The sequence below is a fragment of the Christiangramia fulva genome (genome assembly GCF_003024155.1).
GTDB classification, from domain to species: domain Bacteria; phylum Bacteroidota; class Bacteroidia; order Flavobacteriales; family Flavobacteriaceae; genus Christiangramia; species Christiangramia fulva.
This window is the reverse complement of sequence record NZ_CP028136.1, coordinates 807,402-863,725: the sequence shown is the minus strand read 5'-3', so window position 1 is coordinate 863,725 and position 56,324 is coordinate 807,402. Positions and strand designations below refer to the sequence as shown.

At 41.0% G+C, this 56,324-nt stretch carries 61 protein-coding genes (2 of these 61 cut by a window edge); 27 read left to right on the top strand and 34 right to left on the bottom strand.

Annotation, left to right across the window (positions count from 1 at the left end; translation table 11 throughout):
- A protein-coding gene (gene groL, locus C7S20_RS03995; RefSeq protein WP_107011268.1) for a chaperonin GroEL crosses the window boundary here: on the top strand, positions 1-1,462 show its 3' portion. Its footprint begins 179 nt before the window's first position; the window shows 1,462 of its 1,641 coding nt (coding positions 180-1,641); its start codon lies beyond the left edge, outside the window; the stop codon is at positions 1,460-1,462.
- A gap of 56 nt (positions 1,463-1,518) precedes the next feature.
- Here the strand turns inward: groL and C7S20_RS03990 are convergent, their stop codons facing one another.
- Entirely contained in the window at positions 1,519-2,658 is a 1,140-nt protein-coding gene (locus tag C7S20_RS03990; RefSeq protein WP_159039865.1) for an App1 family protein, read from the bottom strand.
- A gap of 20 nt (positions 2,659-2,678) precedes the next feature.
- Positions 2,679-3,143 (bottom strand): SRPBCC domain-containing protein, encoded by a 465-nt coding sequence (locus C7S20_RS03985; protein ID WP_107011266.1) that lies wholly within the window; start codon positions 3,141-3,143, stop codon positions 2,679-2,681.
- A gap of 110 nt (positions 3,144-3,253) precedes the next feature.
- Between C7S20_RS03985 and C7S20_RS03980 the strand changes: the two genes are divergently transcribed.
- Positions 3,254-4,735, top strand: coding sequence for an SLC13 family permease (locus tag C7S20_RS03980; RefSeq protein ID WP_107011265.1), 1,482 nt, complete (start codon positions 3,254-3,256; stop codon positions 4,733-4,735).
- A 4-nt stretch (positions 4,736-4,739) separates the two neighbouring features.
- Here the strand turns inward: C7S20_RS03980 and C7S20_RS03975 are convergent, their stop codons facing one another.
- Positions 4,740-5,783 carry a helix-turn-helix domain-containing protein gene (locus tag C7S20_RS03975; protein WP_107011264.1) on the bottom strand — a complete coding sequence of 348 codons (1,044 nt, stop codon included), beginning with the start codon at positions 5,781-5,783 and terminating at the stop codon, positions 4,740-4,742.
- Positions 5,784-6,140: 357 nt separating this feature from the next.
- On the opposite strand from C7S20_RS03975, the gene C7S20_RS03970 reads away from it, so the two are divergent.
- The 7 genes from C7S20_RS03970 to C7S20_RS03940 all read left to right on the top strand — a co-directional run bounded on the left by C7S20_RS03970 (position 6,141) and on the right by C7S20_RS03940 (position 11,682).
- Entirely contained in the window at positions 6,141-6,476 is a 336-nt protein-coding gene (locus C7S20_RS03970) for an arsenosugar biosynthesis-associated peroxidase-like protein (RefSeq protein ID WP_107011263.1), read from the top strand.
- A 46-nt stretch (positions 6,477-6,522) separates the two neighbouring features.
- Positions 6,523-7,578, top strand: coding sequence for an arsenosugar biosynthesis radical SAM (seleno)protein ArsS (arsS, locus tag C7S20_RS03965; protein WP_107011262.1), 1,056 nt, complete (start codon positions 6,523-6,525; stop codon positions 7,576-7,578).
- Between the two features lie 229 nt (positions 7,579-7,807).
- Positions 7,808-8,419, top strand: a complete 612-nt coding sequence (locus tag C7S20_RS03960; protein ID WP_107011261.1) for a TIGR04282 family arsenosugar biosynthesis glycosyltransferase — start codon at positions 7,808-7,810, stop codon at positions 8,417-8,419.
- A complete protein-coding gene (locus C7S20_RS03955) occupies positions 8,412-9,224 on the top strand; it encodes a purine-nucleoside phosphorylase (RefSeq protein ID WP_107011260.1) in 813 nt (270 codons plus the stop codon). Before C7S20_RS03960 ends, C7S20_RS03955 begins: the two co-directional genes overlap by 8 nt.
- Entirely contained in the window at positions 9,224-10,192 is a 969-nt protein-coding gene (arsM, locus tag C7S20_RS03950) for an arsenosugar biosynthesis arsenite methyltransferase ArsM (RefSeq protein ID WP_107011259.1), read from the top strand. Before C7S20_RS03955 ends, arsM begins: the two co-directional genes overlap by 1 nt.
- Before the next feature lie 11 nt (positions 10,193-10,203).
- On the top strand, positions 10,204-10,995 hold the full coding sequence (locus tag C7S20_RS03945; RefSeq protein WP_107014085.1) for a DUF547 domain-containing protein: 792 nt from the start codon (positions 10,204-10,206) through the stop codon (positions 10,993-10,995).
- Positions 10,996-11,682: a TIGR04283 family arsenosugar biosynthesis glycosyltransferase gene (locus C7S20_RS03940; protein ID WP_107011258.1), complete on the top strand. Its 687-nt coding sequence runs from the start codon at positions 10,996-10,998 to the stop codon at positions 11,680-11,682. It abuts the gene before it with no gap.
- Here C7S20_RS03940 and C7S20_RS03935 read toward each other — a convergent pair.
- The gene (locus C7S20_RS03935; RefSeq protein WP_107011257.1) at positions 11,672-12,703 is read right to left on the bottom strand and encodes a glycoside hydrolase family 113; all 1,032 of its coding nucleotides are present in this window, start codon (positions 12,701-12,703) and stop codon (positions 11,672-11,674) included. The genes C7S20_RS03940 and C7S20_RS03935 overlap by 11 nt on opposite strands.
- A gap of 92 nt (positions 12,704-12,795) precedes the next feature.
- On the opposite strand from C7S20_RS03935, the gene C7S20_RS03930 reads away from it, so the two are divergent.
- The 5 genes from C7S20_RS03930 to C7S20_RS03910 are packed head-to-tail and all read left to right on the top strand — an operon-like array spanning position 12,796 to position 19,243.
- Complete coding sequence (locus C7S20_RS03930) at positions 12,796-14,082, top strand: NAD(P)/FAD-dependent oxidoreductase (protein WP_107011256.1); 1,287 nt, start codon at positions 12,796-12,798, stop codon at positions 14,080-14,082.
- A gap of 2 nt (positions 14,083-14,084) precedes the next feature.
- Positions 14,085-15,668 (top strand): 4Fe-4S binding protein, encoded by a 1,584-nt coding sequence (locus C7S20_RS03925; RefSeq protein ID WP_107011255.1) that lies wholly within the window; start codon positions 14,085-14,087, stop codon positions 15,666-15,668.
- Between the two features lie 29 nt (positions 15,669-15,697).
- A complete protein-coding gene (locus C7S20_RS03920) occupies positions 15,698-16,390 on the top strand; it encodes a glycosyltransferase family 2 protein (protein WP_107011254.1) in 693 nt (230 codons plus the stop codon).
- Entirely contained in the window at positions 16,387-17,862 is a 1,476-nt protein-coding gene (locus tag C7S20_RS03915; RefSeq protein WP_107011253.1) for a cellulose synthase family protein, read from the top strand. Before C7S20_RS03920 ends, C7S20_RS03915 begins: the two co-directional genes overlap by 4 nt.
- Before the next feature lie 31 nt (positions 17,863-17,893).
- A complete protein-coding gene (locus C7S20_RS03910; protein ID WP_107011252.1) occupies positions 17,894-19,243 on the top strand; it encodes an MptA/MptB family glycosyltransferase in 1,350 nt (449 codons plus the stop codon).
- Positions 19,244-19,317: 74 nt separating this feature from the next.
- On the opposite strand, the gene C7S20_RS03905 is transcribed toward C7S20_RS03910, so the two are convergent.
- The 10 genes from C7S20_RS03905 to C7S20_RS03860 all read right to left on the bottom strand — a co-directional run bounded on the left by C7S20_RS03905 (position 19,318) and on the right by C7S20_RS03860 (position 29,162).
- Positions 19,318-20,289 (bottom strand): deoxyhypusine synthase family protein, encoded by a 972-nt coding sequence (locus C7S20_RS03905; protein WP_107011251.1) that lies wholly within the window; start codon positions 20,287-20,289, stop codon positions 19,318-19,320.
- Positions 20,282-21,160 (bottom strand): agmatinase, encoded by an 879-nt coding sequence (gene speB / locus C7S20_RS03900; protein ID WP_193510790.1) that lies wholly within the window; start codon positions 21,158-21,160, stop codon positions 20,282-20,284. Before speB ends, C7S20_RS03905 begins: the two co-directional genes overlap by 8 nt.
- A gap of 43 nt (positions 21,161-21,203) precedes the next feature.
- Positions 21,204-22,607, bottom strand: a complete 1,404-nt coding sequence (locus C7S20_RS03895; RefSeq protein ID WP_107011250.1) for an arginine decarboxylase — start codon at positions 22,605-22,607, stop codon at positions 21,204-21,206.
- Between the two features lie 242 nt (positions 22,608-22,849).
- A complete protein-coding gene (locus C7S20_RS03890) occupies positions 22,850-23,689 on the bottom strand; it encodes a pseudouridine synthase (protein WP_107011249.1) in 840 nt (279 codons plus the stop codon).
- A gap of 82 nt (positions 23,690-23,771) precedes the next feature.
- Positions 23,772-24,677 carry a geranylgeranylglycerol-phosphate geranylgeranyltransferase gene (locus C7S20_RS03885; RefSeq protein ID WP_107011248.1) on the bottom strand — a complete coding sequence of 302 codons (906 nt, stop codon included), beginning with the start codon at positions 24,675-24,677 and terminating at the stop codon, positions 23,772-23,774.
- A gap of 10 nt (positions 24,678-24,687) precedes the next feature.
- A complete protein-coding gene (locus C7S20_RS03880; RefSeq protein WP_107011247.1) occupies positions 24,688-25,626 on the bottom strand; it encodes a mevalonate kinase family protein in 939 nt (312 codons plus the stop codon).
- A 38-nt stretch (positions 25,627-25,664) separates the two neighbouring features.
- Positions 25,665-26,018, bottom strand: a complete 354-nt coding sequence (locus C7S20_RS03875; RefSeq protein ID WP_107011246.1) for a four helix bundle protein — start codon at positions 26,016-26,018, stop codon at positions 25,665-25,667.
- A 6-nt stretch (positions 26,019-26,024) separates the two neighbouring features.
- The gene (gene mvaD / locus C7S20_RS03870) at positions 26,025-27,122 is read right to left on the bottom strand and encodes a diphosphomevalonate decarboxylase (protein ID WP_107011245.1); all 1,098 of its coding nucleotides are present in this window, start codon (positions 27,120-27,122) and stop codon (positions 26,025-26,027) included.
- Positions 27,123-27,167: 45 nt separating this feature from the next.
- Positions 27,168-28,394, bottom strand: coding sequence for a BaiN/RdsA family NAD(P)/FAD-dependent oxidoreductase (locus C7S20_RS03865; protein WP_107014083.1), 1,227 nt, complete (start codon positions 28,392-28,394; stop codon positions 27,168-27,170).
- 42 nt (positions 28,395-28,436) lie between these two features.
- Positions 28,437-29,162 carry a glycerophosphodiester phosphodiesterase gene (locus tag C7S20_RS03860; protein WP_107011244.1) on the bottom strand — a complete coding sequence of 242 codons (726 nt, stop codon included), beginning with the start codon at positions 29,160-29,162 and terminating at the stop codon, positions 28,437-28,439.
- Between the two features lie 193 nt (positions 29,163-29,355).
- Here C7S20_RS03860 and C7S20_RS03855 point away from each other — a divergent pair, with 193 nt between their 5' ends.
- From C7S20_RS03855 to C7S20_RS03820, 8 genes are read left to right on the top strand one after another with little or no spacing between them, the layout of a single operon-like run.
- On the top strand, positions 29,356-30,204 hold the full coding sequence (locus C7S20_RS03855) for an SDR family oxidoreductase (protein ID WP_107011243.1): 849 nt from the start codon (positions 29,356-29,358) through the stop codon (positions 30,202-30,204).
- Positions 30,205-30,738, top strand: coding sequence for a DUF421 domain-containing protein (locus C7S20_RS03850; RefSeq protein WP_107011242.1), 534 nt, complete (start codon positions 30,205-30,207; stop codon positions 30,736-30,738). It abuts the gene before it with no gap.
- A 9-nt stretch (positions 30,739-30,747) separates the two neighbouring features.
- On the top strand, positions 30,748-31,449 hold the full coding sequence (gene gntA, locus C7S20_RS03845) for a guanitoxin biosynthesis heme-dependent pre-guanitoxin N-hydroxylase GntA (protein ID WP_107011241.1): 702 nt from the start codon (positions 30,748-30,750) through the stop codon (positions 31,447-31,449).
- Between the two features lie 4 nt (positions 31,450-31,453).
- Positions 31,454-32,080, top strand: a complete 627-nt coding sequence (locus C7S20_RS03840; protein WP_107011240.1) for an FMN-binding negative transcriptional regulator — start codon at positions 31,454-31,456, stop codon at positions 32,078-32,080.
- Positions 32,077-32,688: a DNA polymerase ligase N-terminal domain-containing protein gene (locus C7S20_RS03835; RefSeq protein ID WP_107011239.1), complete on the top strand. Its 612-nt coding sequence runs from the start codon at positions 32,077-32,079 to the stop codon at positions 32,686-32,688. Before C7S20_RS03840 ends, C7S20_RS03835 begins: the two co-directional genes overlap by 4 nt.
- Complete coding sequence (gene ligD, locus C7S20_RS03830) at positions 32,681-33,682, top strand: non-homologous end-joining DNA ligase (RefSeq protein WP_107011238.1); 1,002 nt, start codon at positions 32,681-32,683, stop codon at positions 33,680-33,682. Before C7S20_RS03835 ends, ligD (C7S20_RS03830) begins: the two co-directional genes overlap by 8 nt.
- A gap of 1 nt (position 33,683) precedes the next feature.
- A complete protein-coding gene (gene ligD, locus C7S20_RS03825) occupies positions 33,684-34,601 on the top strand; it encodes a non-homologous end-joining DNA ligase (RefSeq protein WP_107011237.1) in 918 nt (305 codons plus the stop codon).
- 7 nt (positions 34,602-34,608) lie between these two features.
- Positions 34,609-35,193: a DUF1989 domain-containing protein gene (locus C7S20_RS03820; RefSeq protein WP_107011236.1), complete on the top strand. Its 585-nt coding sequence runs from the start codon at positions 34,609-34,611 to the stop codon at positions 35,191-35,193.
- On the opposite strand, the gene C7S20_RS03815 is transcribed toward C7S20_RS03820, so the two are convergent.
- Together C7S20_RS03815 and C7S20_RS03810 are read right to left on the bottom strand one after the other, a co-directional pair.
- Positions 35,190-35,900: a TerC family protein gene (locus C7S20_RS03815; RefSeq protein ID WP_107011235.1), complete on the bottom strand. Its 711-nt coding sequence runs from the start codon at positions 35,898-35,900 to the stop codon at positions 35,190-35,192. The two genes, C7S20_RS03820 and C7S20_RS03815, sit on opposite strands and share 4 nt — an antisense overlap.
- Before the next feature lie 71 nt (positions 35,901-35,971).
- Positions 35,972-36,457, bottom strand: coding sequence for a hypothetical protein (locus tag C7S20_RS03810; protein WP_107011234.1), 486 nt, complete (start codon positions 36,455-36,457; stop codon positions 35,972-35,974).
- A gap of 192 nt (positions 36,458-36,649) precedes the next feature.
- Here C7S20_RS03810 and C7S20_RS03805 point away from each other — a divergent pair, with 192 nt between their 5' ends.
- Together C7S20_RS03805 and C7S20_RS03800 are read left to right on the top strand one after the other, a co-directional pair.
- Positions 36,650-37,474 (top strand): helix-turn-helix domain-containing protein, encoded by an 825-nt coding sequence (locus tag C7S20_RS03805; RefSeq protein ID WP_107011233.1) that lies wholly within the window; start codon positions 36,650-36,652, stop codon positions 37,472-37,474.
- 101 nt (positions 37,475-37,575) lie between these two features.
- Positions 37,576-38,931, top strand: coding sequence for a vanadium-dependent haloperoxidase (locus C7S20_RS03800; protein WP_107011232.1), 1,356 nt, complete (start codon positions 37,576-37,578; stop codon positions 38,929-38,931).
- A 187-nt stretch (positions 38,932-39,118) separates the two neighbouring features.
- On the opposite strand, the gene C7S20_RS03795 is transcribed toward C7S20_RS03800, so the two are convergent.
- The 6 genes from C7S20_RS03795 to C7S20_RS03775 all read right to left on the bottom strand — a co-directional run bounded on the left by C7S20_RS03795 (position 39,119) and on the right by C7S20_RS03775 (position 43,825).
- Positions 39,119-40,075, bottom strand: coding sequence for a quinone oxidoreductase family protein (locus tag C7S20_RS03795; RefSeq protein ID WP_107011231.1), 957 nt, complete (start codon positions 40,073-40,075; stop codon positions 39,119-39,121).
- A gap of 62 nt (positions 40,076-40,137) precedes the next feature.
- Positions 40,138-40,263 (bottom strand): hypothetical protein, encoded by a 126-nt coding sequence (locus tag C7S20_RS19860; RefSeq protein ID WP_257791347.1) that lies wholly within the window; start codon positions 40,261-40,263, stop codon positions 40,138-40,140.
- Positions 40,264-40,313: 50 nt separating this feature from the next.
- On the bottom strand, positions 40,314-40,907 hold the full coding sequence (locus C7S20_RS03790) for a sigma-70 family RNA polymerase sigma factor (RefSeq protein WP_107011230.1): 594 nt from the start codon (positions 40,905-40,907) through the stop codon (positions 40,314-40,316).
- Between the two features lie 102 nt (positions 40,908-41,009).
- A complete protein-coding gene (locus C7S20_RS03785) occupies positions 41,010-41,933 on the bottom strand; it encodes an MBL fold metallo-hydrolase (RefSeq protein ID WP_107011229.1) in 924 nt (307 codons plus the stop codon).
- Between the two features lie 91 nt (positions 41,934-42,024).
- Complete coding sequence (locus C7S20_RS03780; protein ID WP_107011228.1) at positions 42,025-42,885, bottom strand: helix-turn-helix domain-containing protein; 861 nt, start codon at positions 42,883-42,885, stop codon at positions 42,025-42,027.
- Positions 42,886-42,919: 34 nt separating this feature from the next.
- Positions 42,920-43,825 (bottom strand): bile acid:sodium symporter family protein, encoded by a 906-nt coding sequence (locus tag C7S20_RS03775; RefSeq protein ID WP_107011227.1) that lies wholly within the window; start codon positions 43,823-43,825, stop codon positions 42,920-42,922.
- Between the two features lie 214 nt (positions 43,826-44,039).
- Between C7S20_RS03775 and C7S20_RS03770 the strand changes: the two genes are divergently transcribed.
- Both C7S20_RS03770 and C7S20_RS03765 read left to right on the top strand, forming a co-directional pair.
- Positions 44,040-45,839, top strand: coding sequence for a PAS domain-containing protein (locus C7S20_RS03770; RefSeq protein ID WP_159039864.1), 1,800 nt, complete (start codon positions 44,040-44,042; stop codon positions 45,837-45,839).
- The gene (locus tag C7S20_RS03765) at positions 45,840-46,256 is read left to right on the top strand and encodes a response regulator (protein WP_107011225.1); all 417 of its coding nucleotides are present in this window, start codon (positions 45,840-45,842) and stop codon (positions 46,254-46,256) included.
- 78 nt (positions 46,257-46,334) lie between these two features.
- On the opposite strand, the gene C7S20_RS03760 is transcribed toward C7S20_RS03765, so the two are convergent.
- Positions 46,335-47,441 carry a glycoside hydrolase family 130 protein gene (locus tag C7S20_RS03760; RefSeq protein WP_107011224.1) on the bottom strand — a complete coding sequence of 369 codons (1,107 nt, stop codon included), beginning with the start codon at positions 47,439-47,441 and terminating at the stop codon, positions 46,335-46,337.
- 188 nt (positions 47,442-47,629) lie between these two features.
- Between C7S20_RS03760 and C7S20_RS03755 the strand changes: the two genes are divergently transcribed.
- Positions 47,630-49,657 carry a protein-disulfide reductase DsbD family protein gene (locus C7S20_RS03755; RefSeq protein ID WP_107011223.1) on the top strand — a complete coding sequence of 676 codons (2,028 nt, stop codon included), beginning with the start codon at positions 47,630-47,632 and terminating at the stop codon, positions 49,655-49,657.
- Here the strand turns inward: C7S20_RS03755 and C7S20_RS03750 are convergent.
- The 11 genes from C7S20_RS03750 to C7S20_RS03700 all read right to left on the bottom strand — a co-directional run.
- The gene (locus C7S20_RS03750; protein WP_107011222.1) at positions 49,654-50,154 is read right to left on the bottom strand and encodes a hypothetical protein; all 501 of its coding nucleotides are present in this window, start codon (positions 50,152-50,154) and stop codon (positions 49,654-49,656) included. The two genes, C7S20_RS03755 and C7S20_RS03750, sit on opposite strands and share 4 nt — an antisense overlap.
- Positions 50,155-50,244: 90 nt before the next feature.
- Entirely contained in the window at positions 50,245-50,472 is a 228-nt protein-coding gene (locus C7S20_RS03745; protein ID WP_107011221.1) for a hypothetical protein, read from the bottom strand.
- 11 nt (positions 50,473-50,483) lie between these two features.
- A complete protein-coding gene (locus C7S20_RS03740; protein ID WP_107011220.1) occupies positions 50,484-51,215 on the bottom strand; it encodes an SDR family oxidoreductase in 732 nt (243 codons plus the stop codon).
- A gap of 126 nt (positions 51,216-51,341) precedes the next feature.
- Positions 51,342-52,226, bottom strand: coding sequence for a F0F1 ATP synthase subunit gamma (locus C7S20_RS03735; protein WP_107011219.1), 885 nt, complete (start codon positions 52,224-52,226; stop codon positions 51,342-51,344).
- Positions 52,213-53,769, bottom strand: a complete 1,557-nt coding sequence (locus C7S20_RS03730; RefSeq protein WP_107011218.1) for an alternate F1F0 ATPase, F1 subunit alpha — start codon at positions 53,767-53,769, stop codon at positions 52,213-52,215. The genes C7S20_RS03735 and C7S20_RS03730 overlap by 14 nt, the downstream gene beginning before the upstream one ends.
- Positions 53,747-54,595, bottom strand: a complete 849-nt coding sequence (locus tag C7S20_RS03725; RefSeq protein ID WP_107011217.1) for a F0F1 ATP synthase subunit B family protein — start codon at positions 54,593-54,595, stop codon at positions 53,747-53,749. The genes C7S20_RS03730 and C7S20_RS03725 overlap by 23 nt, the downstream gene beginning before the upstream one ends.
- 6 nt (positions 54,596-54,601) lie before the next feature.
- Entirely contained in the window at positions 54,602-54,871 is a 270-nt protein-coding gene (locus C7S20_RS03720) for a F0F1 ATP synthase subunit C (RefSeq protein WP_107011216.1), read from the bottom strand.
- Between the two features lie 29 nt (positions 54,872-54,900).
- Complete coding sequence (locus C7S20_RS03715) at positions 54,901-55,584, bottom strand: F0F1 ATP synthase subunit A (RefSeq protein WP_107011215.1); 684 nt, start codon at positions 55,582-55,584, stop codon at positions 54,901-54,903.
- A complete protein-coding gene (locus tag C7S20_RS03710) occupies positions 55,581-55,880 on the bottom strand; it encodes an ATP synthase subunit I (protein WP_107011214.1) in 300 nt (99 codons plus the stop codon). The genes C7S20_RS03715 and C7S20_RS03710 overlap by 4 nt, the downstream gene beginning before the upstream one ends.
- Positions 55,873-56,196 carry an AtpZ/AtpI family protein gene (locus C7S20_RS03705; RefSeq protein ID WP_107011213.1) on the bottom strand — a complete coding sequence of 108 codons (324 nt, stop codon included), beginning with the start codon at positions 56,194-56,196 and terminating at the stop codon, positions 55,873-55,875. Before C7S20_RS03705 ends, C7S20_RS03710 begins: the two co-directional genes overlap by 8 nt.
- On the bottom strand, positions 56,186-56,324 hold the 3' portion of the coding sequence (locus C7S20_RS03700; protein WP_162496973.1) for a F0F1 ATP synthase subunit epsilon. 278 nt of this gene lie beyond the right edge of the window; the window shows 139 of its 417 coding nt (coding positions 279-417); the start codon falls outside the window, past its right edge; the stop codon is at positions 56,186-56,188. Before C7S20_RS03700 ends, C7S20_RS03705 begins: the two co-directional genes overlap by 11 nt.

The window sequence follows — 56,324 nt, the reverse complement described above, 5'->3', positions numbered from 1 at the left end:
ACTTAAAGACGCCCTCGAAAATATGGGCGCTCAAATGGTGAAGGAAGTTGCTTCCAAGACTAACGATCTTGCCGGTGACGGTACTACTACCGCTACCGTTCTTGCTCAGGCTATCGTAAAAGAAGGCCTTAAGAATGTGGCTGCCGGAGCAAATCCTATGGATCTTAAACGTGGGATCGATAAAGCTGTGGAATCTCTTACAGCCGATCTTGCAAAACAAACCAAAGAGGTTGGAGACTCTTCAGAAAAGATCAAGCAGGTAGCATCCATTTCAGCCAATAATGACGATATGATTGGTGATTTGATCGCCCAGGCTTTCGAAAAAGTTGGTAAAGAAGGAGTGATCACTGTTGAAGAAGCAAAAGGTACCGATACTTATGTTGACGTGGTGGAAGGTATGCAGTTTGACCGCGGATATCTTTCTCCTTACTTCGTGACCAATTCAGAAAAAATGACCGCCGATCTTGAAGATCCGTATATTCTTCTTTACGACAAGAAGATCTCTTCTATGAAAGATCTGCTTCCTGTACTTGAGCCAGTTGCTCAATCTGGAAAACCTCTTTTGATCATCGCTGAAGATGTTGACGGAGAAGCCCTTGCTACTCTTGTGGTAAACAAACTACGCGGATCGCTTAAGATCGCTTCTGTTAAAGCTCCAGGTTTTGGAGACAGAAGAAAAGCTATGCTTGAAGATATCGCTATTCTTACCGGTGGTACCGTGATCTCTGAGGAAAGAGGCTTTACACTTGAAAACGCGACCATCGATATGCTGGGAACTGCAGAGAAAGTAGCTATCGATAAAGATAATACTACTATCGTGAACGGATCTGGTGATGATAAAGCGATCAAAGAACGGGTGAATCAGATCAAAGCTCAGATCGAAACAACTACTTCTGATTATGACAGAGAAAAACTTCAGGAACGCCTGGCAAAACTTGCAGGTGGTGTAGCCGTACTTTATGTAGGTGCAGCTTCTGAAGTTGAAATGAAAGAAAAGAAAGACCGGGTAGATGACGCTCTTCACGCAACCCGTGCGGCTGTGGAAGAAGGAATTGTTGCCGGTGGAGGTGTTGCTTTGGTACGTGCTCAGGCTGTACTAAGCAAGATTAAAACTGTGAATGCCGACGAGGCTACCGGAGTACAAATCGTTTCTAAAGCAATTGAATCACCGCTAAGAACTATCGTTGAAAATGCAGGAGGAGAAGGTTCTGTAGTCATCAACAAAGTTCTTGAAGGAGATAAAGACTTTGGCTACGATGCTAAAACCGATACTTATGTCGATATGATGAAAGCCGGTATCATCGATCCTAAGAAGGTGACAAGAATCGCGCTTGAGAACGCAGCTTCTGTTGCCGGAATGATCCTTACTACCGAGTGTGCATTAATCGACCTTCCTGAAGAAGACAAAGGAGGCGGTGGAATGCCAGCCGGAATGGGCGGCGGAATGCCCGGAATGATGTAGTGGCTAAACCACAATGAATCATAAAAAACCCGTCTTTTTAGGCGGGTTTTTCTTTTTTAATTCCGGTCTGTTTCGCTCTGCTTTTTCACCTTTTCCAAATGATGTTCATTGATCCATTTCATTTTTGCAGCATGTTTGGCCGCTTCCAGGGTGTCTTCGATCAATAGCATTTCCGCGCCCATTTCTTTAACTTTTTCAGCTATTTTCTTAACCTCCTTATCGCGTTTGGCGGGTGTGACATCCCTTATATAAATAGCTTTGATACGTCCGGGAAATTCTTCCAGGATTTTGCAATAAGTTTCAGGGTCATGCTGACCGCTGTCCCCAATACAAATAAAATCAAGATCGGGATAGGTTTTTAAAATATGCCTGATCTTTCGTGCTTTATATTCCTGATGAGCTACGGTGAATTTATCGAGATCGGCTTTGATGCCTTTGTCTTTAAGAGAAAGAGGCCCGAGTGGAATATCCTGATATTTGAAAAAATTGATAAGCAAATCATATAAATTCCATTCACTGCCCGAAACATAAAAAAGGGCATTTCTTCCCTTATCGTCCCGACCTTTGCTTAAAGCCGTAAGGAGCGCAGATATCCCCGGAAAAGGACTTCTTTCTTTAGCATCATTTAGAAGCATAAGTTTAATTTTCGCAAAGAAATCAGTCATGTGGGATATCAAAACCGTATCGTCAACATCTGAAATTACTCCAAATTCAGCATTCTCGTCTGGAACGAAGATCTTTGCACTGGCTTCCATTTCATCCTCATCGGTTTTCGTTTCCAGTAATCGCAGCTTTACTTTATTTCCATGTTTTTGGTAATCTATGGGCTTATCAAATTCAAATTCAAAAAGGAAAAATCCGTCGCTGTCGGTTTTGATTTCCAGTTGTTTTTCTGCAAAAGACGCTCTTATCTTTATACCTGGAATTTCATCGGTTTCGTAACGTTTTGCCGTGTTTTTTAAATGTTCGAAATTGCTTATATCCTGCTCTTTTCTTTTTATTTTTTCTTTCTCCAGAACCCTTCCTTTTACATAGACATAATGATCATTTCCGAAGCCGAAAAAGGGCATAATGGTGATGGGTTCGAGAAGGGAAAACCTGTCTTTGAACTGATACTTTTTCAGAGAAATTTCTCTTTCTACCGAATCCAGGGCTGAGCGTAGATTTTCTTTTATTTGCTGAAGTTGTTTTGACATTTCTTTTTCTGAAATTTGAATCAATCAGGATTATCGGTTTTTTTCATAAAATCAAATGAGCCTTTACGAAGATTGATGCCGTATTCTAAATAGGCTTTAAGGCAGGCGAGAAAATTGGCCCAGCCAAAGGTGTTTCTGCCATACCACAGGATGCCTTCCTCATCATTTTCCATTTTCCCCTCGGTGATCTTTACAATTGTTTTGCCCTTATTATCTTCAAGAATCATTTGGACCTTTAGGGTTTTGTCTTTTGCTCCTTCCCAGTTAAACGAAATAAATTCAGGTTTTTTGGTTTCCTGAACTTCTATAGAAAAGCGATCTTCAAATTCCGGGAATTTCCACTGAATGGTTTTTCCATCTTCCATCCTGCTGCTTCCTTCTTCAATAAAATAATGGGCCATTTTTGAAGGATCAACAATAGCTTCAAAAACTTCCTCGCGGGTTTTTAATATTTGGAGGCTGGCCTGAATTTCAAGTTCTTTCATTACGAAATATTTACAATGAATACTAAATATCGGAAATTATTCCGCCTAAAGCCAATTCGGTTAGACTATAATTTTGGTTATCTTGGATTGGAAAAAAGAAAACTTTTTCGATGAATCGCACTACCCGAAGGATTCTTCTTATTGCAGGTCCTCTTCTTTTTATAGTTCTGCAAATTATTGGCAGCCCGCCGAGTATGCCAGCTGCTGCCTTTGATGTGATGTGCGTGACCTTGTGGATGGCACTTTGGTGGGTAACTGAAGTTGTCCCCATTGCCGTTACCGCCTTGCTTCCAATTATACTTTTTCCGCTAACGGGAGCAGTAGATATTGGCACAACCACGGCTTCTTATGGACATAAATACGTTTTCCTTTATTTGGGCGGATTCATTTTGGCAGTCGCCATAGAAAAATGGAATCTCCATAGACGGATTGCACTTTCTATTATTAATATTATTGGGACTCATGTAAAATCTATAATCCTGGGATTCATGATTTCCACGGCTTTTTTGTCGATGTGGATTTCAAATACAGCAACCACGGTGATGATGCTCCCTATTGGAATGGCGATAATTTACCAGCTACGCGATAACGCCGAAACCGATCAGCATGAAAATAAAATCTTCGGAAAAGCCTTAATGCTGGCGATTGCTTACAGCGCATCAATTGGCGGGATGGCCACCCTTATAGGAACGCCGCCAAATCTTGTTTTTGCCGGCATAGTGCAGCAACTTTACGGGATTGAGATCAGTTTTCTGAAATGGATCAAGTTGGGATTGCCAATTTCTGTGATACTACTTTTTCTTTGCTGGAAATACCTCACTTCCGTAGCTTTTGATTTTAAACAGAAGCAGTTTCCCGGCGGCCGCAAAGAGATAAACCGACTTCTGAAAGATCTTGGCAGGATCACAATCCCCGAAAAGCGGGTTTTAATAGTCTTTGCATTAACAGCATTTTGCTGGATTAGCAGGAGTTTTTTACTCCAGCCTTTTTTACCTTATATAGATGATACTATTATCGCGATTACAGCTGCTATCGTATTATTTATGATTCCTGCGGGTGAAGCAGAACAGAAACTTATAAACTGGGAGGAAGCCGTGAAAATCCCGTGGGGGATAATTATCCTTTTCGGTGGGGGTATGGCTCTTGCCACCGGTTTTAGTGAATCCGGGCTTGCCGAATGGATCGGCCAGCAACTTACCAGCCTCGAGAATTTACCCTTATTCCTTCTGGTTCTTATATTGATCGCAGCAGTAAATTTTCTTACCGAAGTTACCTCCAATCTTGCGACAACAGCCATGCTTCTGCCTATTCTGGCGCCTATGGCCATCGCTTTAAATCTTCATCCTTATTATTTGTTGGTGGGAGCAACCCTGGCAGCCTCCTGTGCTTTTATGCTTCCGGTGGCCACTCCACCCAATGCAGTGGTTTTTGGATCGGGCTATTTACGTATTCCGGATATGATCAAAAGCGGACTCTGGATGAATCTTATATCGATCATCATTTTAAGCCTGGTTGTTTATTTTGTGCTTCCCTGGTTGTGGAATTTCGATCCCCAGGTGATTCCTGCCAGTTTTGAAGTTGGGCAGCAATAGAATATTATTCAATTTCCTCTTCTTCTTTCTCTTTCTGGAATTTTCTGGCTTTCAGAAAATATTTCGGAGAGACACCATATTTTTCTTTGAATATTTTCGAAAAATAACTTCTGTTATTCAATCCGATAGCGGTAACGATTTCAGAAATATTCTTTTCTGAAAGCTTCAGCATATCTTTTGCAGCTTCCAGTTTTACATGTTGCATGTATTTATTTACGGTGAGATTATAAACATACTTAAAGCCTTCCTGAAGTTTATTCACATTGGTTCCCGCTTCTTTTGCCAGCGATTCTACGGTAAGATTGGTGCTTAGGTCTCCCTGGATGCGTTTAGCCACATAATCGACTTTCTGAATATCAGATTTCCTGAGGATCTTGGGCAGATTTTCGCCATTTTCATCATCTTCATACTGTGCGATCTGGATCACAAGCATTTCCAGGGCTTTTCCTTCAAGAAATAGATTCCGAAGAAATCCGGTGTAATTTTTCGTGTTTATATCCTCCATAAGATCGGCTGCCCTGATACTATAGTTTCCCTGGTAAAAAAACTGTTTTTTAGAGACGGCGTCTTTAAAAAGTTCCTTTAAAGTTGGGTCAAGATCAGCAAAATCATAATTGGAACGGTGGGTGAAAATGGAACGAATGATCTCCAGGCTTGAAACATGAGTGGCGACGTCTTTCTTAAAATAGAGGGTATGGCCATTATATCCCTGGCTGCTCACCACAATATTCTGATAGGTGTCTATTTTATTGATCTTGTCACTTTTCTGAAAAGAATGGCTCACACTTCCCGCCGAGCAGAAAATAAATTTTAACGGGTGTACTGTATTAATACAGAAATGTATTTCAACATCTTCATAAAACTTACAATTGTAAGTAACAAAACCCATTCCTGTGTCAAAACTTATTCCCCTAATGTAACCTTCCCCAACCTGTGAAGGTATATTTATGGTTAATTCGCCGCTGTTGTCTTTTAATTCGGTTTCAAGACATTCAGCAATATCTGCCAGGATCTCATTTACGGGTAAAGTTTTTACGTCAATTCTCATTAGAAGCTTGGAGTGGTTGCTATTATAAAGTTATATCTTTTCTAACAGATATGCTTAAAAATTTATGGCGTAAAATTATAATTTGTACGAAAAAATTAAGAATTTGGAAAGAATATTATCTTTATTGAGCTAATTCTTATGCGGAAAACGTCATAATAGCTTTTCCCCGGCTCTTCCAATCACCGGATTTGAATTTTTTTTATGGGATGAGACTATTTAAATTAAACGATTGTTAAATTTCCCCGGATTTTTTCAATAAAATTCTTTTTGCCTAATTTCAAACGGTTTTCGAAAATAACTTTATAATATTGGCCCTACTGAAGCTTTCAGTACATTAATCCTATTAAATAGAATATTATGCCTAATAATTATTATGATGCAGCCGATCTCAGAAAGTTCGGTGAAATTACTGAATGGAGCGAAGAACTGGGAAAAAAGTTCTTTGACTATTATGGGAAAGTCTTTGAAGAAGGAGCACTTTCGGCTCGTGAAAAATCACTTATTGCGCTAGCTGTCGCTCATGTGGTGAAATGTCCCTATTGTATTGATGCCTATACCAAAGACGGACTCCAAAGAGGGATCACAAAAGAAGAAATGATGGAAGCCGTTCATGCCGGTGCAGCCATAGAAAGTGGGGCAACCCTGGTGCATGGTGTGCAAATGATGAATAAATATAAGAAGCTTAGTATGTAAGTTTTTGACCTTTTCCTAAACTAACTCATAGTAAGAATCCTTTTTTATGTCTATAAAATCACTGAAAGCACGCCATAACGATCTTTCTAAACCCGAAATACAACTGGAGTTCCTGAACAACGGCATTTTCAGGCAAGGTGAGCTGCCCAAATTTAAAGATAAGATTGCTGCAACAGGGAAATTTCCCTTAAAGCCAAAAAAATTAGAGATCCTGCAAATAAATGTGGGTTATATGTGTAATCAGGTTTGTTCGCACTGCCATGTTGATGCGGGTCCTGATCGTAAGGAAATAATGACTAAAAATACCATGCAGCAGTGCCTGGAGGTAATAAAAAATACTGGCGCCCATACTTTGGATCTTACCGGCGGAGCACCCGAAATGAATCCTCATTTTCGTTGGTTTGTGGAAGAAGCTTCCAAAGCGGGGATCAAAGATTTTATTGTGCGCTCCAATCTTACCATAATTCTGGCAAATAAAAAATACCACGATCTTCCTGAGTTTTTTAAAAAATACAACGTGCATGTGGTTTCTTCCCTTCCGTTTTACAAAAAGGAGAAAACCGACAGGCAGCGGGGAGAAGGCGTTTTTGACAAATCAATAAAAGCCCTTCAAATGCTCAATAAGGTGGGATATGCACAGGAGGGAAGCGATTTGAAGCTCGACCTCGTTTACAATCCTGCCGGTGCTTTTCTGCCAACCAATCAGGAAGCGATGGAAAAGGATTTTAAAAAGGCTCTGAAAGAAGATTTTAATATCGATTTCAATAATCTTTTTGCGATCACCAATTTGCCTATAAGCCGATTTCTTGAATATTTGATCGCTTCTGAAAATTATGAAGATTATATGTACGCGCTGGTAGAGGCCTACAATCCAGCAGCTGTCGAAAATGTGATGTGTACCAATACTATTTCGGTTAGCTGGGACGGCTGGCTTTACGATTGCGATTTTAACCAGATGCTGGAGCTCAAGGTTGACAGCAAGGTGAAGCACATAAGCGAGTATAATGAGGATTTGTTGAATGACCGCAATATTGTTATTTCCCAACATTGTTACGGCTGTACGGCTGGAGCGGGAAGCAGCTGCCAGGGAAGTGTAGCCTGATTTTTATCGTCTTTCAAATAGAAGAAAACAGCAATAGATAGTCTGCTTAATAAATATAACAATCTTAAAATCCCTTAAATTTCGGTGGAAGAACTTAGAAGTCAGTTTCAAAAATGTTTTCAATTTATCCGGAGGAATTTTTCAATGGAAAAATAAATCTAATCTGGTGTTTGATTTAAATGGAAAAGAAACTGAAAAAGTACCTGAATATTCTGAAAAAATCTTTTGAATGACAAATAAAAGCTTGCTGATCATTTTCACCAAAAATCCCGAATTGGGAAGGGTTAAAACCCGTTTAGCCAAGGATATTGGCGATGAAAATGCTCTTGAAATTTATAAAAGACTATTAGCTCATTCCAAAAAGATTACTGCTCCAGTAAAAGCTGTTAAACAGGTTTTTTATGCTTCTGAAATCGCCAAAAATGACCTTTGGAATGAAGATATCTATAGTAAGAAGGAACAAAAAGGAAATGATCTGGGCGAGCGAATGCTAAATGCTTTCCAAGAAGGTTTTAAGAGTGGCTTTAAAAATATAGTGATCATCGGGACCGATATTTTTGATATCGAAACAAAAGATATTGAAATGGCTTTCAGCAGTTTAAATGAGAATGATTTTGTAATTGGTCCGGCTTCTGATGGCGGATATTATCTTTTAGGGATGAATTGCTTAAATTCGGATGTGTTTAAAAATAAAAAATGGAGCACTTCCTCTGTCCTTCAGGATACACTCGATGACCTTAAAAATCATTCCGTGAAAATACTTCCACAGCGAAAAGACATTGATGTTATTGAAGATATCGAAGGAATACCAGCTTTTAAAAAAATTATAGAAAATGACTGACCGTATTGATGAATCGGTAGATTATCTAAAATCAAAAGGCTTCGGAGAACCCGAAGTAGGAATTATCCTGGGCACGGGATTGGGTAAACTTCTTGATGATGTAGAGGTTGAGGTAGAGGCAAGTTATAATCATATTCCATATTTCCCTACCGCAACCGTGGAATTTCACAAAGGGAAATTGATTTTCGGAAAACTCGAAGGGAAAAAGGTAGTGGTGATGCAGGGTCGTTTTCACCTTTACGAAGGCTACAGTCTGTATGATGTAACTTATCCGGTGCGGGTAATGAAACGTCTGGGGATAAAAAGGCTACTCGTTTCTAATGCTTCCGGCTCGATCAATCTCGATTATAAAAAGGGAGAACTCATGATGATTGAAGATCATATTAATCTTCTGGGCGGTTCCCCGTTAGCATTTCACGGAGTAGAAAGGTTAGGAGAGCGTTTCGTTGATATGAGTGAACCTTATGATCCCGAAATGAACGATCTTTTTATAGAAGCGGCGAAGAAACTGAACATAAAATTACATACAGGAGTTTATGCTTCTGTGCTGGGTCCGCAACTGGAAACCAAAGCCGAATATCGCTATTTGAAGATTATCGGTGCCGATGCGGTGGGGATGAGCACTGTACCCGAGGTGATCGTGGCGAATCACCTGCATATTCCGGTTTCGGCAATTTCAGTGATTACCGATGAAGGTGATCCTGATAATCTTGATAAGGTAGATATACAGGAGATCCTGGCGATGGCAGCAAAAGCTGAACCCAATATGGTGAAATTGTTTAAAGAATTACTTAAGAAGATATAATGAGCTATTTAGAAACTACAAAACAGGTCTATAAAGACGCAGCTCTAACGCCCGATGTTGGGTTATGCTGCACCACGAATCCTATTTGGGAATTGCCGGGTTTGAAGATCCCAAAGATCATGCAGGAAATGAATTACGGCTGCGGAACCACTGTTCATGCGAGGGATCTTACTAACAATCCTCGCGTTCTCTATGTAGGGGTAGGCGGAGGAATGGAATTGCTGCAGTTCGCTTATTTTTCGCGCCAAAAATCCGGCGTGGTAGGAGTCGACGTAGTGGACGAAATGCTGGAAGCGTCCCGAAAGAATTTTAAGGAAGCCGAAAAATTGAATCCCTGGTTCAAATCGGAATTTGTTGATTTGAAAAAAGGCGACGCCACAGATCTTCCTGTAGAGGATAATTCGATTGATGTCGCCGCTCAAAACTGTCTTTTCAATATCTTCAAAACCGAAGAATTAACCAAAGCGCTTAAAGAGATGTATCGGGTGTTAAAGCCACACGGACGCCTGGTGATGAGCGATCCCACCTGCGAACAACCGATAAACGAAGTGCTTAGAAATGATGAGAGACTTCGCGCCTTATGCCTTAGCGGAAGCCTTCCCCTGGCGGAATATATAAAAGCGCTTACCGATGTTGGTTTTGGTACTATTGAGATCAGGGCTCGAAAACCTTACCGAATACTGGATCCTAAAAACTATCCTACTGAAGAATTGATTTATATCGAATCGGTTGAGGTAGCTGCGATCAAAGATCCTATGCCTGAAGATGGACCCTGTGTCTTTACCGGAAAAGCAGCGATCTATTACGGTGAAAATGATCATTTTGATGACAAGAAAGGCCATGTTTTATTGAAAAATCAGCCACTTGCTGTTTGTGATAAAACGGCCGGCGCCCTTGCTGCTTTAGGCCGGGACGATATTTTTATAAGTGAATCTACCTTTCACTACGACGGGGGCGGATGTTGCTAAAATCTGGAATTATGAAGAAGTTAATTTTAAGTATGGTTTTGATTTCAGGCCTTACGGTATTCGGTTCCTGTAATCTTATTTCGAGTGCAGGCTATAACAGCAAAGGCCTTCCTGCTTCTGAATTCCAGGGAGAAATTTCGGATGTTCAAGATCCAAAAATCGACCACAGCCTTTGGACAGAGCTTCTTCGAAAACATGTGGATGATAAAGGCCGGGTGGATTATAAAGGTTTTCAGCAGGATCGTGAAAAACTTGACGAATATTTAAAAATGCTTTCCTCACAAAATCCATCCGAAAGTTGGAGTAAAGCTGAACTTCTTGCCTATTACATCAATCTTTATAATGCCTATACCGTAGATCTAATTCTGAAAAATTATCCGGTGGAAAGCATCAAAGATATACATGCGCCCTGGACAAAGGCGTTTATTAAGGTCGGGGACACGAAAATTTCCCTGGGCGGTATAGAAAACAGCCTTCTCCGAAAAATGAACGAACCTCGCATTCATTTCGCGATAAACTGTGCTTCGATCTCCTGCCCGAATTTGAGAAATGAAGCTTATACGGCCAAAAAAATCGATCAACAATTAGAGGAAGCGGCAAAGGAATTTATCAATTCTGATAAGAATGAAATTTCTGAAGACTCTGCTAAACTTTCCAGGATCTTCGACTGGTATGAAGGTGATTTTACCGGCGATGGAAAAACCATTGTAGAATATATCAATAAGTATTCTAATACTAAATTGAAACCCAATGCCTGGATCAAGTATAAAGATTATAACTGGAACCTGAATGATGTAAAATAGATGCTCAGTATTATTATTCCGGTTTTTAATGAAGAAAAATATCTGCCGCTTTTGCTGAAGCATATCAGAAAGGTCTCTTCGGGAAATATAGCTGAAATCATTGTTGTGGATGGTGGAAGTACCGATAATACCCTTCTTATTGCTAAAAATGCCCCGGAAGTAAAACTTTTAATTTCTGAAAAGGGGAGAGCCATACAAATGAATACTGGCGCGAAAAAAGCCAGTTCTGAAATTCTTTATTTTCTGCACGCTGACAGTCTTCCTCCCAAAGATTTTGATGGATTAATTCTTAAGGAAATAAATAAAGGGAATAAGGCCGGCTGTTTTATGATGAAATTTGACAAAAAACACTGGTGGCTGAACCTGGTTTCGCAATTTACCAGAGTGAACCATATTTCCTGCCGTGGGGGAGACCAGTCTTTATTTATCACAAAGCAGCTTTTTGAAGAAATTGGCGGTTTTGATGAATCTTACAGAGTTTATGAAGATAATGAGATCATAAAAAGGCTTTATCAGAAAAATCAATTTACGGTTATTAAAAAATGGCTTATCACCTCTGCCAGACTCTACAAAAGAATGGGAATTTGGAATACACAGCTGCTATTCCTTCAGATTTACTGGAAGAGACGTTTTGGAGCTTCCGCCGAGGAACTCTACATGCATTACTACAAACGTGTTAATTCCTGAATTTCCCGTAATATTCCTGTACTATCTTTTCAGCAGGTTTATTTTGAGGTGTGAACCGGTCATTTTCGAGTCCGCCTGAATCTTCATGCTGATGCCATTTCCAAAGAAAACCGCCTGCAAACCAATTTTCATCCCAAACCTCTTCATACAGTACTTTGAGCGCTCTTGCCTGGAGATTAAAGTTCTTGGACGAATTTTCCCTTCCGGAATTCCAGGGTTCTTTTAAGGCATAATCGGTACTTCTGTATCCATATTCGGTAAAAAGGATTTGTTTTTCATACTTGCGCGAGAGCTTTTGCATTAAATTCAAATGTTTTTCCCAACCCTCCGCTATTTCCTCTTCTTCGGGCGAAATTTTTTCACTTATTGGAAAATAGGCGTCCACTCCTATAAAATCCAATTCCACCCAGAGGTCAATCTGGTCTATTTTATCCCAGTTTTCAGCATATACTATTTTTCCGGAATAAATTTTTCTGATCTCAGAAACCAGGTTTCTCCAGAAAACAGGTCTTTCTTTTACAAAATTAAAGAGCTCGGTACCTATACAAAAAAACTCGACTTTCCGTTCAGCCGCAATTCTCGCGTAAAGGAGGATATAATCACGATAGTCATTCTCGAATTTTTGCCAGTTTTCTTCTGTTTCGAAATTCAGATCACCGGTAAAAGACCCATTGCGAAGCCAAATTTGTGGTTTGATCATTACCTGGAGATCCTTCTGATGTAAAAGTTTTACAGACTGCTCGATACCTGCGACGGTTTCACCGAACCACTGGCGATTCTGGTTAAAGTAAAGCTGAGGAGTACCTTCTGTTTTTAGAAAAGCAAAAGGCATAAGCGCTACAGCATTCGCATTAACTGCAAGGATCGGATTCACCTCCTTCTCCCTCAAACTGTCGCGGGCAGCCACAAGACTTACCCCGTTGATCTTTTTCTGAGGCACCTTTGTGGCCTGACAGGAAAAAAGCAGGATCAAAATACTCCCGATTACGATGAAAAAGGAAAAAGAAAATGACTTGCTCATGAACAATTCATAAATTAGAGGTGTGAGTTGGCGATCTGTATATTTTCTGCGTACTTTACTCTATCGCAACTCTGCCAAATTATAAAAAATTAATGGAGCATATCGTGATTATTGGAAATGGAATTTCGGGAATTACCGCCGCGCGGCATATCCGTAAAAATTCCGGTCATAAAATCACGGTGATTTCAGGAGAGAGCGAGTACTTTTTCTCACGTACCGCGCTTATGTATGTCTATATGGGGCACATGAAATGGGATCATCTAAAACCCTATGAAGACTGGTTCTGGGAAAAAAATAGAATCAAACTTTTAAAAGAATGGGTTGAAAGCATCGACTTCTCTAACAAAGAACTTCATTTTCAAAGCGGCGGCAGGCTCAATTACGATAAGCTTATCATCGCGACAGGTTCTGTTCATAACAAGTTTGGCTGGAAGGGGCAGGATCTTGAAGGAGTTCAGGGCCTTATTACCAAACAGGATCTGGAAATGCTGGAAGAAAACACTAAAAATTGCCGAAAAGCGGTAATTGTTGGTGGCGGACTTATTGGCGTGGAATTGGCCGAGATGCTGAAGACCCGAAATATTGAAGTCACCATGCTTGTTCGCGAAAAGGCTTTCTGGCAAAATGTTTTGCCCCTGGAAGACGCGGAATTTATTTCGGCTCATATTCGCTCCCACGGAATCGATCTTCGTCACGAAACCGAACTTGATGAAATTCTAGGAAATGAATATGGAAGTGCATGTGCGGTAAAGACAAAAACCGGGGAAAAAATCGAATGCCAGCTTGTTGGCCTTTGTGCCGGAGTGCGGCCGAAAATCTCTTTCTTGAAAAATTCTGAACTGGAAACCGATCTGGGAATCCTGGTCGATGAATATCTCGAAACAAATATTCCCGATGTTTACGCGATTGGCGACTGCGCGCAGCAAAGAAAGGCTATCGGTAATCGGAAACCTGTCGAAGCGGTCTGGTACACCGGCCGAATAATGGGTGAAACACTTGCGCAAACAATTCTTGGTAAAAGGACCGCTTATGAACCCGGGAACTGGTTTAACTCAGCCAAATTTTTTGATATCGAATACCAGACTTACGGCTGGGTGAACGCCATTCCCGAGCCTGGCGAGCAACATTTTCACTGGGAGCATAAAGACGGGACCAGGGCCATTACAATAGCTTTTAATACCGTCACAGATGAATTTCTAGGCATCAATACTTTCGGAATACGAATGCGGCACGAGGTTTTTGATAAATGGCTAAACGAAAACAGGAAAATCAGTTATGTTTTGAAAAATTTGCGACAGGCGAATTTTGATCCCGAGTTTTATGACCGTTATGAAAAGGAAATTTTCGAGAGCTTTAAAAACAATCTTCAGAAAGTCTAAATATGAGCAGAATTCAGCATAATATGGCAATGACAGGTGATGTGCCGGGAAGTATGGATACTGTTCAGAAAATTTCGGTAGCCGTGGGATTCTCGGGCTTGTTTTTACTGGTCCTGGCATTGTTCAATGTAAATTTTCCGCATAAGCCATTCTTTCTGGCACTTTCTCTGGCGCTTATCGCCGCAGGTGTTATCGCTTTTGCATCTCGCGCTTATATTGGAAAACATGCCGGGATAAAAAATAATGGCGTTTGGTTTCGTTCCATGACTTCCCGCGGGACTTTAGCCTGGATAACCGGTATTGTCCTCACTCTTTTTTACATCGTTCTTTACTGGTTTCCTCAATATCTCGGCCTCAATCCCGATGGTGAAAACACGGGTATCATTTCCCTTTTTGATCCCTTAAGTCGAATTTTAAATGGTGGACCGGCGAGCCAGTGGTTCGTATATGGAACCTTATATACGCTTGCGATTTTGGTTTTTGGCTATAAGTTCATTCTGAAATATCGCCATAATCGATATGAGATCATTCGGACTTTTTCGGTGATGTTCTTTCAGTTGGGCTTCGCTTTTCTGATTCCCGAAATTCTTATTCGGCTTAACGAGCCTTACTACGATTTCAAAAATATCTGGCCGCTTAATTACGATCTTTTTGCAGGTTATCGCATTGAGGAATTTTTGTCTTCTGGAAATCTCGGAATGTTCATGCTAATTTTCGGAGTAGTTTCCATTTTGGTGATCACTCCCATTCTGACCTACAAATACGGAAAACGCTGGTATTGTTCCTGGGTTTGCGGCTGTGGCGGCCTCGCCGAAACTGCCGGAGATCCTTATCGGCATCTTTCCGATAAATCCCTTTTCGCCTGGAAAGTCGAGCGTTGGGTGATACATTCGGTGCTGGTTTTTGTAACGGTCATGACCATCGGCGTTGTATATTCATTTCTAAATGAACATCCTGAAGAGTATTGGATTTCAAAAGATGTTTTCCTCTGGGGATGTGTGGTTCTTCTTACAGTGCTTTTTGCACTTATCATGATCTTTAAACGTGAAGAACTGGCGAAAGACGCCAAAAGAGGTGCGATCATTTACCTGGCGATCATTCTTGGAATTATCGCGATCAATTATTTCAGTTATAATGGGAATATCTTCTTTTTTCCCGGTTATCAGCTTAGGGAATGGTATGGATTCCTGATCGGCGCTATTTTTTCTGGCGTAATAGGAGTAGGTTTTTATCCCATTTTCGGAAGTCGCGTCTGGTGCCGTTTTGGCTGTCCCATGGCGGCGATATTGGGAATGCAGCAAAGATTATTCTCAAAATTCAGAATTACAACCAATGGCGGGCAATGTATTTCCTGCGGGAACTGCTCTGTTTACTGCGAGATGGGAATTGATGTTCGCGCCTATGCACAGAAAGGTGAAAATATCGTTCGCTCCAGTTGTGTTGGCTGCGGAATTTGCTCCGCCGTTTGTCCGCGTGGCGTTTTAAAACTGGAAAATGGTTCCAGAAACGATAGAATGAAAAAGCACGAACCGGTGATGGGAGATAATATGGATCTGCTCGATTTAATTAAACAGAAAAGCGAATAAGAAAATGTAAATTGCGCAAAATTTGCTGAATGCAGCCCTGTATTAAAGTCATTATCCCCGCCCATAACGAAGCCGATTCCATTGCTCTGGTCATCAAAGAAATTCCCGACTATGTTGATGAGGTGATCGTGATCAGCAATAACTCAACTGATAAAACCGAAGAAAACGCCCGAAATGCCGGTGCTACTGTGCTTACCGAATCTCAGAAGGGCTATGGCTACGCCTGCCTTAAAGGAATGGATTATATCGCTTCTCTAAACAAAAAGCCGGATATCATCGTATTTCTCGATGGAGATTTTTCTGATTTTCCGAAGGAGATGGATAAGATCATTCAGCCAATTTCAGAAGAAAATTGTGATTTTGTTGTGGGTGCAAGAGTTAAAGAGTGGCGGGAAAAAGGTTCAATGACCTTTCCGCAGATTTTCGGAAACTGGCTGGCGACGACCTTAATGAAAGTTTTTTTTAACTCGCGCTTTACCGATCTGGGGCCTTTTCGGTCCATAAAGTACGAGAAATTGCTGCAATTGAACATGGAAGACAAAACTTATGGGTGGACGGTTGAAATGCAACTCAAAGCTTTACGACAAAACCTAAGTTATGCCGAGGTGCCCGTGCATTACCGAAACAGGATTGGTTTCTCAAAAGTTTCGGGAACGTTTAAAGGTGCTATCTTTGCCGGAGTTAAAATCCTCGGTTGGATTTTTAAATATAGTTTTAAATGATAAACATAGCGGTAATCATACTTTATACACTGGCATTACTCGTTATTTTTATTTATAGCCTTTCCCAACTTCAGCTGCTGCTGAATTACCTAAAAGCGACCAAAACTCCCGATAATTCTGAAAAATTCGATTTTCATGCAGGTGATGAATTCCCTTTTGTAACAGTGCAATTACCACTTTATAATGAATATTATGTGGTGGAACGCCTGCTGAAGAATATTGTAAAGCTTGATTATCCGAAAAACCGACTGGAAATTCAGGTGCTTGACGATTCCACCGATCATTCCCTCGAAAAAACTTCAGAAATAATTGAAAAACTTCAGGAAGAAGATTTTGATATACAACATATTGTCAGAAAGAACCGTGACGGTTTTAAGGCTGGCGCTTTAAAGGAAGGATTGAAAATTGCCAAAGGCGAATACATCGCTGTATTTGACTCCGATTTTATGCCGGGTTCCGATTGGCTTTTGAAAACCGTTCCTTATTTCAAGAATGAAAAGATTGGAGTCGTCCAAACCCGCTGGGGGCATTTGAACAGGGATTATTCGCTACTTACCAGAATTCAGGCCTTTGCACTTGATTTCCATTTTATCCTGGAACAGACCGGAAGAAATTTTGGGCGGAATTTTATCAATTTCAACGGGACGGCTGGAATCTGGCGAAAGGAATGCATTCTCGATGCGGGTAACTGGAGCGGCGATACCTTGACGGAAGATCTGGATCTAAGCTATCGCGCCCAGATGAAAAAATGGGAATTCAAATATCTCGAAAATGTCGAAACTCCCGCCGAACTTCCGGTGGTGATCAGCGCGGCACGAAGTCAACAGTTTCGTTGGAATAAGGGAGCCGCAGAAAACTTCAGGAAAAATTATCGCAAACTGTTCAAAGATCCTTCGGTTTCTTTCAGCACCAAATTCCACGGATTTTTCCACTTGCTCAATTCCAGTATGTTCCTGATCGTTCTTTTGATCGCGATTTTGAGCATCCCCGTGCTTTACATTCAGCATACCGATCCAGGATTTAGCTGGTATTTCAATCTGCTGGCCTTTTTTGCGATAAGTACGATCATCTTTTTTGGCTGTTATTACGTGGCTTATGCTAAAATTCACGGAAAGGGCTTTAAAAACTTCCTTCGCTATATCGGTATGTTTTTTACTTTTTTCTCGGTGGCCATGGGCTTTTCGGTTCATAATTCTGTTGCGGTGCTGGAAGGACATTTTGGGAAGCGATCGGAATTTATTAGAACGCCGAAATTCAATATCAGTTCGCTTAAGGATTCCTGGAAAGGAAACCGATATGTAAAAAAGCAATTTTCAGCTAATCTGATAATCGAGATTTTGCTGTTCCTGTACTTCGGATTTGGCATTTTAAGCGCTTTTATTTTGAAGGATTACGGCCTGCTTTTATTCCACCTCATGCTTTTTGCCGGTTTCGGATTTGTGGTCTTTAGCAGTCTGAAATCGGAAGTTTGATTAACTTCGCAGGAAAGCCTGTTGCTTTTCTATGGATTTCCGAACTCTGAAACTTTATAAAATCCCCATCATTTTCGCTGTCGCCTGCGCGGCCTTTTACCTTTCTTTCGCCTATGACCTGGAGCGTACCGATTTTATAAAATTAACGGGGCTTTATCTCGGACTTTTCTTTCTCAGTTTTCAGTTTATAAAGATGCAGAAACATAATTTCTGGGTTTTAGTCGCACTGGCGCTTATTTATCGCTTATTATTTCTTTTCAGTATGCCCAATCTTTCGCAGGATTTTTACCGGTTCATCTGGGACGGAAGACTAATAGCTGAAGGCTGGAATCCTTTTGCCTATATTCCGAAAGAACTCTATGGAAATCCTGATTTTCATATACCGCAGGCAACCCCACTCTTGAACGGAATGGGTAATCTCAGCGCAGGGCATTATTCAAATTATCCGCCGGTGAGTCAGTTGATATTTGCTATCGCCGGATTCCTTTTTCCCGGAAATCTTTTGGGTTCAGTCATGAGCATGCGTTTTTTTCTCATTCTGGCCGATATGGGAACACTTTTTTTTGGCGCTAAACTTTTAAAAGAACTCAAACTGGCGGAATATCGCATCTTCTGGTATATTCTCAATCCGTTTGTGATCATTGAGCTCACCGGAAACCTCCATTTTGAAGGGCTTATGGTCTTTTTACTGGTATTGTCATTATATCTTCTTCTGAAGAAAAAATGGTTTTATTCGGCGATATTTTTTGGCCTGGCGGTTTCGGTAAAACTCCTGCCGTTGATGTTTTTGCCTTTATTTTATCAATATTTCCGGAAAAATTCGAGTCTGATAAACCTTCAACTATATTATCTGATAGTGGGATTGGTAGTTGCTCTGACCTTTATTCCTTTTTATTCTGCGGAAGTGTTTTCAAATTTCCTGCAGAGCGTAGGACTCTGGTTCGGAAAATTCGAGTTCAATGCCAGTATTTATTACATCGTCCGCTGGGTAGGTTTTCAAATTAAAGGCTACAATATTATTGAAACTGCCGGAAAAATTCTGCCGTTGTTTACCCTTGCTTTTATCCTTTTCCTGAGCTTCTTCAGAAAAAATCATACACTGCGCCAGCTTATCGAGAACATGCTTTTTGCGGTGACTTTCTATTTGTTACTTTCCACTACCGTACATCCCTGGTATTTAGCCGTTCCTTTGCTGTTAAGTATTTTCAGCCGATTTAGATTTATGATTGTCTGGTCTGGGGCGGTAGTGCTGAGCTATTTTGCTTATTCCAATCCTACCTATGAAGAAAATCTGTGGCTGGTTGCCCTGGAATATCTGATTGTTTTTGGCTATTTAGGATATGAAGTTTTTCACCAAAGAAAATTCCGATTGCCTGAATAAAAAAAGACCTTGCAGGTTTTCAAAACCTGCAAGGTCTGGTACTTCAAAAAATCGGTTTAGCCGATAATTTTCGTTTACATATCCAGCAGATATGCGAATATCAGTGGCGCGACAATGGTCGCGTCACTTTCAATGATATGTTTTGGTGTGGTTATATCCAGTTTTCCCCAGGTGATCTTTTCATTAGGCACTGCTCCGGAATATGATCCGTAACTGGTGGTAGAATCAGAAATCTGGCAGAAATAGCTCCAGAAAGGAGTATCGGTTCTTTCCAGATCCTGGTATAACATCGGTACCACGCAAATAGGGAAGTCTCCGGCAATTCCACCACCAATCTGGAAGAAACCGATTCCGTTTTTGGAGTTATCGGTATACCAGTTGGCAAGGAAGGTCATGTATTCAATCCCCGATTTCATGGTTGAGGTTTTCAATTCACCCTTGATACAGTAAGAAGCGAAAATGTTCCCCAGTGTGCTGTCTTCCCATCCGGGAACCACCATTGGCAAATTCTTTTCAGCCGCGGCATACATCCACGAATCTTTCAGGTCGATCTCGTAATATTCTTCAAGCTTTCCGCTTAAAAGAAGCTTATATAAATATTCATGAGGCAAATAGCGTTCATCTTTTTCTTCGGCTTCTTTCCAGATCTCGAAAATATGCTTCTGAATTCTTCGGAAGGCTTCTTCCTCGGGAATACAGGTATCTGTAACCCGATTCAGGCCTTTTTCAAGCAGATCCCATTCTTCCTGAGGCGTAAGATCACGATAGTTCGGTACTCGCTTATAATGACTGTGAGCGACGAGGTTCATCACGTCTTCCTCAAGGTTCGCCCCTGTACAGGAAATAATATCAACCTTTCCCTGGCGGATCATCTCTGCGAAGATCTTACCAAGCTCAGCAGTACTCATCGCACCGGCAAGCGAAACCAGCATCTTGGATCCCTGCTGCAGCTGTTTTTCGTAGTCTTTCGCAGCATCGACAAGCGCGGCCGCATTAAAATGTTTGTAATATTTTTCTATGAACTGAGATATGTTGCCTTTACTCATCTTCGTCGTCTTCTTCGTTATAATTTTGATATTTGAATTTGTAGCTCAACATTTTGTAGTAAAGCTTGGCCGCAAGGAAATCTGAAGATTTCTCATTTTTATTCGGACAAAGCTCCACGATGTCAAAGCCAACCACGTTTTTCTTTTTGAACATCATTTTCAGAAACTCCAGGGTTTCGTACCAGAATAATCCGCCTGGTTCCGGAGTTCCCGTGGATGGAAGAATACTTGGATCAAAAGCGTCAAGATCGATCGTGATAAAAACATTGGGGGTCATTTGCCCGATAGCGTCATCCTGCCAGTCTTCATAAAGGTCATGCGCGAAATAAACCTGGTTTTCATCCATATGATCATTTTCTGAAACGTCCATGGAACGAATTCCAACCTGGATAAGGTTAGTGGTTTTACCTGCTTCGTGCATTGCGCAGGCATGATTGCATTTAGACCCTTCATACTCAGGTCTTAGATCGGCATGAGCATCGATCTGCACCACGGTAAGGTCTTCGAAAGATTCGTTGAAAGCGCGAATACTTCCGATGGAAATCGAGTGTTCCCCCCCAAAAAGCGTAACGAATTTATCTTGCTTTATGTAATTCTTTGTGGTTTTATAAACCGCTTCTACCATTTTTTCAGGCGATTCGTCTTCAGTAACGGGAGGGGCAAGGTAAACACCCTTTTTGTAAACTTCACTCCGCGTTTCAATGTCATACAGCTCCATATTTTCCGAAGCTTCCAAAAATGCCTCGGGGCCTTTATCTGCTCCCTTTTGCCAGGTGCTGGTGCCATCGTAAGGCACAGGAATCAATACCACTTTGGCCTCGTCGATGCGGGCATATTTATCGGGTATCCCGGCGTAATTCTTCTTGCTCATAATCAATTAATTGGTTGTTTTGTTTTTTTAAAGGTAAAAAAAATTAGTTGGTTGAATTATAGCCTAAAATTTTCAGCATGTCTTCAGCTTTTTGCTGTTCGCTGAACAGTTTGGTTGTGATTTTTCCGTTTTTGTCTTTATCGATTAATACATGTTTTGGCTGCGGAATAAGGCAGTGCTGCAATCCGCCGAAACCTCCAATGGTATCCTGGTAGGCCCCGGTATTGAAAAAGCCGATGTATAAAGGTTTTTCCCTTTTGAATTTTGGTAGATAGATGGCATTGGTATGCTGCTCAGAGTTGTAATAATCATCGCTGTCGCAAGTAAGCCCGCCAAGCAAAACCCTTTCGTATTCATCATTCCAGCGATTGATGGCCAGCATTACGAATTTCTTACTTATCGCCCAGGTATCGGGTAAAGTGGTGATAAAAGAAGAATCGATCATATTCCACTTTTCACGGTCGTTTTGCTGCTTCTGATAAAGTATTTCATAGATAGCACCGCCGCTTTCACCAACGGTAAAACTTCCGAATTCAGTAAAAATGTTTGGCGCTTCCACTTCAGCCTCTTCACAGGCAAGCTGAATTTGATTTACGATCTCTTCCACCATATACTGATAGTCATAATCGAATGCCAGCGAATTTTTTATAGGAAAGCCACCACCAATATTTAAGCTATCAAGCGTAGGGCAAATTCTTTTCAGACTGATATAGACCTTCATACATTTATTAAGCTCATTCCAGTAATAGGCGGTGTCGCGAATTCCGGTATTGATGAAGAAATGGAGCATTCTCAGGTCTACTTGCTCATCATCCTTGATCTGTTTTTTGTAAAATGGAACGATGTCTTTATATCCAATCCCAAGACGTGAAGTATAAAATTCGAATTTTGGTTCTTCTTCTGAAGCAATTCTGATCCCTACCTGGAATTTTCCCTTGATCTTTTCGGTTAAAAGGTCAAGTTCCTCATAATTATCGATGATCGGAAGACATTTTTTATGACCTCCATTCATCAGGCGGCTGATGTTATCAACATAAATGTCTCTTTTAAAACCGTTGCAGATCACCCAGGTATCATCGGTAATCTTACCCTTTTTTTTCAGTTTTTCAACAATATTGATGTCGAAAGCAGAAGAGGTTTCAATATGAATATCATTTTTGAGAGCTTCATTCAGTACATGCTGGAAATGAGAGCTTTTCGTGCAATAACAATAATTATAAGAACCCTTATAATCATGCTTTTCAATGGCATTTTTAAACCATCCTTTTGCTCGATTGATATTTTCTGAAATTTTGGGAAGATAGGTGAACTTAAGTGGCGCTCCATATTTTTCCACGAGATCCATAAGATCGATATCGTGAAATCTAAGTTCGGTGCCATCTAAAGTAAATTCTTCCTGGGGGAAATAATAGGTCTGGTCTATCAGGTCGCTATACTTTGTATTCAATTTTTTATATAGATTTTAAAAGCTAAAAATTAGAGAATAATTTATAGGGTCAAAAAAATCGATTGGTAAATTAATGTTAAGAAAACGAAAGCTGCCGGATGCAGTAGCCCGGGAAGAACTGATTAAGTAAGAAAGATTCCTTTTCAATTCATAAATTGGAATGGAAACAGGGAAATTTACCTGCTTCAATTTATTTGACAGGATAAAAGTATTAAAAAAAGGGAATTACCAGCTAAAAAATTTTAGAGCATTCCCAGATTGATTACCTCCTGCTGAGTGAGGGACCTCGATCGGCCTCTTGGCAGATCTTTTTTTGTGAGTCCGCCAAAAACCACACGGTCCAGGCTTTCCACTTCATAGCCCAGGCTCTTAAAGATTCGTGTTACTATATGTTCCCTGATGCTATTGATCTCCAGGCCCACTTCATCATGAGGTTTGTTATCGATAAAACTAATATCGGTTACGGGAACCTTTGAGCCTTCAATGTAAACTCCTTTTTTAATCGTTTCCAGGTCTTCGTTACTGAGGTTCTTATTGAGTTTTACCTCATAGATCTGGCGAATTCCGCTTTTAGGTTTAGCGAGTTTCTTGGCGAGGGTTCCATCATTGGTAAAAAGCAACAATCCTTTTGCCTTGTTGTCAAGTTTGCCTACCGGAGCCACTTTTGCTTTGGTAGCCTTGGAGATAAGTTCCATGACGGTACGCCCCCCCATTTCGGGGTTTCCGGTAACGAAAAAGCCGGCAGGTTTATTAAGTAAAATGTATTCGGGTTTTTCAGGATTCAACCTTCGGCCATCAAAACGAACATCATCGGTAAGCTGAACGCGATGTCCCATTTCGGTAACTACTTCACCGTTAACGGTAACGTTTCCGGCGGCGATATACACATCGGCTTCACGACGGGAACAGATACCCGAATTTGCGATATATTTATTCAGCCTAATACCTTCCTGGTTGGAAAGCGGACTTTTTTCCATCTTCTTCTTAATAGGAGCATTTCCCCGCGCGTAAGATTTTTTGCGTTTTCCACCGCCCTGTCTTCCGCTGTATTTACTTTCTGAATCCTTTGAGTTTCTGCTCATATCGCAAATTTTTTGCAAAGATACATGATCGCTGTCGATGCTGCCAAGTTATTAGGAAAAGTTTTAAAAATGAGGAAATTAGCTAAAAGACACGGTTGAGCACTTCATTTACATCGATTAAGAGGATGCTGAAAACACCTGCCACAATGATCAGTTTAAGAATATTATGTAAAAGCAGGTACTGCCATTTTGCGCGGCTGAAATAGAGGAGCAATAGAAAAATAAATAAGAGTATTACTGAAGCATAGAAATAAATATTCATCTGGCCGATTTCAAACCTGGTCACCAAAAGATAAATTGGAAACAACGCCAGTATCGCGCAGCAGGTTAAAAAAAATTTGCTCCATTTTTCGCCATATACCAGCGGGATGGTGTGATAGTTCTGAGCGAGATCGCCCTGCATATTTTCCAGATCTTTAACCAGTTCCCGCATTACGATCATTAAATATAGGAACATGGCGTGGATGAAAATCACCGTTTCAAAATTCTTGTAATACACAAAAACGACAAAGAAAGGAGTGATGGTAAGTACCGAAGCCACCAGGTTTCCAACAAAAAGAATCCTTTTTAGCCTATAGGAATAAAGCCAGATCGCAAAGATGTAAATTGAAAAGAAAACCACGGCCCTAAAAGAGACATAACTGGCAAAAAAGATCGTGGCGAAATTCAGCATAAAATAAACCGAAAGTTTCGTGCGCTGGCTTATCACGCGGTCGAGCATCGTCTTTTTGGGCCTGTTGATAAGGTCTTTTTCGCTGTCGTAAAAATTATTGATGATGTAACCTGAGGCGATAGTACTCGCTGAAGCAAGGATCAAAAAAAACAGGTTGGTATCAAACAGGATTTCCCGAAGCGGTCGGTCGTGGGCCAGGATAAAGGCCGAGGCCATGTACTGGGCGATAATTACCACCAGGATATTATAACCTCGAACCACCGAAAATAGACTCAGAATTTTCAGTAGCAGGCGTTTATTGGAAATACTTGCCATTGGGCGAAATTTAGAAGTTGTAAACCACTTCTAAATTATATCCTTTAAGTGCTTTTCGGGCTTTCTCTATATCTTCGGTGAAACCAAGAATATAGCCACCACCACCCGAACCACAAAGTTTGAGGTAATAATCGTTGGTTTCGATCCCTTTTTTCCAAAGCTTGTGGAATTGAGAGGGGATCATAGGTTTGAAGTTATCGAGTACCGTATGGGAGAGTTTTTTAACATTTTTGAACAGCGATTTTACATCACCCTTCAGAAAATCGTCCACGCAGGCATCAGTATGTTTTACAAATTGATCTTTTACCATTTTTCTAAATGGCTCCTGCTTCATATTTTCCATGAAAATACTCACCATAGGCCCGGTTTCTCCTACTGTACCGCTGTCTAAAAGAAAAACGGCACCTGTTCCGTTTTCGGTTTGAGAAGGAATACCGGCAGGTTCAATATTTTCTTTGGAATTGATCAGAATAGGAATGCTGAGGTAAGAATTCAGAGGGTCCAGTCCCGATGATTTTCCGTGGAAAAAAGATTCCATTTCACCAAAAATCTTTTTCAGCTTCAGGAGTTTATCACGGGTAAGGTTTTCCAAAACCGTGATCTTATCATTCGCATATTTATCGTAAATGGCCGCTACCAAAGCACCGCTGCTTCCCACTCCGTATCCCTGAGGGATGCTGGAGTCGAAGTACATTCCACGTTCAATATCTTTCCTTAAAGCCTCCAGATCGAACTGGACCAGCTGCGGATTATTTTGCTGAAGAGTCTCCAGGTAAGCTGTAAATTTCCGAAGATTTTCATTCGATTTTTTTGCAGTGTCGCTGAGGTTTTCTTCTACTTTCAAAGCGCCATTGTAAAAATTATAAGGAATCGACAGACCTTTGGAATCCTTAATGATCCCGTATTCTCCGAAGAGAAGGATTTTTGAATAAAATAGAGGTCCTTTCATAAGTATAAAATTGACAATTGATAATGGAAAATTGAAAATTACTTCTGTTTTGACGTTTTTATAATTGAAACAAGTAATCTCAAAATTTCCTGTATGTCTTTTTTGAAATTTTGGTATTGATCATGGTCTAAAAAATCTGAGGCATTTAATAAATCAATCCAGTATTCAGTTTCATTAGCTTCTTTAAGACCAATTGACAACTTATGGATAAAATCCTGCCTGCTTTCTGCATGTTCTGATTCCCTTACTAATGCTCCAATTGCAGTGCCAGATCTCAATAACTGTTTGGACATTACAAATTCCTTCTTTTCAGAAACTAATAACTTATACAAAGTAACAACTTTAACCGAGAATAAAAAACTCTTAGATTTTATGATATTCTCTTTTAGCATTGTTAATTATCCATTGTCCATTGTCAATTTTCTTGCGCCAATACCAACTTCGTCGCAAATGTAATGCCCTTTTTGACAATACGCAACAAGCTCATTCTTAATGAATTCTAAAACTTGTGATTCATTTTCTTGCGGATATAGCAAATGTACGTTCGCACCGGCGTCGAGCGTAAAGCAAACAGGAATATTTTTCGATTTTCGATATTCCCAGATTCGGTTGATAATTTCGAGCGTATTGGGTTTCATCAGGATAAAATAAGGCAGGCTGCTCATCATCATCGCGTGCAGGCTCAGCGCTTCGCTTTCAACTATTTTTATGAATTCTTCCAAATCTCCCGATTTCAGAATTTGCTTCAGTTTTCTCAAATTTTCATTCGCCTGATCGAAACGGCTGTCAGCATAAGGGTGGCCGTGCATCAAATCATGGCCCACTGTGCTACTTACAGTTTTTTCGCCTTTGTCTACAAGTAAAATAGTGTCTTTGTAGGTTTTGAAAACAGGAGCAACTTCGTATGGATATGAAATTCCGAAAAGATTAGATGAATTCTCAATTTCCGGGTGTTCTCCCCAAACCACGAGTCCGCCTTCGATGCTCCGGCAAGCGCTTCCCGAACCCAAGCGAGCTAGAAAAGAAGCTTTTTTCCGAAAAAATTCTTCGGAAGTATCAGGATAAATTTGTTTTTCCAGTGACATCAGGCAAAGCGCCAGAGCACTCATTCCACTTGCTGAGGAAGCAATTCCGCTGCTATGAGGAAAAGAATTTTCACTATGGATCTCGAAACGATACTCTTTTATATACGGACAGTAATTTTCAATTCGCTCGAAGAACTGCTGGATTTTTGGCCGGAATTCTTCCTTCTTTTTGCCTTCGAAATAAAAGCTGAAATCAAAATTTTTAGAAGCCTCTTCTTTTTCTGCAAATTTTAAGGTGGTCGTGCTATGACAATTCGAAAGCGTAAAACTTATGGAAGGATTAGCCGGAATCTGGTTTTGTTTCTTCCCCCAGTATTTTACCAGGGCAATATTACTGGGTGATTGCCAGGTGATTTCCCCTTTTTCCGCTTTTTCCGACTTTCCCTTTGGGATAAAATCCTTTTCGGACATCGTTGAAATTTTTGCCAAAGTTAAACTTTTATGTATTGATCATTCTTAAAACCTCGCAAATTCAGAAGTCATGGCTTTGGCCGCCACGTATGCTCCAGTCCAGGCATTTTGAAAATTAAAACCGCCGGTGATCGCATCTATATTTAAGATTTCACCCGCGAAATAAATATTTTTATGGAGTTTGCTTTCAAATGTCTGAAAATCGACTTCTTTTAAATCAATCCCGCCCGCAGTTACAAACTCTTCTTTAAAAGTGCTTTTTCCGTTCACCTGAAAAGTAGCATCGGTAAGTTCTAAAGCCAGTTTTTCAAGCTGGTTTTTGTTGAGGTCGGCCCAGTTTGTTTGTTCCTGAATATCTGCCGCCAGTACCAGTTTTTGCCATAACCTTTTTGGAAGTTCAAAATGAGGCCTGGTGAAAACAAACTGCCTGGAAAGTTCAAATTTCATTTCTTTTAATTTTTCCAGCATTTCTTCGGAAGAAAATTCCGGTGTCCAATTCACTTTGATCCTGAAATTGTAAACCAGGGCATTTAGTTCTCTTGCTCCCCATGCGGAAAGTTTCAGGATGGCCGGTCCGCTCATGCCCCAGTGGGTGATCAAAAGAGGTCCGTCACTTTCCATTTGGGTGTTTTCAACTTTCACTTCGGCATAGGTAGAAATGCCATGAATACCTTCAATTCTTTTATCTATTATGTTGAAGGTGAACAGGGAAGGAACCGGATCTATGATGGTATGCCCCATAGATTTGAGCAGATCCCAGACCTTCGAATTGCTGCCGGTGGCGAGCATGATCTTTTCCGACTGAAATTCGTCAGACTGTGTTTGAAGAACCCAAAAATTATCTTTTTTTGATAGTTTTTTCAGAGTCTGGCCTTTTTTGATTTCAATGTTCAGCCGGGAACATTCTTTTTGAAAACAATCGATAATAGTCTGGGAATTATCGGTGGTTGGAAACATCCTGCCGTCTTCTTCGGTTTTTAGTTCAACGCCTCGTTTTTCAAACCACGCGATGGTGTCTCCGGACATGAATTTGTGAAAAGGTCCGAGCAGTTCTTTCTCACCTCTCGGATATTTTTGCACAAGTTCAGAGGGAATGAATTCGGCATGAGTGACATTGCAACGTCCTCCACCCGAAATTCGGACTTTTTGAAGCGTTTCTTTTCCTCTTTCCAGGATCAGGATTTTTTTACCGGGAGCATTTTCAGCGGCATTGATTGCCGTAAAGAATCCCGCGGCACCTCCACCCACGATAATAATGTCATATTTGTTCAAATCAGCAGAATTTTTCCGAAGCCACAAAAATAAGAAGAATTATCAGGGCTTGAGACTGAGCAGCGGATTATGAAGCCTGTTCGGGTAATCTGAAATGATCCCGTCAACGCCAAAATCGATCATTCTCAGAATGTCGTTGCGCTCGTTTACCGTCCAAACATTTACTTTAAAACCCTCCTCATGACAGAGTTTGGTGTTATCCCGGGTAATGATCCCGAGCGAAGGATGAATGGCAGAAGCCTTGAGTTTTTTACCATATTCGATAGCTTCGGGAACGCTGGCTTTACTCAGCACCGCGACGGGAACATCCTGATCGAATTGGCGAACCTTAAAAAGTTCATTCATCTGAAAACTGGAAATAAGAAAATCGTCATATTGCCAGTTTCTGGCAGCGATCCTTTTCTGAACTTCCTTACAAACCGGGCCTGCCGTATTCAGGCCCTTCAGCTCAATATTGATCGCGCATTTACCTTCAATGAGGTCGAGAACCTCGGTAAGCAACGGGATTTTAAAATGGCCTTCCACCTTAAGTTTTCGAATGACATCTGCCGGCCGTTTGGCAATTTCCCCACTTCCATCAGTAGTGCGGTCAAGCGTGAAATCGTGAATGACCCAAAGCTCGCCGCTGGCACATTTATGCACATCGATCTCTATCATATCCACGCCAATTTCCAGCGCCTTTTGAATACTATCAAGAGTATTTTCGGCTAGAAGGCCTTTTGCTCCACGATGGCCTATCTTCAAAAATGGTCTGCTAAAATTTGTCATTTTGACTGTTTTTGATTCAGCTGTTAACGCTAAAAGAATGAAGTTCGTAAAATTTACAAAGGCTTAAGATAGCTTAACATTTATTTGGCTGAAAAGCATTGTAATTTATGGGACTTTAGATGAATTCAGGTTATGAAATTATTATTTATCCGATGCAAATGTATTGAATGAATGTATAATTAAATGATGAAATATGAGCAAACCAACCAACGTACCAGACCAGGATCAAAAGCAACCGGGGGACGAATTCAAAATGCGTCCCGAGCCGGAAATTATTCGTGATGATTATAAGGGAAGTGAGAAGCTGAAAGCTAAGACCGCATTGATCACCGGAGGCGACAGCGGAATTGGTCGCAGTGTGGCCGTTCATTTTGCCAGGGAAGGAGCCGATGTGGCAATTGTTTATCTGAATGAAGACAAAGATGCGGCAGAAACCAAAGAATTGGTAGAGAAAGAGGGGAAAAAATGCATGATCGTTTCAGGAGATCTGAAGGAGGAAGGCTTCAGCAGGGAAGTAATTGCTAAAGTTATCGAATCATTCGGAAAACTTGATATCGTGGTCAACAATGCCGCGATGCAATTTCCAAAAGAAGAAGTGGAAGAAGTGAGCAATGAGCAATTCAGAAAAACTTTCAGAAACAATCTTTATCCATATTTCTACATCGTTAAAGAGGCACTGAAACATTTAAAAGAAGGTTCGGTAATTATCAATACCACTTCTGTGACCTCTTATCGGGGAAGCGAACACCTGCTGGATTATTCGAGTACCAAAGGAGCGATCACCAGTTTTACCAGATCACTTTCAAAAATGCTGGTCGAAAGAAAAATTAGAGTGAACGGAGTAGCTCCGGGTCCCATATGGACTCCGCTGATCCCTTCGACCTTTGATGATGTTTCCGGATTTGGAAAAAAAGTACCTATGGGACGTCCCGGGCAACCAAGCGAAGTAGGTCCGGCCTATGTCTTTCTCGCCAGTAAAGACAGCAGTTATATGACGGGCCAGGTGATTCATATTAATGGCGGCGAAATTGTAGGAGCATAGATGGGACCAACATTCGAAAAATGGTTTACTTCAGACTGGCCCTCCCTGCTAGCAATTATCCTTACTACACTTGGGATTTACCTGGCGGTGATCATTTTTACAAGGCTGGCCGGAAAGCGAAGTTTCTCAAAAATGTCAAGTTTCGATTTCGCTATGACCGTTGCAGTAGGTTCCCTTATAGCCACTACTGTTCTCTCTTCAGATGTAAGTCTTTGGGATGGGATTGTTGGGCTGGGAGCTATCTACATTTTCCAGATTGGAGTGGCGCTTCTTCGAAGATTTGAAATAATAAAGAAAATAGTAGACAATTCCCCCCTGCTACTAATGGACGGAGATAAAATTCTCCATAAAAATCTTAGGAAAGCAAGGGTTAGTGAAGATGATCTTCGGTCAAAGCTTAGGGAGGCAAATGTGTTGGAGCTGAATCAGGTGAGAGCAGTTGTTTTCGAAACTACCGGTGATATATCTGTTTTGCATAGCACTGATCCAGATGAAAATTTAGAAAGCTGGCTATTAAAAAATGTTGATCGATAAAAAAATAGTATGAAAATTCTTGAAAAATCAATGCGTAAAAACAGAAGGGTTTTAGAGATAGAGGAGAAAAAAAGGCTTAAAAAGCAGTTTGAAAATTTTATTCTGAAAAATGATCATCCCTGCATAATGGCGCAGACCGTTTTTAGGATGGATGAAGTTGATCTTCATAAATATGATTCTTTCGGAACCGCTGAAAGTGCAAGAAATTTAATTAAAGACATAGGCGCATATCTTAACAATTACGATTTCGAATCTAATGATTTCCGCACTTTCCTGGCGATATTTCCCAATTCGCCGGAATATTCCGAAATTGAATTTGAAAAGCTTCTCTGGAAACAGCTGGAATTTTTGCATAAAGCTGATAAATCGGAATGGGACGGGGAAGTTAGTTCCGATCCCGAAAGTGAGCATTTCAGTTTTAGTTTATGCGGAAAAGCTTTCTATATAGTGGGAATGCATCCCGGAGCTTCCAGAAAGGCCCGGCAGAGTCCTTACACTGCCATTGCGTTTAATCTGCACTGGCAGTTTGAAAAGTTGCGTGAAATGGGAACTTATCAAACGGTACGAGATCGAATTCGCGATCGCGACCGGGAATTGCAGGGGAGTATCAATCCGATGCTGGAAGATTTTGGGACAAACAGTGAAGCCAGGCAGTATAGCGGACGGGCAGTAGACAAAAAATGGAAATGTCCGTTTCATCAAACTAAATAAAATAATGTACCGACCAGAAAAATACCGTAAGGATGAGGATGATTTCATCTTTTCATTTATCAAAAAACATCCTTTTGCCACTTTTGTGATAAATGGGAAAAGGCTTCTGGGAACGCATATCCCAATTCTTCCTTTAGGAAAACCGGGAGACTTCAAGCTCTATTCGCATATTGCCAATCACAATGAACAACAGGCCTTTCTGAAAAATGGTGCCGAGGCTCTTATTATTTTCCAGGGTCCGAATTCTTATATTTCATCTTCCTGGTATAAGGAAAAAGACATTAGCACATGGGATTATTCGGCGGTGCATGTAAATGCAAAGATCGTTTTGCAGAACAGGCAGGAGCTTGAATATTCGTTGAAGAAGCTGGTTCAGCGCTTTGAAAAAGACCAGGAAAAACCACTTTTTTACGAAGATATTCCTTCAAAAATACTGAAGGAGCACCTGCCTCAAATTACGGGCTTCTGGCTGGAACCTTTTAAAGTGGAAGGAGTGGCAAAACTTCACCAGAATTACCGTGAGGAAGATGTTAAAACAGTGGTAGAAAAACTTGGGGAATGTGAAGGAGGAAAAGCGCTAAGCGAGGAAATAAGAAAAGAAAATAAGATCGATAAAAATTTTGAGTCATGACGAAAAAAGGATTTCTAAAAGAGTATCACGAAAAGCGTGATTTTGATATCTCTTCGGAACCTTTTGGCGAAGAAGTGGATAAAAAAGACAAGGACAAGCAAATTTTTGTGATCCAGAAACACGATGCCAGTCATCTGCATTTCGATTTCAGGCTGCTCGTTGATGGAGTACTAAAAAGCTGGGCGGTGCCAAAGGGTCCGTCTACCGATCCGAAAGAAAAAAGACTGGCCGTTCCAACCGAAGATCATCCTATCAAATATGCCGATTTTGAAGGAGTAATTCCCCAAGATCAATACGGCGGCGGCACGGTGATGGTATGGGATGCGGGAACTTATGAGAATGAAAAGAAAGATGATGACGGGAATATTATTTCTATGGAAGATCAGCTCAAAAAAGGCCATGCTACCTTTATTCTTAAAGGGAAAAAATTAAAAGGAGGCTATACGCTGATCCAGACTCAAAAAGGCAAAGATGAGAGATGGATCCTGAAAAAGGTCGATGATGATGAAGCCGATGCGAGAAGGAATCCGGTGAATACTGAAAATAAATCGGTTTTGACCGGCAGGACTATGGAACAGATTCGAAAAGAGGCTGAGAAAGATGGATAAGCTATTGGAGAACCTTTCCGAAGAACTGAAGGAAAAGCTGAAGAAAAAGAAGCAGCCGGACTGGATGTCGCCGATGCTGGCGAAACTGACGCATGATGTTTTTTCAGATGAAGACTGGATCTATGAGCGAAAACTCGATGGTGAACGTTGCATGATCTATAAGAAAGAGAAGCAGGTGAACATCATGAGCAGGAATAAGAAAAACCTTAACCACACGTACCCTGAAATTATCGAGGCTTCCGAAAAACAGAAAGCAAAAAATTTTATAGTCGATGGCGAAATGGTCGCTTTTGAAGGAAAACTTACCAGCTTTTCTGAATTGCAAAAGCGGATGCACCTACAGAACCAAAAGGAGATTGCCAACCATAAAACTAAAGTCTATTTCTATATTTTCGACCTGATGTATTTCGACGGTTATGATATTACCCAATTACCTCTTCTTGAGCGGAAAAAGATCCTTCAGAAACTGATAAAATTCGAAGACCCGCTGCGCTTTACTTCTCACCGAAATGAATCAGGCGAAAAATTTTTTGAAGAAGCCTGCGAGAAAAAATGGGAAGGCCTTATAGCGAAAAAAGCTGATAGCGCTTATGCTCACAGCCGTTCTTCAAACTGGTTAAAGTTCAAATGTGTGAATCAGCAGGAGTTTGTGATCGCGGGTTATACCGATCCGCAGGGTTCTCGTAAGGGTTTTGGCTCATTGCTGATTGGATTTTATGAGGATGATAAACTTCAGTATGCGGGGAAAGTAGGCACAGGTTATACCGATGAAATTCTGAAAGACCTGCATGAAAAAATGTCGAAACTCGAAGTGGAAAAATCTCCCTTTGAAAAGAATAAAGACCTCCCCTCTAAAAATGTGCACTGGATAGAGCCTAAACTGGTTGGTGAAGTAGGCTTTACTGAATGGACGAACAGTAATAAACTAAGGCATCCAAGATACCTTGGGTTGAGAAGAGATAAGAAAGCCAAAGACGTGGTAAAAGAAACATGATATGGGAACAGAAAAGAAGTTTGGGAATCACAGTTTTGAGGTCAGTAATCTGGACAAGATATTCTTTCCGAAAAAAGGTTACACTAAGGCTGATCTTATAGAATATTACGAGAAAATTTCGGATACTATCCTACCTTATCTGAAGGACCGGCCGCTGACGATGATCCGTTTTCCTAATGGGATCGATGATAAGCGATTTTATCAGAAAGACGAACCCGATTATTTTCCGAAGTGGATAAAAACAAAATCAGTAAATAAAAAAGAAGGGGGAAAAACCAAATATGTAGTTTGTAACGACAAGGAAACTCTGGTTTATCTGGCCAGCCAGGCTTGTATCACTCCGCATATCTGGTTGAGTAAGACCGATAAGATCGATAAACCTGATCGGCTTATTTTTGACCTGGATCCGTCAAATGGGGATTTTTCCGAAGTTAAAAAAGCGGCAAAACAGGTCCGCAAATTACTGGAAGATGATTTAGGGCTTTCAGTTTATGTAATGACTACCGGGTCTCGTGGTTTGCATGTTGTCGCGCCTATCAGGAGAAGCAAAACTTTTGATGAAGTCCGGGAATTCGCACAGAAAGCCGCAAAATATCTGGAATCTCAATATTCTGAAAAACTTACCACGGCGGCGAGAAAGAATAAACGGGAAGATAAATTATTCCTTGATGTAGCCCGAAATGGAACCGGTCAAACGGCGGTCACGCCATACGCGGTGAGGCCAATTGAAGGAGCGCCGGTAGCCACTCCGCTGGATTGGGATGAATTAAGCAAATCGTCTCTTTCGGCACAGAGCTATAATATTAAAAATATCTTCAGAAGACTTGGCAGTAAAGGAGATCCGTGGAAAAATATTGACGAGAATGCGAAGGATCTTTCTTCAGCAATAAAAAAACTCGAAAAACTTAAAAAAGATTGAATTTCTCATGGCAGAAGTTATTGAAAAACAAAGCGGTGCAGCTTTTAAACTCAAAGAAGGACAAAAACTAAAGGTGATCGATCCTCAGGGACAGCAGGTGAGCGATATGGTGCTTTTTAGTGAAGATGATAAACGGGAAAAGATATCCAGCGGGAAAACCTTTGATTTTGAAGAAAGTATACTTCTCACTAAAGGAAATTTCCTGTGGAGCAACCGCAGTAATAAAATGATGAAGATCCTTGAAGATACGAACGGGCGAAATGATTTCTTACTGGCCCCCTGCAGTCCGGAAACCTTTAAGATCATGTATAAAAAACAAGAATATCATCCCAGCTGTTTTGAAAATCTTTACACTAATTTAAAGAAGTACGGAATAGAACTCGACCAGATTCCCACGGCCTTCAATATATTCATGAATGTACAATTCACCGCTGATGGAAAGTTAAGTGTGGAGCCGCCCTTGAGTAAAGCCGGTGATTACGTGCTTTTTGAAGCACAAATGAATTTGATCGTGGGCCTGACTGCCTGTTCAGCTGAAGACAGTAACGGGGGCAGTTTTAAACCAATTCATTACGAAATAATAGACGACTAATTTTCAGCTTTCTTCCGGTAGCGCATATTCAGCATTTCAATAGCTAACGAGAAGAATACGGCAAAATAGATATAGCCTTTTGGGACATGATAATGGGCACCTTCAACGATTAACATTACCCCGATGAGGATCAAAAAGGAGAGCGCCAGAATTTGAATTGTGGGATGTTTTTCCACAAATTCACCTACCGGCCTGGCAAAAGCCATCATAATTAAGATGGAAATTACCACTGCAATTATCATAAGCAGCAGCTGATCTGTTAAACCTACCGCGGTTAAGATAGAGTCAAAAGAAAAAATGATATCAAGCAGCACAATTTGGAGAATTGCATAGGCAAAAGAATTGGCCTTTACTTCTTTCTGAGCTTCTTCTTTGCCCTCTACTTTATGATGGATCTCGAGGGTGCTCTTTACAAGCAGAAATATTCCACCTGCGATTAATATTAGGTCACGCCAGCTTAGATCAAATTCCTGGACAGTAAGAACGGGCTGAGTAAGCCCAATGATCCAGGTGATGCTTAATAGGAGTAAAACCCGCATTACCAGGGCCGCCGAAAGTCCGCCGAGGCGTGCCTTTTTTTGCTGGTCTTTTGGAAGTCCGCCGGCTACGAGGGAAATAAAAATGATATTGTCTATTCCCAGAACGATCTCCATAAACGTAAGTGTAAGCAGGGCGATCCAGGTGTCGGCATGTAAGAATATCTCCATAAAAAACAGCTTGATCGTAAAAATAGAAAAAAAGATGTTTCTCCTAGTTAAAGTTTTCCAAAGCCTTTTTTCTAAGGGAAACCAAATTTTACTGCGATTCCCCCATATACCGAAGCCTGAAAGAAGTCATAATCGGTTCGCCAGCGGTATTCGCCGCGCAGATAGATAAAGAATCGATCGAAGTGATATTCTATAATTCCGTTAGCAGCGAGGGATGGATACACTTTCCATGGGCGTTTAATAAAAGAAAGTGAAAGATCGGCAACGGGAATAAGCATCTTTCCGGGGCGAATCACCCAGGCCGGGCAAACACCAAAAGATTCATAGCGAATTCCTGTAAAATTTTCATAAGTCGCGATAACTCCGAAACCTCCATTGCGATAGCCACCACTAAAAGTACCATCATAGGAAGCAGGATTCACCGTGCCTCCAAAAACAGCATTTCTTAGATCAAGGCCGGTAGCGACAAAAAAATATTTCTCTTCTCTTGTTAACCAGAATTGAGCGGAAAGCTTTAAGGGTAAGCTTAGCAAAAGAAGGAGGAAAAGTTTTTTCATGATCCAAGGGGGCGACTGATAACTGTCACTCTATGAATATACTACATAAATAGAAAATGTATATTATAGTGTTTCGGAATATGAATGAATTAGTATTTTCAAATCTATTTATCCAATTTTTAAAATTATATTTAGTACTGATTATCAGTTTGTTGTGTTTAAAGTGAGTATAAAGTTACGTGATGCCAGTAAATGATCTTCAAAGATATTTATCCGTCAAGGCCACTTCAGGAGTTTGTTAAACTCTACAGGTTGAGGCATTTTATTATTCCCCCTGTAATTAAAATTTATCCGAAGTCCTATCCTGCACAACCGGAACAATGTTTTATTTTTTATCCCCGCGGTGCAGAAAAAGTCGAAATTCTGGGCTCAGCACCTTTAATTAGGTCAAGATCGGTAATTGCCGGCCAATATACCTGCCGAATGGAGCGCAGTAGCGTTTTTAGTGAGATTATCTTCATTGTAGTAGTTCTTAAACCCGGCATTCTCTTTAGGCTAACTGGCATTCCTTCTGTTGAATTAAACGATAAGACCATTGAACTCGAGGTAGTCTTTCCAAAAGATGCCAGACTGGTCAATGGGTTGTTGAACAGTGCGTCCAGTTATGAAGAAATGATCATGATCATCGAAAATTTTTTACTGGATATAAGTCAAAGAATTAAAGTCGAAGCCAGGGTTTGCGATAAAATTTTTAGCATCATGGCTGATCCTCAGAATTATTCCATTGATCAATTGTCTAGTAAGTCATGTCTTTCTTCAAGACAATTCGAAAGGAAATCCTTTCAATATTTGGGAGTAAATCCAAAGTTTTACACCAGGATAGCAAGATTTAATAAAACATACCAGATGCGTTTGAAGAATCCAGATCTCGACTGGTTAAGCATTGCCATGGCCTGCGGATATTATGATTACCAGCACCTGGTAAAGGATTATTTGGAATTCGCCAACGACACTCCAAAGCTCTTTTTTCAGGATGAATATAAATCACTGGAAAGACTCCTGAAAATTAACGTTTGACGACTAAAAAATGTCGTTTTTTTACCACCAGAACACCCGGTTTAATTTCCAAATTTACTCTAATGATTTGTGAACTAATTGTTTAAGTAAAAAAGGTAAAAATGAAAACTAAACCAAAAATTCCGACCCTTTTCTGGATCCTGCTATTTTTAATTTCAGGTTGCCAGAAAGAAGAACTCTCTAATGACTCTGTTTTGAACGAGAGTTTGCTCCAGGTTAATGCAGAAAAAGCTGCGCTCTCCCATACTAAGCAGTATAGTGGGGAAATAGCCAATTCCTGGTTTTCCCTGTTGAGCGATTTATGTAAAGACACTCCCTATTTCCCACCACAGGCGGCAAGGCTTTTCGCTTATAGCGGCATGTCCCTCTATGAATCGGTAGTTCCCGGTATGCCGTCATACCAGTCAATGTATACTTATCTTACCGGCAATGTTATTGAAGTTGGAAAGAAAAAAGATTATTATTGGCCTGCTTCGGCTAATGCAGCGATGGCAAGACTTGCAACGAGGTTACTTTCCGATTATCCACAACCGGTCAATCTTCAGGCAATAACAGATCTTGAATCCAGTTTTAATACTGAATTTCTTGCCAGTATTTCGGCGGAACAGCTGGCGAATTCTCAACAATTTGGACGTGAGGTGGCTGATGCGATCTATGAGTGGAGTACCACAGATGGAACATTTTTGCCTTGTGATCCTTACGTTCCTACAGGCGAACCCGGAAGCTGGGTGCCAACTCCACCCGATTATTATCCTGCAGCAGGAGTTTGCCAGGGTGATTTGAGGACTTTCGTTCCGGGAATTTTTGATTACGCAATGCCTCCTGCGCCTCCAACCTATTCGGAAGATCCGGCATCAGATTTTTATAAGATGAATGAAGAAGTTTACCTGATAAGCCAGAATATCAGCAGTGAGGATGTGGTGCTTAGTCATGCCTGGGAAGATATTTTTTTCACCAATTACAATGTGCCTTCTCATATGATCAAGCTTACCACCAAAATTGCCAGGGACGAGGGTATTAGCCTGGAGAATGGGGCTCTACTCTATGCGCAGGAAGGTCTTGCCATGTTTGATGCAATTATAGTTGCTATTGGTTCAAAATATGAGTACAGTCTGATAAGACCAGTAACCTATATTGAAGATGTATTGGGCCATGTTGGATGGGTTGGCGTATATCCAGCGCCGCAACATCCTTCTTACCCGGCAGTAGCTCCGAGCGCCGCAGGTTCAATAGTTGAGATTCTGGAACAAAATTTTGGAACAAGCTATCATTTTGTTGATGATATCCAGGAAGATATATATGGAACCTGGACCTATGATTCTTTTGATGATTTATTAAAGGATATAGGTCGAAGCCGTACCCATAGTGGCATAAATTACCAGTTCTCTGTAGACGCAGGGATAACCTTGGGTCGGAAAGTAGGTGAAAAAGTTAGCTCCCTTCCCTTTAAAAAATAGGTGCGTTTCTGGTTCACTTCATCCGAAGGAAGAGGCTGTCTAAAAAGTCTAGTAAACGTCATCCTGAATTTATTTCAGGATCTTAACGAATTGAAAATCAAAATCCATTAGAAGCTGAAACCTGCCTACCGCAGGCAGGCAAGTTCAGCTTGACGAAAAAAGGTCTTTTTAGGCAGCCTCTTTAAATTTATGGTATGAGAAGAACTTTCCCATTGCTGTTACCAAATTCCAAAAATTCATGAGCCTTTCTTCCTTCTTCCAATCTGAATTTCACAGGTTCTTTTATTTTTATTTTTCCGCTTCTAAAAAGACTGAATAGGTTGGCCGCTTTCTTTCTTCTCTTAACCGGACTTTTAATATATCCCCATAAATCACCACCTACGAGCTTGAGGCTTCGGTCCATCAGATATCTGGGATCTATGGGCTTTGGATCGCCCCCACTCATTCCAAAAAAGACGGTGGTCCCGCCCTCACGTGTTACGGCAAGGCTCTTGTTTAGAGTGTTGCCAACACTATCGTAAACTACATTAGCCCCATGATTAGTAATCTTGAAAACCTCTTTTTCCCATTTTTGATTTAATAATATCGCATGGGCTGCTCCATTTTCTTTAATAATATCGAGCTTTTCCTTCTTTCTGCTAAGGCCTATCACCTGTGCATTTTTTATTTTTGCCAATTGGGTAAGGATTTGGCCCACACCTCCTGCGGCCGCATGGATTACCACAAAATCATTTTCTTTAATCGAGTAACTTTCCTCGGAGAGGAATTGAGCCGTTAATCCTTGTAAAAGAATACTGGCCGCATTTTCAAAACTAATATCTTCAGGTAGTTTTATCAATTTTTCTTCGGGAGCTTTTACATATTCAGCATTAGCATAAGGGACATCAGCAAATCCAACCCGGTCTCCAGGCAGGAAGTTCTTGGAGTTGCTTTTCAGAACAATTCCCGCTCCTTCATAACCTGCCAGGAAAGGCGGATTACCTTTCAAATGATAATTCCCACGTCTGCGATAGATGTCGGCATAATTCAAACCAATCGCTTTCATTTTAATAAGGACTTCATTTTCTCCTGCGACAGGAGATGCAATTTCTTTATATTCTAAAACTTCTGGACCGCCGAAATTTGAAAAAGTTAGTGCTTTCATAAGCTAGAATTTAAATAGAGAAGGCCGGGAATCCCGGCCTTCTCTATTGATAATTAAATAAATTATTTATAAAGCAGCCAGTTCTGGTCAGCTTTCGGAATGAGCAACCTGGAAATTCGCTTGGCTCTTTTTGAAAATTTTGAAGTACAATCACATGCCTTTTCTGTTCTTTTTTCTTGAGTATTCATAACAATGATTTTTGGTTATTATTCCTTTCATTATCATGACGAAAAAGAGCTTAAAAAGCCGCAGAATTATTCCCGTTTTTTATGTGATCCTGTAAAGATGCACAACTTCCTTTTACGTTAAAAGCCGTAAGATTCCCGTTTTTATCTATTTCCACATGGAAACATTCAGTGATCTGCTCTCTTAACATGTGCCGGGCGCGCTGAATTCTGCTTTTGGTGGCAGTAAGGCTTAAACCGAGTTCTTCGGCAACCTCCTGTTGTTTCATGCCCCTGATATCTGCCAATTCCAGCGGATAGGCATATTTTTCAGGTAAAAATTTGATCAAAGGTTCAACAAATTCCGCGGCCTCGCGGTAAACCGGATTTTCATCAGTCGCATCGGGCTCACATTTTATTTCGGTTTTTTTACTCTGCCGGCGAAAGTAATCCATGCAGGTATTGTAGGCGATCTGGAAAAGCCATGAGCGCACATTCCTGATTGGCCTCATCGAACAACACGAAGAATAGACCTTCATTAAGACTTCATGAGAAAGTCCGTTAGCGGTGTCTTCATCTTTAACGATTTTGAAGATATAATTTCGTAACGCATCCTTGTATTGAAGCCACAGTTCAGAAATGTCTTTATATTTTGTCAGTTTTTCCATAATCTTATTTTAAAGGTACAAATTCGTCTTGTTTAAAATTCGTCTTTTAAACAGGACGATCAAATCATGAAAAAGACGCAGGATTTTTGAATTTTAACAATATCAGGAATAAATCCCGCGATATCTTTCATACGATTTTTTAAAGATCTCACCGGCACCTTCAAATAAATTTTGCCAGGAAAAGGCTCCGAAAAAAGCATCAAAATCAAGCTCTTTTACTTTTTCAAAACAACGAAATAATTCCTTTTTTTCGAGGGCAATATTGTTTGGGTAGCTATACATCGCACTAAGATGCTTTTTGTTCAGGGAAAGGTATAGCGTGTCGCCCCCAAACAATGTTGGTGCCTGATTCTCCGATTTATAATGCAAAACCGTGCTGCCGGGAAAATGTCCGCCGGAATTTACAATTTCAATTCCCTTTGTTATCTCAAGTTTGTCTTCTGAAAAAAAGTGAATATTATCCTCCTTATCAAAGACCCATTTCCTGTCGTTTTCATGCAGGTAAACAGGACAATCGAAATACCCTGCCCATTCGGCCATTAAACTATAATAATGAGGATGCGAAATAGCGATGGCCTTTAAACCGCCAAGTTTATCTATAAAAGCTGCGGCTGCTTCATCTAAAAACGGCAAACAGTCCCAGAGAACATTGCCTTCAGGATGCAGGATAAGATGCGCTTTTTGGCCGATCGCGAACGAAGGCCTGATTGAAATCTCGTAAATATCGTTTCTCAGCTTATTAAAATAAAGGCTATGACTGTCTTTCATTTGCTTATAGCTCGTCCATTGCTGACCGTTTAGATTGATGTACTGGCGATCATCGGCACAAACCGGACAAAGGTTTTCATCAAAATATTCATCGCTGTACCTGGTGCCGCACGTCACACAAATGTTGTTTTTTTCTGGATTTGAAATTTTCATAATTCTGGTTTTTAAATTTTTATCTTCCGGAATATTTAAGGGTTTCATCAAATAGAGCGCCCCCGCAGCGATTCCCGAATACTTAACAAATTCTCTTCTTTTCATAGTTCTTTGTTTGTAATGTCAAAATTGCTTCATTTTAAGAGCAAAGACATGGACAAACCGGAAGAGCATCTGTACAAACTGGAAAATGTTATTATTTCAGAAAGGAAGAAGGACTTTGGCCCTCATGGCGTTTGAAAAACCTGGAAAAATAGGCGGGATCGTTAAAGCCAATGGCGTAGGCAGTTTCCTTGATATTTCTTGAGCTGTATAGCAGTCTTTTTGCTTCAAGTAAAAGCCTTTGGTTAATGAGTGCTTTTGCCGATTTTCCCGTAAATTCAGAGGTTATATGATTTAAATTTCTATGTGAGGTCGCCAGTTTTTCGGTATAGAAACCAATTTCATGCTCCTGGCAGAAGTGAGCTTCAATTAGATTTTTAAAATCGAATAAGACTTTATATCGGGGAGAATTGAACCTGGTATGATCTTCATTTTCCCGAAGCTCATAGATTCTCAGCAAAAAGATCTTGAGATACGAAACGAGAATGGAACGGGAGAATTCTTCATTTCGGTTGAACTCAGCCAGCATCTTTTGCATAAGTTCATCAAGAATACTAATCTGCTGTTTGTTTAATCTGAAAACCGGCCGTGGATGAATATCATCAAAAAGGCCATTTTTAATGATTTGGACCGAATTGGCTTCGATTTGCGTGAGGAAAGAATCGCTGAATTTCGCCACGTAACCTTCAGTAGGGCCATCTTTTTCGATTTTATGAACCACCCCCGGATTCAGAATAAACAAACACGGACCTTCAAAAGGGTAATTTTTGAAATCAATAAAATGTTTGCCACTTCCTTTCTTGATCCAGATAATTTCGTAATAAGTATGTCGGTGAGCCTCCGTGCGATTGAGATCTTCCTGGGGCTCATCCCGATAGGAGGAAATATTATAATCCTGGTAGAAATCTTTGTGAAAACTTTCTTGCTCGCTGTATACCGGAATTGTTGAACTCATGTCTAAATTCTGATAGCATAAAAATAAAAAATTCTCAGCGATCGGTTTGAGGCTCTTTGGTAAAGCTTTTCATTTTTTGATTATTTTTTAGAAAATAGGCGATTCCGAAAGTGCTTAGCAGTGAAAAGCTGCCATAAAGAATGGCGATAAGACTTATTTCCTGACTTTTAAGAAGCTGGTTCCCTATGTAAAGAGCCAGAACGCTGTTTTGTAAACCTATTTCTATGGCGATGGTATAGGAAGAATCATGTCTTAATTTAACCAGCCTTCCGGCGGTAATAAAACCGGCTATCATGGTCGTCAAATTCAGTAAGACCAGGGGAATTAGTAAGGGCAGATATTTAAGATAATCGATATTCTTTTGATCCTTATCAAAAAAGACGGCGGTAACGGCGGCTACCAGCATAATTCCGGCGAGGATATAATTGAGCGGTTGATGAAGCTTTTCCTTCTGTTTTTCGCTGAGAAAATATCTGCCGAATAATATTCCTGCGATCACGGGAATTACCACGCTGGTAAAGACCTCTTTCATGGTTTTCCAGAAACTCAGTTCTACCCGTGGCATATCTACTCCAAAGATCTGGAAGCTCATTTCCAGGATGGCGGGAATGGTAAAAAGAATGATGAAACTATTAAATGCGGTCATTGAAACCGCCAGCGCCACCCTCCCGTTAAGGATCTTGGAAACCAAATTTGAAGCCGTGCCACCGGGACAGGCAGCGAGAAGCATGATCCCAACCTTGTAAACAGGATCCATAGGCCAGAAATAAACGATTAGTAGTGCAATTAAAGGGAGAAGGATGATCTGTAACGAGAGGCCGGTGATGATTGCTTTGGGTTTGAAAAGTACCCTTTTGAAATCTTTGAATTTTAATTCAAGGCCGATCCCGAACATGATAAGCGCAATGCTCGCCGCCATGATAAAATCGGTGGTACTCATTGAAGATTTATTGGTTAGGTGTAATTAAAACTAATATAAAACGAGCACCTGACTCCTTATTTATTCACTTTTAAGAAAACTTTAGAAATACTAATTAAAATAAAAAGTAAGAAAAAGACTTCAATAAAAATTTTTTAAAATAGATAAAATACATTTATTTTAGACAATTATTGTGGTTGAACTAGCAGACGATGGTTTGCTAAGTTGTAGAAATATGGAAAATTATATGGAAATCTTTGAAATTCTCCCGCAGCCGGGTCTGTTATGGGAGTATTTTGAAGGTGCCTTTAGATTAAAGAATCTCAATAAGGCTTTCCTGCAATCCTTTGGCCGGGAAAAAGAAGAGTTAAAAGACTGTGACATTGAAACGTTTCTAGAGGAAATCCAGGTCAAAAGAACCTGTTCTGGAAAAATAAAAAAGTCTGTAAAAGATAGTTTTGAAGGGGGGAAATCGGTTAAACTGGAACCTTTAAAGTTTGATTTTAGTCGAAAAGGTGAGGTATTGTATTGGAGTATTACCAATATTCCAATAGAATGTGAACAAGAAGGCCCTAAACAACTTGTATTAACTCTCGTAACCAATATTACCTCTCAAATCCAAAGAGAAAAAGAACATCTTTTTGTACTTGAAGAATTAGACCGAAGTGCGGAACGCTGCCGGCATTTGATCGATCAGAATACCGACGGGCTGTATTCGATGGACGATAAAGGAAATTTTCTAACCGTCAATGAAGGCCTGGTTAATCTTGCTGAGGTTTCAGAGGAAGAATTGCTTAAAATGAGCTTTCTTCCTTTTTGTGCTGAACATCACAAAGAAATGGTTTGGAATTACTTTCAAAAGGCTTTGAGTGGCGTAAAAATGATTTTTCAGGCTGATTTTATTTCCGCAAAAGGCAGAAAAGTTACCCTGGATATTTCTTTGATGCCGCTTAAAATTCAGAATAAGATCAAGGGAGTTTATGGCATCGCGAAAGATGTTACCGAGAAGCAAAAGGTGAAGGAAAAGGCACGACAGTTCGAAGAGAAACTTCTTAAAAGTGAGAAAAAATTCAAAGCTCTGGTACAGGAGGGGTCTGATATGATTGCCATTTTGAATATGGAAGGTAGGTATCAATTCGTAAGCGATTCGGTCATTAATATTCTGGGGAAATCTCCGGGTGAATATTTAGGGAAAATAGCCTTTGATTTTATACATTCTGAGGACAGGAAATGGGTTTATGATAAATTTTTGAAACTTTTTGATTCCAGACAGATCCTGGTTTCGCCATTTCGGGTAAAAAATGCTAATAATGAATGGCGCTGGATCGAAAGTAAGGCGACGAACCTGCTTGACGACCCCAATGTGGAAGGAATTGTAGTGAATTCAAAAGATATAACCGATTCTTACCTGCAAAAAAAGGAAATAGAGGAGCTTTATGAGCGATATCGCCTGGCTTCCCTTGCCACCGAAGATCTTATTTACGACTGGAACCTATTGAATGATGAAATTATAAGAAACCGTGCTTTTGAAGAAAATTACGGGTTCATGCACAATGAAACTAAGACTCCAGGAAAACTTTGGCTAGGTAGGATCCATAAAAAAGATAGAGAACGCGTTAAAACAAACTTTCTTTCGGTAATCGAGGATCCTGAACAGAGAAAATGGAATGAAGAATATTGTTTTTTCAAAAAGGATGGTAAAATTGCTCATGTCATAGATCGAGGTTATATTTTAAGAGATGCAGAAGGAAAAGCAATTCGGATTGTTGGAGCAGTGATGGATATGACCAAGGAAAAAGAATCTTTAAGAAAGATCGAAAAACAAAATAAATTATTAAAGGATATCGCCTGGGAACAGGCACACATTATAAGAGCTCCCCTGGCGCGGTTAAAAGCCCTAGTCGATGCCCAGGAAGATCCAACTTTTGAAATGTGGAGTGAAGGAGAATTGAAAGATCTTATTAAATCTTCGGCTGATGAACTGGATGAAATTATTCTTAAAAGAATACAAAAAATAGAGAAGATCAATAATTAAATGGAAGAGAAGGAAATAAACGAAGTGCTGGTAATTGAAGATGATAAAATTTTTGCGACGGTACATACTCATATGGTAAGGAAAACTCTGGGCGTTGATCCCCAGATTTTCGAAAAAGCCACAGATGCTGTTGGATTCCTCGATAAAAGAAGAAAAAAAGGCGGCTACAGCCTCATTTTACTGGACCTGAATATGCCCGGTATGAACGGCTGGGAGTTTCTCGATGTTATTTCCCAGAAGGAATATTATAGGGAAATGCTGGTGGTGATAGTAACTTCTTCAATGTTTTGCGAAGATTATAGACGTTCTCAAAATTATAAACAGGTGATAGCTTATCATACAAAACCCTTTAAAAGAGAACAATTAAGTGAAATGATAAAAAATAACAATTTGGAAGTAAAAAAGGCTGTAACCTAAATTCTCGGCTTCCTCATTTCTGTATTAATCACAGAAAACCAAGAAAATTGAATTCAAATTTGGAATAGGGTTTGGGATTTAATCATTTGACTTATCCGTCCTAACCACTCCTACCATACTATCGGCTGTTCCATAATAAAGGAACCAGCGGTCATGAAATCGCACGAGGCCTTCAATAAAAGTGGTGCCGTCTTTGTATTGTCCTGATTTTTCAAAAGGAAGTTCGGGTTTGATAAAAGGATGGTTTGACCTGTCAAGCATTTTCCATGGCTCGCTGGCATCAAACAAAGCCTGGCCTCCTGTATAAACCCGGTTTCCCAGTTCCTGGATTCCGAGATCTTCAGAATTACCGGCATTGTACAAAACCACAATTCCTTCTTCAGTGAGAAGGGGAGGAGGTCCGGCTTCTACCAGCCAGGAATCAAAATATCCGGGCCTGGGATTTAATACCGGAACGAGTTTCCCATCCTGATCTTCCAGGGGCTCCCAATGGATAAGATCTTCAGAAGTAGCCAGGTAAATATGGGGAACGCCAAAATACATCCAGTATTTTCCGTTGATTTTCGCCGCCACCGGTTTTCCATTCTCCAGGCGGGTCACAATAGCTCCCGATTTAGTTTCCATGTCGAGATATTTTCCGTTTTTGAAATCTTTAAAAACAGGTCCGTGTTTTTTCCAATTTTGCAGATCGGTAGAAGTTGCGACTGCCAGCCGCGGCGTCTTACGGTTCCACTGTGTGTAGGTGAGAATATATTTTCCGTCATCGGTAACCACAAGCCTTGGATCTTCCACACCTCCCGGCCATTCGTTTTCGAATTGATCATCTTTTTCAGCATAGAAAACGGGATCTGGCAATTTTTTATAATGAAGGCCATCTGTAGAATAAGCCATTCCTATCCTGGAACGATGGCCGCCAATTTCTTTTTCTCCCAGTTTTTCTTCGGCACGAAATAGCACAAAAATACTGTCATTCCTTACAATTGCCGCGGGATTAAAAGTCGCCATCGATTGCCAGTAAGCGGTTTTTCCTGTTATAGGATCTATAAAATGGCTGGTGGTGTCTTTTTGCAGAATAGGTTTATTCCCGGTAAATCTTTCAAAAGGCCCTAGCATCCATTCCTTCTGCGGGAAAGCCACTGCTGTGAAAAGCAGTGCAGGAATTAGTAAATATTTGAAAAATTTCATGGAATCCGGAAGCTTATAAAAATGAATTAAGACAATTATTTTATTTCTAAAAGGGTGAAGCCAAAATAACTAATTTATAAGGATTTAACGCCCTTTTATATAAAAGCATCACAATACAAAGCCTTTAAAATTGTTTAAGAATTGGTATTTTTGCGCAAGTCTTTACATTTTAATCAGACTAAGAGTTCATGACAAAACAGCTTCTACATAAGTTAACGTTCCTATTTTTCCTTTTAAGCACCTTTATTTCCTATTCGCAAATACAGGATCCAGTGCAATGGGAAAGTGAGGTAAAGAAGATTTCAGATACCAAATACCAGCTTGTTTTTAACGCATTTATACAAGATCACTGGCATCTGTATTCACTGCAGCTACCTGAAGGAGGTCCAAATCCTACAGAATTTATTTTTGAAAATGCAGGAGAGAAATATGAACTTGTAGGAAAAACCACCGAAAGTGAATCGGTTAAAGAACATGATCCAATTTTTGAAATGGATCTTTCTTTCTTTTCAAATTACGCCACTTTCACCCAAACCATAAAAGTTACCGATACCAGTCTTTCTACTATAAATGCGCGGGTAGAATACCAGGCCTGTGACGATACCGCCTGTATTTTTGACACGGAGGAATTCAGTCTCGTGATCAATGAAAACGCGGCGGCAAATATTGTAAAAAACGATACGGCTGAGGTAAAGGAAAAACCCGCGACAGCTCCGGAAGAAGAGGTAAATTCAATCAATAAAAAAGAGGAAGATTTCTGGGGAATTTTTATAGTCGCTTTTTTATCGGGTTTTGCGGCACTGCTTACGCCCTGTGTTTTTCCTATGATCCCGATGACGGTAAGCTTTTTTACCAAACAGAGCAAAACAAGAGTCGCGGGGATAAGAAATGCCATTTTCTACGGAGTTTCCATCGTGGTGATCTATGTATTGCTGGGAACTTTGGTTACGGTAATTTTTGGTGCCGACGCGTTGAATGCCCTTTCCACAAATGTCTGGTTCAACCTCATATTTTTTATCCTATTGCTGGTTTTTGCTTTTTCCTTTATGGGCGCCTTCGAAATTGTGCTGCCGAGTAGCTGGGGAACGGCAATAGATTCGAAAGCCGATAAAGGAGGCTTAATAGGAATATTTTTTATGGCCCTGGCGCTTGCCATTGTCTCCTTTTCATGTACAGGCCCAATAGTGGGCACAGTCCTGGTGCAGGCGGCCACCAAAGGAGGTATGGCTCCTATAATCGGGATGTTCGGGTTTTCCCTGGCCATTGCATTGCCTTTCGCCCTTTTTGCCGCGTTTCCAGGTTGGCTCAATACGTTGCCCCGCTCCGGAGGCTGGCTAAATACGGTAAAAGTTTTCCTCGGTTTTCTCGAACTGGCCCTTGCCTTTAAATTCTTATCGAACGCCGATCTTGTGCTGCAGTTACACCTGCTCGAAAGAGAGGTTTTCCTGGCCATCTGGATTGCAATTTTCGGGCTTCTGGCTTTTTATTTATTCGGAAAAATAAGGCTTGCTCATGATTCTCCTGAACAGCATATTTCGGTAGGAAGGCTTATCACCGGACTTTTGGTACTTTCTTTTGTGATTTATCTTATTCCCGGACTTTGGGGAGCTCCGCTTAAAATGATCAGCGGATTTCCGCCACCTCTTCAGTACAGCGAATCACCTGAAGGTCTCGGAACTTCGGGCCCGGGCATTGTTGACAGGGGAGAATTGCCGGAAGGAGCTGTTTACGGGCCGCATAATATCATAAGTTTTCATGATTATGAAGAAGGCCTGGCTTATGCCCGTAAGAAGGATTTGCCGGTAATGATAGATTTTACGGGACATGCCTGTGTTAATTGCCGAAAAATGGAAGAGCGGGTTTGGAGTGATCCAAAGGTGCTTGAAACTTTAAAGAATGATGTGGTGCTGGTTTCTTTATACGTTGATGATAAAAGAGATCTGCCTGAAGAAAAGCAGTTCGTTTCCGAATCTACCGGTAAAAAGATTAGAACGATCGGGGGTAAATGGAGCAATTTTCAAATCAGTGAATATGGAGCGAATGCTCAGCCTTATTACGTCCTGGTGGATGAAAATGAAAATAAGCTGGCAGAGCCAATGGCTTATGAACCCGATGCTGATGTTTATTATAACTGGCTTCAAAAGGGAATTTCCAACTTCAAAAATGAAAATTCTTCAATGTTTGAAAGTGACCAAAAAAGCGTCTTCGGGAATTAATTTTTCTTTTTATAGATGCCTTTAAAGGCCTTGCCAATTTTTTTCCCATTTTCATCCAGCAGAATCCAATTTTGGGTTACTGAACCGTCTGGATTTTTTGTCCAGGTGACCTGGTTATAGAATTTTCCCTTTTCGCTTTCCTGTAAATCGCTTTTCAAAACCATTTTGCCTTTGGAAGCTGTGCCTTTTAGTTTAAGGATATTCCCCGAATTGCTAATCCAAAGCTGATTCCATGTTTGATCTTTCGAATCGTAATAACTGAAGCTTTTTCCACTGGTACCTGTAGCGCCTTTCCAGTTCTCACTTATAATGCAGTGATCTTCCAGGGCTTCTACTAAATTTTCTCCTATTTTATCACCTTTTTCATTAAACACCTCCCATTCTCCTATCCAGAAATCAAATTCGTGATGTTCGGAAGAACAGCAGGGACAATCTTCCTGAGCCTGTTTGGGGAACGGATTAAAAGTGAGCAGAAGTAATAAAATAAAGGTTTTCATACCGCCAAAATAAAATTTGCGTTCCTAAACTGAGCAGGAATGAAATGAACCTTAAGAAATTTGATCTGGGATTATAGAATTGTGATGTAACTAAACCACAATTTTCTTTTTCTTACCAGTGATTTTTTGGGTCAATTGCTGGTCTTTTTCCTGTTCGCGCTCCTGCCACATCTGGTAAGCGAGGAAACTTCCGGCAGCAATTCCGCCAATTATAATTCCTGTTTTTCCACCTTTTTTCGCGAGGTATTTTCCAACTCTGAATAAGGTTCCTTTAGCCAGGATTTTTCCTGCTTTTGTAAATAAATAACTGTAATTCATATCTTTTTTATTTAGGCTTTTCCGGTAGGTTTTACCAGTAATTCGTTCACATTTACATGTTCGGGCTGCGAGAGCGCGTAAAAGACCGCTTCTGCGATATCTTCAGCTTTGAGTTTTGGCTCGTCGCCGGCGTAATCTTTGTCTTCCAGCAATTCTTCATCTGTGATATCTTCCCTGAGGCTTGTTTCAACGGTTCCGGGCTCGATCGCGGTAACCCGTATGTTGAATTCCGGAGAGAGTTCCATTCTCATGGCACGGGATAACTCTATAATTGCTGCTTTGGAAGCGCCATATACGGCACCGCCTTTAAAAATTTCTTTTCCGTCCACCGAGGCGATATTCACGATATGGCCGCTTTTGTTTTTTGTCATTGATGGGATTACGGCATCAATGCAGCGCAGACTTCCTTTTATATTAACTTCGATGGTATCCAGCCATTCGTCAAGGTGCCGGTTTTTTAAGTAGGTGAGAGGCATAATCCCTGCACAATTTACCAGGATGTCGACTGAACCAAACTCGTTATAAATTTTTTCAAAAGCGCTTTTAACGCTTTCCGTTTTGCTTACGTCCATTTCTACTACGATGCTTTCCGAAGAAATTTCTTTTTGAAGCTCTTTGAGTTTGCCAAGGCTTCGGCTTGCGAGTGCTACCTGGCATTGTTCTTCAGCCAGCTTCTTTGCGATCGCTTTTCCAATACCGCTGCTAGCGCCGGTGACCACAGCTTTCTTTCCTTTTAATTCCATAGCTGAATATTTGAACTTAATATGTCATTTTTCAGCAAAAAATGCGTTAATAATATTTCAAATAACACATCTTTAACGGTATGCTTCTCTTCAGAAAGCATAGGAATCCTTGAAGATATTAAGTGGTTATTTTGGAGATTGGCGAAGGGCTTCAAAGCCGGCCACAACATCAAAAAGTTCTTCATCGATAGTGCTCTGCCGAAGTCGGTGAAAACTGTGATGAAGTTCATCCAGCAATTCCTCGATATTTTTCTCGGCGCGTTGCATGGAATTGAGTCGGCTGGCATTTTCACTGGCCAGCGATTCTGCACAAGCCCTGAATAAAGAAACGAACAAAAATTCCCTGATAAGCGCCATCATTACAGTTTCGCTATTTCCCACCACCTGTGGTAGCTTTTTCGTAGGCCATTCCACGGGTTCAAATTCCTGTTGCCACTTTTCATCCAGTGGCAGCAGCCGTTGCTTAACAGGTACGAATCCGGCTACCTTTTTTGGCTGATTGTGAAAAATGAAGAAGGTTTTGAGCTCTCCGCGCTCAATACTTTCCTGGGCCTTCAAAAGTATCTCGCCAACCATCGCGGTAATGGCTTCCACCCCATTAGGAACCGCAAAAAGGCGGGTACAGTTAAATCCTTCGTCCTTCATCAACAGCATAATTCGTTCCCCCACAGCCCAGACCTCTTTCACAGATGGCAGTTCCTTCTTGCTTTGAGTGACAAATTCAGTAAGAGAATCGTTGAAACGCCCCACCAGGCCCTGATCTGATCCGAAGACAATAATTCCTATAGAATTTATTTCGGAATTAGTTCCTTCAGATAGGTCTTTCCACTTCTCTGTCCTGAAGTAGGCTGCCAGGCCCAGCGTGATCGTTCTATAATAATCGCCAAGGGCGGCCACCGATCGTTCGAACTGCCCGATGTTGGAAGCCGCAACCGCTTTCATCGTTTTCACCACGGAATCGATATCACCGGCGCTTTCCAATTTTGCCCGCAGACTTTCAAGAGTTTCCATCTGTTTCCTTTTTAGAGGTTTTTTCCTGAAAACCTTTTAAGATTTCTTCGGAATGTTTTAGAAGCATTTCTTTGTCTTCATCTTTTAACGACTCATCAGAAACAAGTCTTTTCCGAAGGTTCTGCGGAAGATCGGGAAGGCTCTTCAGCAAAGCAGTTTCGGCTTCTTTCATCTTTTCGAGAGGAACAGCATCGAATTTTCCACGGGTGAGCGCCAGTAATTCCACAATTTGTTCCTCCACAGAAAATGGCTGAAGTTCTTTCTGTTTTAACCAGCTCCTGATGCGTTTTCCGTGTTCGATGGTTTGCCGGGTATGTTCATCAAGCCGGGTTCCGAACCGTGCGTAATTTTCCAATTCTTCAAATTGGGAATATGCGAGTTTCAGGTCTCCAATCACCGACCGGTAGGTTGATAATTGTGCTTTCCCGCCAACCCTGGAAACCGACTTACCCACATCTACTGCAGGAAGGATCCCCAATTCGAACAATTTCGGGGAAAGATAGATTTGTCCATCGGTGATCGAAATTAGATTGGTAGGAATATAGGCCGAAATATTCTGCGCTTCGGTTTCGATAATGGGCAATGCGGTAAGAGAACCTCCTCCCGATTCTTTATTAAGCCGTGTGGCCCGCTCCAGCAGCCGGGAATGGATATAGAAAATATCTCCCGGAAAGGCTTCCCGTCCCGGCGGCCGACGCAATAAAAGAGAAAGTTCACGGTAAGCACGGGCATGGTGGGTCAGGTCATCATAGACAATCAGTACATCCCTGCCTTTTTCCATAAAAGCCTCGGCAATGCTGGTTGCGGCGTATGGTGCAATGTATTTAAGTCCGGGAGATTCATTGCCCTCTGTGACAATTACTACGGTGTATTCCAGCGCTTCTTTTTCACGAAGCGCGGCGATAACCTTGGCTACCGACGAAGCCCTTTGCCCGATCGCACAATAAATACAAAGAACATTTTTGCCTTTCTGATTGATAATGCTATCAAGGGCGATGGCAGTTTTCCCGGTTTGCCGGTCACCCAGAATAAGCTCTCGCTGACCACGGCCTATGGGAATCAAAGCGTCAATAACTTTCAGACCAGTCTGTAATGGCACTGCAACCGGATCGCGATCCATAATTGCCGGAGCAGGACGTTCAATGGGGAAACGTTTTTCCCAGGCGACCGGACCTTTACCATCTACCGGTTCTCCCAGGGGATTCAGCACTCTACCCAGCAGATCTTCGCCCACGGGAACATCCATCACACGGCCGGTACGCCGCACTTCATCTCCAGCATTCAACAACGAATCTTCTCCTAAAAGTATGGCACCTATTTCAGTTTCATCAATATTATAGGCTATTCCAGATAGGCCGTTTGGAAATTTCAGCAATTCCTCAAAAGAAGCTCCCGGTAAACCTTCCACCTTTATGACTCCGGAAGTTATACTGGAAACAGTTCCGGTTTCACGCGGTGCGAAGGGAAAAGAATATTCTCCCCGCACACGTTCCATTTCATCGAAAGTCTGTTGGGCGATATTATTCAGGTCCTTCACTGCCATATTCAATTTGTTTAGGTTCAGCTTTTTCTTCCGGGGAGTCTGCCTCCACTTTTTCTGTTTTCTCGGCCGATTGTTCCTGAAGGACTTCTGAAATTTTTTCCTGCAGAGAATCAAGATAAGAGGCAATATTCCAGGAAAGTTTATATCCATCAGCAGAAAGTTCGATGCCTCCGGCCAGTTTTTCATCGGTTTCAAAGCGGAATTCGCCATTTTCATTTAGCAGCTGCCCTACCGCATTTTTGATCGCTTCCTGCTGCTCCGGCTTCAACTCAAATACGCTGCGGATGAGCAGGGGGCCTGAGATATTTTTGTAAGCCTGCAGAAATGCCTGTTTGCCGGCCTCGTCCATTCCCTGCAGCTGTTCAATGAAATGCTTAACCATTTGAGCTTCAAGTTCTGCGGAAGCAAGATCGGCTAAGACCTGGCGGCTGATATTAAGCACTTCGTGGCTGGTCCTTTCCGCAAGTTCCTTTTTCAGATTTTCTTCCATCTGCCGGAAATTCTTTTCCTGTTTTTCCTTCATTGCCGCAACAGCTTTCCGGGTTTCATTTATCATCTGCTCACTTTGCTCTTTGGTTTCATTCGCCGCTTTTTCCATCATTTGCTTTTTCTCCTGCTCGAAAGTGCTGTTTTTCTTCTGAAATTCATCCCGTTCCTTCTTGGCTTCCTCTTTCTTAGCACTCGCATCCTTCAGTTTGGAAACAATACTCTTTTCCCGCTCATCAGTTGCCTTCAGAATGGGTTTGTACAGGAAGCGTTTCAGCAACCATACCAGCACCAGGAAGTTTATGACCTGTGCTATGACCGTGAACCAGTTGATCTTCATTTCAGTCTATTTTGCAATGATGAAATTCCAGAAAGGATTGGCGAAGATCAGGATCATGGAGACCACGAAACAGTAGATCGCGGTCGATTCGATCATTGCCAGTCCCACGAACAGGGTTCTTGTAATTGTTGAGGAAGCGTCCGGCTGTTGTGCCAGCGAACTCAAGGCTGAAGCGATTGCTTTTCCTTCACTTAGCGCCGGTAACATGGTGCCGATTCCGGTGGTGAGCCCGGCGGTAATGATAGACGCGATTCCAATGATTGTGATATTATCCATTTTTAAGTTGCTTTTTATTTTGTTGAACTTTATGTTTTTTGTTTCGATTTTCTGGCCTGTACTGCCCCGGCAATGTAAACTGTTGCCAGAACACTGAAAATATAGGCCTGTACGATCCCTGTAAGTAGCCCAAGGACGTCCATGAGAACAGGAAATATAAACGGGGCTATGCTTAGCAGAATAGCGACGATCATACCGCCACTCATGATGTTTCCGAAGAGTCGGACTGCCAGGGCAAGAGTACGCGTAAATTCTCCAATTAGATTAAAGGGCAACATTAACCATGTTGGTTCAAGGTACGTCTTCAGGTATCCTCGAAGGCCTCCCTCTTCAATTCCGAAGAAGGGAACCGCTAGAAAGACTGAGATCGCCAGGGCAGTCGTAGTAGAAAGTGAGCCGGTAGGAGGTTCATAGCCGGGGAAAATAATGCACAAATTGGCAATACCGATAAAAAGGAACAGTGTACCAATAAATGGAATATATCTACGCGGCTTGTCCATTCCCACTTCTTTCACCTGACTGCTGATGCTTAGAACGATCATTTCAAGAATGGTTTGCCAGCGGGAGATCTTGATCCCTGTCTGCAATTTTCTTGTAATAAGCCATGCCCCGATCACCATTACCAGCATGAGCCCCCATGTGGTAACGATCGTCAGATTGATGTTTATAAACCCATTCGACCAGAAAATAGTATCGTCGGGACTTAGTTTCATATTTCAGTTTTTTGTTCTGCGTGCCTTGCATCGATCGTTTTGGTAATGTGAATTACTGTAAAACGCCCTGCCATAAACCCAATGAGAACAGCCAGAAATCGTCGCCAGTCTTCGCCGCCTGCAAAATAGAAGGTTAAAACGGTCAGGCTCATTCTTATAAAGAAACTTCCGAAGGTCCATAACAGCGGTTTTGTAGAAACCACGGCCTTTTTTACGCTGTACCATAAGCCTCCAAAGAAAAATACTCCGAGGGCAAATCCCACTAAAAAAACAATGATGAGAAAGCTGTTATTCATTTTCCTGATCTTTATTATTATGTATTTCGCGGTCTTCTTTTTCTACCCAGTACCAGGCGATGATCGACCCGATAAAAACTCCAATTACGAGCAGTGTGAGCGTCCATGAAAAGGTCTGCGGATATTTTTTGTCGAGCCATAATCCTGTTAAGACTCCCAACAATGCCGGCACCGCTACAGACCAGCCGACCATTCCCATCATACCCAGGCCAAACCAGACGCTTCTTTTATTTTCCCTGAGGCTCCTGATCTTTCTTTCCTCCTTTTCGCCGACCTTCCGGCTGAAATCCCTATCCTGCTCTTTATCAGATCTCATTTTTGTGCTTTTCAAATTTCTGTAGCCTCTGTATAAAGCTGCTTTCCAGTTTTGCCATGACGTAACGCACATTCTTTTCTTCTTCGTCCAGTTTCAGGAACTCCTTTTCCACAGTTTCCTGAAGTTTA

Coding starts and splice junctions, on each gene's coding strand:
- C7S20_RS03990 (WP_159039865.1), bottom strand. CDS start 2,658: ATGTCAAAACAACTTCAGCAAATAAAAGAAAATCTACGCTCAGCCCTG.
- C7S20_RS03985 (WP_107011266.1), bottom strand. CDS start 3,143: ATGAAAGAACTTGAAATTCAGGCCAGCCTCCAAATATTAAAAACCCGC.
- C7S20_RS03980 (WP_107011265.1), top strand. CDS start 3,254: ATGAATCGCACTACCCGAAGGATTCTTCTTATTGCAGGTCCTCTTCTT.
- C7S20_RS03975 (WP_107011264.1), bottom strand. CDS start 5,783: ATGAGAATTGACGTAAAAACTTTACCCGTAAATGAGATCCTGGCAGAT.
- C7S20_RS03970 (WP_107011263.1), top strand. CDS start 6,141: ATGCCTAATAATTATTATGATGCAGCCGATCTCAGAAAGTTCGGTGAA.
- arsS (WP_107011262.1), top strand. CDS start 6,523: ATGTCTATAAAATCACTGAAAGCACGCCATAACGATCTTTCTAAACCC.
- C7S20_RS03960 (WP_107011261.1), top strand. CDS start 7,808: ATGACAAATAAAAGCTTGCTGATCATTTTCACCAAAAATCCCGAATTG.
- C7S20_RS03955 (WP_107011260.1), top strand. CDS start 8,412: ATGACTGACCGTATTGATGAATCGGTAGATTATCTAAAATCAAAAGGC.
- arsM (WP_107011259.1), top strand. CDS start 9,224: ATGAGCTATTTAGAAACTACAAAACAGGTCTATAAAGACGCAGCTCTA.
- C7S20_RS03945 (WP_107014085.1), top strand. CDS start 10,204: ATGAAGAAGTTAATTTTAAGTATGGTTTTGATTTCAGGCCTTACGGTA.
- C7S20_RS03940 (WP_107011258.1), top strand. CDS start 10,996: ATGCTCAGTATTATTATTCCGGTTTTTAATGAAGAAAAATATCTGCCG.
- C7S20_RS03935 (WP_107011257.1), bottom strand. CDS start 12,703: ATGAGCAAGTCATTTTCTTTTTCCTTTTTCATCGTAATCGGGAGTATT.
- C7S20_RS03930 (WP_107011256.1), top strand. CDS start 12,796: ATGGAGCATATCGTGATTATTGGAAATGGAATTTCGGGAATTACCGCC.
- C7S20_RS03925 (WP_107011255.1), top strand. CDS start 14,085: ATGAGCAGAATTCAGCATAATATGGCAATGACAGGTGATGTGCCGGGA.
- C7S20_RS03920 (WP_107011254.1), top strand. CDS start 15,698: ATGCAGCCCTGTATTAAAGTCATTATCCCCGCCCATAACGAAGCCGAT.
- C7S20_RS03915 (WP_107011253.1), top strand. CDS start 16,387: ATGATAAACATAGCGGTAATCATACTTTATACACTGGCATTACTCGTT.
- C7S20_RS03910 (WP_107011252.1), top strand. CDS start 17,894: ATGGATTTCCGAACTCTGAAACTTTATAAAATCCCCATCATTTTCGCT.
- C7S20_RS03905 (WP_107011251.1), bottom strand. CDS start 20,289: ATGAGTAAAGGCAACATATCTCAGTTCATAGAAAAATATTACAAACAT.
- speB (WP_193510790.1), bottom strand. CDS start 21,160: ATGAGCAAGAAGAATTACGCCGGGATACCCGATAAATATGCCCGCATC.
- C7S20_RS03890 (WP_107011249.1), bottom strand. CDS start 23,689: ATGAGCAGAAACTCAAAGGATTCAGAAAGTAAATACAGCGGAAGACAG.
- C7S20_RS03885 (WP_107011248.1), bottom strand. CDS start 24,677: ATGGCAAGTATTTCCAATAAACGCCTGCTACTGAAAATTCTGAGTCTA.
- C7S20_RS03880 (WP_107011247.1), bottom strand. CDS start 25,626: ATGAAAGGACCTCTATTTTATTCAAAAATCCTTCTCTTCGGAGAATAC.
- C7S20_RS03875 (WP_107011246.1), bottom strand. CDS start 26,018: ATGCTAAAAGAGAATATCATAAAATCTAAGAGTTTTTTATTCTCGGTT.
- mvaD (WP_107011245.1), bottom strand. CDS start 27,122: ATGTCCGAAAAGGATTTTATCCCAAAGGGAAAGTCGGAAAAAGCGGAA.
- C7S20_RS03860 (WP_107011244.1), bottom strand. CDS start 29,162: ATGACAAATTTTAGCAGACCATTTTTGAAGATAGGCCATCGTGGAGCA.
- C7S20_RS03855 (WP_107011243.1), top strand. CDS start 29,356: ATGAGCAAACCAACCAACGTACCAGACCAGGATCAAAAGCAACCGGGG.
- C7S20_RS03850 (WP_107011242.1), top strand. CDS start 30,205: ATGGGACCAACATTCGAAAAATGGTTTACTTCAGACTGGCCCTCCCTG.
- gntA (WP_107011241.1), top strand. CDS start 30,748: ATGAAAATTCTTGAAAAATCAATGCGTAAAAACAGAAGGGTTTTAGAG.
- C7S20_RS03840 (WP_107011240.1), top strand. CDS start 31,454: ATGTACCGACCAGAAAAATACCGTAAGGATGAGGATGATTTCATCTTT.
- C7S20_RS03835 (WP_107011239.1), top strand. CDS start 32,077: ATGACGAAAAAAGGATTTCTAAAAGAGTATCACGAAAAGCGTGATTTT.
- ligD (WP_107011238.1), top strand. CDS start 32,681: ATGGATAAGCTATTGGAGAACCTTTCCGAAGAACTGAAGGAAAAGCTG.
- ligD (WP_107011237.1), top strand. CDS start 33,684: ATGGGAACAGAAAAGAAGTTTGGGAATCACAGTTTTGAGGTCAGTAAT.
- C7S20_RS03820 (WP_107011236.1), top strand. CDS start 34,609: ATGGCAGAAGTTATTGAAAAACAAAGCGGTGCAGCTTTTAAACTCAAA.
- C7S20_RS03815 (WP_107011235.1), bottom strand. CDS start 35,900: ATGGAGATATTCTTACATGCCGACACCTGGATCGCCCTGCTTACACTT.
- C7S20_RS03810 (WP_107011234.1), bottom strand. CDS start 36,457: ATGAAAAAACTTTTCCTCCTTCTTTTGCTAAGCTTACCCTTAAAGCTT.
- C7S20_RS03805 (WP_107011233.1), top strand. CDS start 36,650: ATGATCTTCAAAGATATTTATCCGTCAAGGCCACTTCAGGAGTTTGTT.
- C7S20_RS03800 (WP_107011232.1), top strand. CDS start 37,576: ATGAAAACTAAACCAAAAATTCCGACCCTTTTCTGGATCCTGCTATTT.
- C7S20_RS03795 (WP_107011231.1), bottom strand. CDS start 40,075: ATGAAAGCACTAACTTTTTCAAATTTCGGCGGTCCAGAAGTTTTAGAA.
- C7S20_RS19860 (WP_257791347.1), bottom strand. CDS start 40,263: ATGAATACTCAAGAAAAAAGAACAGAAAAGGCATGTGATTGTACTTCA.
- C7S20_RS03790 (WP_107011230.1), bottom strand. CDS start 40,907: ATGGAAAAACTGACAAAATATAAAGACATTTCTGAACTGTGGCTTCAA.
- C7S20_RS03785 (WP_107011229.1), bottom strand. CDS start 41,933: ATGAAAAGAAGAGAATTTGTTAAGTATTCGGGAATCGCTGCGGGGGCG.
- C7S20_RS03780 (WP_107011228.1), bottom strand. CDS start 42,885: ATGAGTTCAACAATTCCGGTATACAGCGAGCAAGAAAGTTTTCACAAA.
- C7S20_RS03775 (WP_107011227.1), bottom strand. CDS start 43,825: ATGAGTACCACCGATTTTATCATGGCGGCGAGCATTGCGCTTATCATG.
- C7S20_RS03770 (WP_159039864.1), top strand. CDS start 44,040: ATGGAAAATTATATGGAAATCTTTGAAATTCTCCCGCAGCCGGGTCTG.
- C7S20_RS03765 (WP_107011225.1), top strand. CDS start 45,840: ATGGAAGAGAAGGAAATAAACGAAGTGCTGGTAATTGAAGATGATAAA.
- C7S20_RS03760 (WP_107011224.1), bottom strand. CDS start 47,441: ATGAAATTTTTCAAATATTTACTAATTCCTGCACTGCTTTTCACAGCA.
- C7S20_RS03755 (WP_107011223.1), top strand. CDS start 47,630: ATGACAAAACAGCTTCTACATAAGTTAACGTTCCTATTTTTCCTTTTA.
- C7S20_RS03750 (WP_107011222.1), bottom strand. CDS start 50,154: ATGAAAACCTTTATTTTATTACTTCTGCTCACTTTTAATCCGTTCCCC.
- C7S20_RS03745 (WP_107011221.1), bottom strand. CDS start 50,472: ATGAATTACAGTTATTTATTTACAAAAGCAGGAAAAATCCTGGCTAAA.
- C7S20_RS03740 (WP_107011220.1), bottom strand. CDS start 51,215: ATGGAATTAAAAGGAAAGAAAGCTGTGGTCACCGGCGCTAGCAGCGGT.
- C7S20_RS03735 (WP_107011219.1), bottom strand. CDS start 52,226: ATGGAAACTCTTGAAAGTCTGCGGGCAAAATTGGAAAGCGCCGGTGAT.
- C7S20_RS03730 (WP_107011218.1), bottom strand. CDS start 53,769: ATGGCAGTGAAGGACCTGAATAATATCGCCCAACAGACTTTCGATGAA.
- C7S20_RS03725 (WP_107011217.1), bottom strand. CDS start 54,595: ATGAAGATCAACTGGTTCACGGTCATAGCACAGGTCATAAACTTCCTG.
- C7S20_RS03720 (WP_107011216.1), bottom strand. CDS start 54,871: ATGGATAATATCACAATCATTGGAATCGCGTCTATCATTACCGCCGGG.
- C7S20_RS03715 (WP_107011215.1), bottom strand. CDS start 55,584: ATGAAACTAAGTCCCGACGATACTATTTTCTGGTCGAATGGGTTTATA.
- C7S20_RS03710 (WP_107011214.1), bottom strand. CDS start 55,880: ATGAATAACAGCTTTCTCATCATTGTTTTTTTAGTGGGATTTGCCCTC.
- C7S20_RS03705 (WP_107011213.1), bottom strand. CDS start 56,196: ATGAGATCTGATAAAGAGCAGGATAGGGATTTCAGCCGGAAGGTCGGC.